The 56880-nt window shown below is 34.1% G+C and carries 44 protein-coding genes; 20 read left to right on the top strand and 24 right to left on the bottom strand.

Features of this window, described 5'->3' with window-relative positions:
• Positions 1-254: 254 nt before the first annotated feature.
• The gene (locus ACHZDT_RS10690) at positions 255-749 is read left to right on the top strand and encodes a metallophosphoesterase (RefSeq protein ID WP_208684515.1); all 495 of its coding nucleotides are present in this window, start codon (positions 255-257) and stop codon (positions 747-749) included.
• Between the two features lie 2 nt (positions 750-751).
• On the opposite strand, the gene ACHZDT_RS10685 is transcribed toward ACHZDT_RS10690, so the two are convergent.
• The 3 genes from ACHZDT_RS10685 to ACHZDT_RS10675 form a co-directional block, all read right to left on the bottom strand.
• Positions 752-1666, bottom strand: a complete 915-nt coding sequence (locus ACHZDT_RS10685) for a sensor histidine kinase (RefSeq protein WP_394774619.1) — start codon at positions 1664-1666, stop codon at positions 752-754.
• A gap of 36 nt (positions 1667-1702) precedes the next feature.
• Positions 1703-2362, bottom strand: a complete 660-nt coding sequence (locus ACHZDT_RS10680; protein ID WP_394774618.1) for a response regulator — start codon at positions 2360-2362, stop codon at positions 1703-1705.
• A 167-nt stretch (positions 2363-2529) separates the two neighbouring features.
• On the bottom strand, positions 2530-2943 hold the full coding sequence (locus tag ACHZDT_RS10675) for a DUF4293 domain-containing protein (protein WP_394774616.1): 414 nt from the start codon (positions 2941-2943) through the stop codon (positions 2530-2532).
• A gap of 183 nt (positions 2944-3126) precedes the next feature.
• On the opposite strand from ACHZDT_RS10675, the gene rho reads away from it, so the two are divergent.
• The gene (gene rho / locus ACHZDT_RS10670; protein WP_394774615.1) at positions 3127-5013 is read left to right on the top strand and encodes a transcription termination factor Rho; all 1887 of its coding nucleotides are present in this window, start codon (positions 3127-3129) and stop codon (positions 5011-5013) included.
• 308 nt (positions 5014-5321) lie between these two features.
• Here the strand turns inward: rho and ACHZDT_RS10665 are convergent, their stop codons facing one another.
• The 5 genes from ACHZDT_RS10665 to ACHZDT_RS10645 all read right to left on the bottom strand — a co-directional run bounded on the left by ACHZDT_RS10665 (position 5322) and on the right by ACHZDT_RS10645 (position 11005).
• A complete protein-coding gene (locus ACHZDT_RS10665) occupies positions 5322-6344 on the bottom strand; it encodes a M28 family peptidase (RefSeq protein WP_394774614.1) in 1023 nt (340 codons plus the stop codon).
• A 185-nt stretch (positions 6345-6529) separates the two neighbouring features.
• Positions 6530-7303, bottom strand: coding sequence for a dienelactone hydrolase family protein (locus ACHZDT_RS10660; protein ID WP_394774613.1), 774 nt, complete (start codon positions 7301-7303; stop codon positions 6530-6532).
• Positions 7304-7401: 98 nt separating this feature from the next.
• Positions 7402-9600 carry a penicillin acylase family protein gene (locus ACHZDT_RS10655; RefSeq protein ID WP_394774612.1) on the bottom strand — a complete coding sequence of 733 codons (2199 nt, stop codon included), beginning with the start codon at positions 9598-9600 and terminating at the stop codon, positions 7402-7404.
• Between the two features lie 2 nt (positions 9601-9602).
• Positions 9603-10466 carry a cyanophycinase gene (locus ACHZDT_RS10650; protein WP_394774611.1) on the bottom strand — a complete coding sequence of 288 codons (864 nt, stop codon included), beginning with the start codon at positions 10464-10466 and terminating at the stop codon, positions 9603-9605.
• Between the two features lie 86 nt (positions 10467-10552).
• The gene (locus tag ACHZDT_RS10645; RefSeq protein ID WP_213298815.1) at positions 10553-11005 is read right to left on the bottom strand and encodes an Lrp/AsnC family transcriptional regulator; all 453 of its coding nucleotides are present in this window, start codon (positions 11003-11005) and stop codon (positions 10553-10555) included.
• A gap of 1056 nt (positions 11006-12061) precedes the next feature.
• On the opposite strand from ACHZDT_RS10645, the gene rocD reads away from it, so the two are divergent.
• Entirely contained in the window at positions 12062-13315 is a 1254-nt protein-coding gene (rocD, locus tag ACHZDT_RS10640) for an ornithine--oxo-acid transaminase (protein WP_394774610.1), read from the top strand.
• A 336-nt stretch (positions 13316-13651) separates the two neighbouring features.
• Positions 13652-14113 (top strand): DUF1810 domain-containing protein, encoded by a 462-nt coding sequence (locus ACHZDT_RS10635; RefSeq protein WP_394774609.1) that lies wholly within the window; start codon positions 13652-13654, stop codon positions 14111-14113.
• 71 nt (positions 14114-14184) lie between these two features.
• On the opposite strand, the gene ACHZDT_RS10630 is transcribed toward ACHZDT_RS10635, so the two are convergent.
• The 12 genes from ACHZDT_RS10630 to ACHZDT_RS10575 form a co-directional block, all read right to left on the bottom strand.
• Positions 14185-15579 (bottom strand): RagB/SusD family nutrient uptake outer membrane protein, encoded by a 1395-nt coding sequence (locus ACHZDT_RS10630; RefSeq protein WP_394774608.1) that lies wholly within the window; start codon positions 15577-15579, stop codon positions 14185-14187.
• Between the two features lie 10 nt (positions 15580-15589).
• Positions 15590-18598 (bottom strand): SusC/RagA family TonB-linked outer membrane protein, encoded by a 3009-nt coding sequence (locus ACHZDT_RS10625; protein ID WP_394774607.1) that lies wholly within the window; start codon positions 18596-18598, stop codon positions 15590-15592.
• 377 nt (positions 18599-18975) lie between these two features.
• Entirely contained in the window at positions 18976-20616 is a 1641-nt protein-coding gene (locus ACHZDT_RS10620) for an arylsulfatase (protein ID WP_394774606.1), read from the bottom strand.
• A gap of 433 nt (positions 20617-21049) precedes the next feature.
• Positions 21050-22312, bottom strand: coding sequence for a YeiH family protein (locus ACHZDT_RS10615; RefSeq protein WP_394774605.1), 1263 nt, complete (start codon positions 22310-22312; stop codon positions 21050-21052).
• Positions 22313-22586: 274 nt separating this feature from the next.
• On the bottom strand, positions 22587-24203 hold the full coding sequence (locus ACHZDT_RS10610; RefSeq protein ID WP_394774604.1) for a sulfatase-like hydrolase/transferase: 1617 nt from the start codon (positions 24201-24203) through the stop codon (positions 22587-22589).
• Between the two features lie 199 nt (positions 24204-24402).
• Positions 24403-25116: a thioredoxin domain-containing protein gene (locus ACHZDT_RS10605; protein WP_394774603.1), complete on the bottom strand. Its 714-nt coding sequence runs from the start codon at positions 25114-25116 to the stop codon at positions 24403-24405.
• 60 nt (positions 25117-25176) lie between these two features.
• Entirely contained in the window at positions 25177-26265 is a 1089-nt protein-coding gene (locus ACHZDT_RS10600) for a sterol desaturase family protein (RefSeq protein WP_394774602.1), read from the bottom strand.
• Positions 26266-26537: 272 nt separating this feature from the next.
• Positions 26538-27131, bottom strand: coding sequence for a DUF1214 domain-containing protein (locus ACHZDT_RS10595; protein ID WP_394774601.1), 594 nt, complete (start codon positions 27129-27131; stop codon positions 26538-26540).
• Positions 27132-27616: 485 nt separating this feature from the next.
• Complete coding sequence (locus ACHZDT_RS10590) at positions 27617-28168, bottom strand: DUF1254 domain-containing protein (RefSeq protein ID WP_394774600.1); 552 nt, start codon at positions 28166-28168, stop codon at positions 27617-27619.
• A 146-nt stretch (positions 28169-28314) separates the two neighbouring features.
• Complete coding sequence (locus ACHZDT_RS10585) at positions 28315-30237, bottom strand: arylsulfatase (protein ID WP_394774599.1); 1923 nt, start codon at positions 30235-30237, stop codon at positions 28315-28317.
• A gap of 28 nt (positions 30238-30265) precedes the next feature.
• Positions 30266-31738: a RagB/SusD family nutrient uptake outer membrane protein gene (locus ACHZDT_RS10580; RefSeq protein ID WP_394774598.1), complete on the bottom strand. Its 1473-nt coding sequence runs from the start codon at positions 31736-31738 to the stop codon at positions 30266-30268.
• A 16-nt stretch (positions 31739-31754) separates the two neighbouring features.
• The gene (locus ACHZDT_RS10575) at positions 31755-34886 is read right to left on the bottom strand and encodes a SusC/RagA family TonB-linked outer membrane protein (RefSeq protein ID WP_394774597.1); all 3132 of its coding nucleotides are present in this window, start codon (positions 34884-34886) and stop codon (positions 31755-31757) included.
• 1281 nt (positions 34887-36167) lie between these two features.
• On the opposite strand from ACHZDT_RS10575, the gene ACHZDT_RS10570 reads away from it, so the two are divergent.
• From ACHZDT_RS10570 to moaA, 16 genes are all read left to right on the top strand, one after another.
• Positions 36168-37643 carry a nitrate/nitrite transporter gene (locus ACHZDT_RS10570; RefSeq protein WP_394774596.1) on the top strand — a complete coding sequence of 492 codons (1476 nt, stop codon included), beginning with the start codon at positions 36168-36170 and terminating at the stop codon, positions 37641-37643.
• A gap of 17 nt (positions 37644-37660) precedes the next feature.
• Positions 37661-39253 carry a magnesium transporter MgtE N-terminal domain-containing protein gene (locus ACHZDT_RS10565; RefSeq protein ID WP_394774595.1) on the top strand — a complete coding sequence of 531 codons (1593 nt, stop codon included), beginning with the start codon at positions 37661-37663 and terminating at the stop codon, positions 39251-39253.
• A 28-nt stretch (positions 39254-39281) separates the two neighbouring features.
• Positions 39282-40334, top strand: coding sequence for an MFS transporter (locus ACHZDT_RS10560; RefSeq protein WP_394774594.1), 1053 nt, complete (start codon positions 39282-39284; stop codon positions 40332-40334).
• A gap of 483 nt (positions 40335-40817) precedes the next feature.
• Positions 40818-43034 (top strand): molybdopterin oxidoreductase family protein, encoded by a 2217-nt coding sequence (locus ACHZDT_RS10555; protein WP_394774593.1) that lies wholly within the window; start codon positions 40818-40820, stop codon positions 43032-43034.
• A 19-nt stretch (positions 43035-43053) separates the two neighbouring features.
• Positions 43054-43623, top strand: coding sequence for a 4Fe-4S dicluster domain-containing protein (locus ACHZDT_RS10550; RefSeq protein ID WP_394774592.1), 570 nt, complete (start codon positions 43054-43056; stop codon positions 43621-43623).
• A gap of 10 nt (positions 43624-43633) precedes the next feature.
• Positions 43634-44146, top strand: coding sequence for a ubiquinol-cytochrome c reductase iron-sulfur subunit (locus tag ACHZDT_RS10545; RefSeq protein WP_394774591.1), 513 nt, complete (start codon positions 43634-43636; stop codon positions 44144-44146).
• A gap of 22 nt (positions 44147-44168) precedes the next feature.
• Positions 44169-44417 (top strand): DUF6755 family protein, encoded by a 249-nt coding sequence (locus ACHZDT_RS10540; protein ID WP_394774590.1) that lies wholly within the window; start codon positions 44169-44171, stop codon positions 44415-44417.
• A 171-nt stretch (positions 44418-44588) separates the two neighbouring features.
• Positions 44589-45761 carry a gephyrin-like molybdotransferase Glp gene (gene glp / locus ACHZDT_RS10535; RefSeq protein WP_394774589.1) on the top strand — a complete coding sequence of 391 codons (1173 nt, stop codon included), beginning with the start codon at positions 44589-44591 and terminating at the stop codon, positions 45759-45761.
• A gap of 321 nt (positions 45762-46082) precedes the next feature.
• Positions 46083-46829, top strand: coding sequence for a sulfite exporter TauE/SafE family protein (locus tag ACHZDT_RS10530; RefSeq protein ID WP_394774588.1), 747 nt, complete (start codon positions 46083-46085; stop codon positions 46827-46829).
• 432 nt (positions 46830-47261) lie between these two features.
• On the top strand, positions 47262-47834 hold the full coding sequence (locus ACHZDT_RS10525; RefSeq protein WP_394774587.1) for a molybdenum cofactor guanylyltransferase: 573 nt from the start codon (positions 47262-47264) through the stop codon (positions 47832-47834).
• Between the two features lie 5 nt (positions 47835-47839).
• Positions 47840-48631, top strand: a complete 792-nt coding sequence (gene cobA / locus ACHZDT_RS10520; RefSeq protein ID WP_394774586.1) for a uroporphyrinogen-III C-methyltransferase — start codon at positions 47840-47842, stop codon at positions 48629-48631.
• Positions 48631-48867 (top strand): MoaD/ThiS family protein, encoded by a 237-nt coding sequence (locus tag ACHZDT_RS10515; protein WP_394774585.1) that lies wholly within the window; start codon positions 48631-48633, stop codon positions 48865-48867. The genes cobA and ACHZDT_RS10515 overlap by 1 nt, the downstream gene beginning before the upstream one ends.
• 10 nt (positions 48868-48877) lie before the next feature.
• Positions 48878-49957, top strand: a complete 1080-nt coding sequence (gene moeB / locus ACHZDT_RS10510; RefSeq protein WP_394774584.1) for a molybdopterin-synthase adenylyltransferase MoeB — start codon at positions 48878-48880, stop codon at positions 49955-49957.
• A 269-nt stretch (positions 49958-50226) separates the two neighbouring features.
• Positions 50227-50658 carry a molybdenum cofactor biosynthesis protein MoaE gene (locus tag ACHZDT_RS10505; RefSeq protein WP_394774583.1) on the top strand — a complete coding sequence of 144 codons (432 nt, stop codon included), beginning with the start codon at positions 50227-50229 and terminating at the stop codon, positions 50656-50658.
• Between the two features lies 1 nt (position 50659).
• A complete protein-coding gene (gene moaCB / locus ACHZDT_RS10500; RefSeq protein WP_394774582.1) occupies positions 50660-51574 on the top strand; it encodes a bifunctional molybdenum cofactor biosynthesis protein MoaC/MoaB in 915 nt (304 codons plus the stop codon).
• The gene (gene moaA, locus ACHZDT_RS10495; RefSeq protein ID WP_394774581.1) at positions 51561-52568 is read left to right on the top strand and encodes a GTP 3',8-cyclase MoaA; all 1008 of its coding nucleotides are present in this window, start codon (positions 51561-51563) and stop codon (positions 52566-52568) included. Before moaCB ends, moaA begins: the two co-directional genes overlap by 14 nt.
• Positions 52569-52774: 206 nt before the next feature.
• Here moaA and ACHZDT_RS10490 read toward each other — a convergent pair whose 3' ends face one another.
• The 4 genes from ACHZDT_RS10490 to ACHZDT_RS10475 form a co-directional block, all read right to left on the bottom strand.
• Entirely contained in the window at positions 52775-53404 is a 630-nt protein-coding gene (locus tag ACHZDT_RS10490; protein WP_394774580.1) for a hypothetical protein, read from the bottom strand.
• Positions 53405-53789: 385 nt separating this feature from the next.
• The gene (locus tag ACHZDT_RS10485; RefSeq protein WP_394774579.1) at positions 53790-54413 is read right to left on the bottom strand and encodes a class I SAM-dependent methyltransferase; all 624 of its coding nucleotides are present in this window, start codon (positions 54411-54413) and stop codon (positions 53790-53792) included.
• Positions 54414-54571: 158 nt separating this feature from the next.
• Positions 54572-55837: an alginate export family protein gene (locus tag ACHZDT_RS10480; protein WP_394774578.1), complete on the bottom strand. Its 1266-nt coding sequence runs from the start codon at positions 55835-55837 to the stop codon at positions 54572-54574.
• A gap of 290 nt (positions 55838-56127) precedes the next feature.
• Positions 56128-56787 (bottom strand): response regulator, encoded by a 660-nt coding sequence (locus ACHZDT_RS10475; protein WP_394774577.1) that lies wholly within the window; start codon positions 56785-56787, stop codon positions 56128-56130.
• Positions 56788-56880 lie beyond the last annotated feature (93 nt).

The following is a 56880-nucleotide window of genomic DNA, read 5'->3' as shown; positions in this document are numbered from 1 at the left end:
TGGAAATAATAAAGGAAATAGTGGTAATCTGCGATGGAGATCCCAGTAAATCACCACTATTTAATACAACTTAAAATATCTTCCGAACACTTATGTTTTAAAAACCTGTCAGGTCTAATAAACGTCAATTAAAAATTAAAAGAAAACCACACGAAAGACGCGCTGCTGTGCGCCTCTACAAAAAAAACCTTTGTACCTTTGACCCTGCAGAAAAAAACCAGCAACTTAGTAACTTAGAATCTCAGCACCTTAGAATGAAAAAAATCCTCCTCCTTTCTGATACTCACAGCCATATTGACGACACGATTTTAAAATATGTAAACCAGGCCGATGAAGTTTGGCATGCAGGAGATATTGGTGATTTGAATGTAACCGATACTATTAAAAAACTAAAACCTTTACGTTGCGTTTACGGAAATATCGATGATGCACAAGCACGATTAGAATTCCCATTGCATAATAGGTTTTTATGCGAAAATGTTTCTGTTTGGATTACTCACATTGGCGGTTATCCCGGAAAATATAATCCGGCAATTAGGGAAGAAATGGCTTTAAATCCGCCTAAATTATTTATTTGCGGACATTCGCATATCTTAAAAGTAATCTTTGATAAAAAGAATAATTTATTGCACATGAATCCTGGTGCAGCTGGAAAAAGCGGATTCCATCAGGTACGAACCATGTTGAGATTTGTAATTGATGATGATAAAATAAAAGATTTGGAAATTGTTGAAATCGGAAAGAAATAATTTTAATGAGGCAAAGGAATTTTGATTTTAATCGAAGTTCCTTTATTTGGGTTTGAATCAATCGCAAGATTTCCTTTGTATTTTTTGATTCTTGCCCTGATTCGGTTTAAACCAAAACCTTCCGATTCATCTATTTTTTCGGTTTTAAAACCCTGACCGTCGTCCTCAATAATAATGATAAGCTGATTCTCTTTTTCGTGTAATAAGATTTTAGCTTTTTTTGCGCCGCTGTGTTTTATAATATTGCTGAATAATTCTGAAACGATAAAATAAACTTTCATTTCGAATTTTTCGCCATATCTTTTATCAGTTGGAATTTTACTTGAAAATTCAAAATTTGTATTCGAATTAGAATTTCTTTCGCATAAATCTTCCAAGGCATAAATCAAACCAAAACGCACCAAAAGAGCAGGAACTAAGTCGTGCGACATGTCACGCAAAAGATCGTGCGCTTCTTGTAATATAGCTTTTGCTTTCTGGATTTCTTCAGATTTTACATTATTTTGTGCTGTAAAGGTATTTAAATGTAAACCTACAGATGATAATAGAGAGTTGATGTTATCATGTAAAAAAGAGGCGATTTTTTTGCGTTCAATTTCCTGAGTATCAATTCCGGCGTTGATGATATTAAGGAATATTTTTTGTTTAGTATCTTTTCTCTTAATTTTTTGTTTGAGCTTGGTATTCTCATAAAAGTAGTAAAATAAAAAGAACAATATTATAATGAGAACAATACATAAACTTACAATTTCCTTGTTTCTTAATTGTTCAAATTTCCGAATTTCCGAAGCATTCTTTTTCTGGAGTAAAGTATTAGATTGTTGCGTAGTTAAAGTTGGTTTTTGCTGACTAAATAGAGAGTTTCCGTTTATAGAAAATAAAAAAGCAAATAGTATAAAAACTCTAATTAAGCGCATAAATCAATGGTGATTATTTAATGTATTTTAATATTGCTAATGATTTATTAAGTCGTTTTTTAGCGCATATTTTACAAGTCCAATGGAGGTTGTGATATTTAATTTTTTCATGATGTTTTTTCGGTGCGTTTCAACCGTAGACATGCTAATAAAAAGTTTTTCGCTAATTTCTTTACCACTATATTCCAGCGAGATCATTTTAATAATTTCGATTTCACGAGTACTTAAAGGGTTTTTAACATACTTATTATCATTTAATTTAGGATTGTTATGCATAAAACTATTAAAGATTTTTTCTCTTATAGCATCGCAAAAATATTCCTGATCCTGATAAACAGCTTCAATGGCTTCTATGATGTTGTCGCCGGCACATTTTTTTGAGAGATAGCCTTTAGCGCCTAATTTCATTACCTCTTTTATGATTTTTAAATCATCATAACTCGATAATATAATTACTTTACAAGGAAATTGTTTTTCGGTAAAATCTTTTAATACATCGATTCCATCTTTTTTGGGCATACTAATATCTAAAACTAAAATATCAGCATTGTTTTTAACAACGTCATCATAAACAGTAGTACCGTCTAATGAGCTGCCTACAACTTCAAAGTTATCTACAGTTTGCAGTAAATTGGTAAGACCATCGATAAGTACTTGATGATCATCAGCAAGGTGTATCCTTATTTTTTGTGTCATGATTGTTGTGGAACTTAAAATGCAAATTTATGAAAAAAATATCTTACAAAGTTGGTTTTTAATCCCTGTTTTAGCTGTTACTGAATAATCATAAAAACATAAGGCACAAAAAAACCCGAATTATAAAATTCGGGTTCTCTTCGCACAAAAAATTTAAATTTATAGGTTTACCTCAAACGATCTACAGATTTTACGAGATCTTCATCCTTCTTGATGGCCTTATTAGCTAATACTAATAATACGATAGCAACAATTGGTAGAAACATCCCAATACCTTTCTCTGAAACAGCAAGTGTTTCTCCAGATAGATTTAGAGAACGATATACAAACAATCCTAATAAAATTAAATTTAATATTATATTCAGTCTGCCCATTACAAACTGATTTTGTCTTTTTTTGTATGAAATAATACTTATGATAGTTAACACAGTACTTAATCCTAATAAGATCGTGTAAAATTGATCTTGCATGAAATAAAATTCTTTCCCGTTATTTAACGTCCAAAGCGGAATAAAAAACAGTAGAACGCCTGTAATTAAAAAGGTAAGAATTAAATATATGGTCTGAATTCGTTGTATCATGGTGTAAAATTGTTTTACAAAAATATATTTTCTTTTTTTAAAATACTATTGTATGATTAAAATTTATTCGTATTATTGCATCATAATACCGTAAGCACTTCATACTGCGGTCAATTGAAAAAAAATATCTACCTATTCTTTTTACAGTATTTCCGTTAAAATAATTAAATTCATAGAACATTCATGTTTGATATTTCTGCATTAAAAGAAATGAAGCTTTCTGAGCTTCAAGAAATAGCTAAGTTAGCTAAAACTATAAAGTTTAATGGTGTTAAAAAAGAGGCCTTAATCAGCCAGATCTTAGCGCATCAGGAAACAACTGTAGCACCATCACCTAGTGCTGTAACTGAAACAGAAAATGTTGATGATAAGCCTAAAAGAGCAAGAATTGTTCCTGTGAAAAAAGCGGCTATCAGTAAAAATGCTCCAGTATTAGAATTTGATTCAATAGAAGAAGAAACTCCAGAAAAAATAGAAACTCCGGTAGCTGTAAAACAAACTCCGGCAGCAAAAATAACTCCTAAAGCTAAAACTCCGGTAATTAAAGCAGCTGCAGAAACAAAGGAAGTTGCAGAAAATGCAGAAACTGAAACTACAGAAGTTGAGGAAAATTCAGAAGCTCCGGAAGTAGAGAAAAAAGGACCAAAAATCGTAAAATTTAATAAATCAGCTTACGAGAAAAAAGTCGCTTTGCAAAAAGAGAAAGAAGCTGTAAAAGAACCAGTTCAGGAAGGTGATGCTGTAGCAGAAACTTCAACGGCTGAAAAAACAGAAGCACCGGTTTTAATAAAAAAGGTAAATCCGAACCAGAATAAAAATCCCAACCAGAATCCCAACCAAAACGTAAATCCAAATCAGAATCCAAACGGAAACACAAATGGAAATGTAAGTAACGGGAATCAAAATCCAAATCATAAAAATAAAAAGAGTAATTTCAGAGATTCAGATTTTGAATTTGACGGAATTATTGAAAGTGAAGGTGTCCTTGAAATGATGCCGGATGGTTACGGTTTTTTACGTTCATCAGATTATAATTATTTAGCCTCTCCGGATGATATTTATTTATCAACTTCACAAATCAGATTATTCGGTCTTAAAACCGGAGATACTGTAAAAGGAGTGGTTCGTCCTCCTAAAGAAGGCGAGAAGTTTTTCCCGTTAGTTCGTGTATTAAAAATTAATGGTCACGATCCTCAGGTTGTTCGCGACAGAGTTTCTTTTGAGCACCTGACACCAGTTTTTCCTTCAGAAAAATTCAAATTAGCCGAAAAAGGAAGTTCCGTTTCAACACGTATTATCGATTTATTTTCTCCAATAGGGAAAGGACAACGTGGTATGATTGTCGCTCAGCCTAAAACGGGTAAAACAATGTTATTAAAAGACATTGCAAACGCAATCGCAGCAAATCACCCTGAAGTTTATCTTATCGTTCTTTTGATCGATGAGCGTCCTGAAGAGGTTACAGATATGCAACGTAGTGTTCGTGGAGAAGTTATCGCTTCTACTTTCGACAGAGAACCACAAGAACACGTGAAAATTGCTAATATCGTGCTTGAAAAAGCAAAACGTTTAGTAGAATGTGGTCATGATGTTGTAATCCTTTTAGATTCAATTACACGTTTAGCAAGAGCTTATAATACAGTTCAGCCTGCATCAGGAAAAGTTTTAAGTGGTGGTGTTGATGCAAATGCATTACAAAAACCAAAACGTTTCTTTGGAGCAGCAAGAAATGTAGAAAACGGTGGTTCATTAAGTATCATCGCAACTGCATTGACAGAAACAGGTTCTAAAATGGATGAGGTTATCTTTGAAGAATTTAAAGGTACAGGAAACATGGAGTTACAATTGGATCGTAAAATCGCAAACAAACGTATTTTCCCTGCAATTGATCTTACTTCGTCAAGTACACGTCGTGATGATTTATTATTAGACGAAAAAACGTTACAAAGAATGTGGATTATGCGTAAATATCTATCAGATATGAATCCTGTAGAATCTATGGATTTTGTAAACGAACGTTTCAAGAAAACAAGAAATAACGAAGAGTTTCTGATCTCTATGAATGATTAAAAAGAGGTACAGAGGTTCAAAGTTGCTGAGGTTCTAAGGTTTTCTTTGGAATCTGTAATATATAAAAAAAGGGATGAGTTTTAAAAACTTATCCCTTTTTTTCTTGTTTAAACTTTATGGTTATTCTGCTTTTAATTTTGTTTTTTTTAAACGAGAACTTTAACGGTTTTTAAGAAGATGCACTGCTGTGCGTCTCTATGTGCATCTTTCCCGCAGAAAAAACTTAGTCCCGAGGCTTCGGGATAGCAACTCATAATCTAGTTCTTTAAAAAAAACTTAGAATCTTAGCAACTCAGAACCTTAGTCACTTACTTAATCGGTTTATCAACTACCGGTCTATTTTCTCTATTTGCTAAATCCCAGGCAATAGAAAATGCTAATTGAGCTCTTTTAGTCAAAGCATCGTATTCAATTTTTTCACGTTCGTCGCCTTTTTGGTGGTAATCTTCGTGAACTCCGTTGAAGAAGAAAACTGCAGGAATTCCGAATTTTGCAAAATTGTAATGATCAGAACGCTCATAAAAATGATTTGGATCTTTAGGATCATTAAATTTAAAATCTAAATCAATTTTAGTATATTTTTCATTTTGTGCGACAACAATATTGTGTAAATCTGTTGATAATCTGTCCGCACCAATTACATACACATAGTTGTTCGTTTGCGCATGTTCAACATCACGACGACCAATCATATCAATATTAATATCGGCAATAGTATTTGCGATAGGAAATAACGGATTTTCAGAATAATAACGTGATCCGTGTAAACCATGTTCCTCGCCCGTTACATGCAGGAAAAGGATAGAACGCTTTGGTCCGTGTCCGTCTTTTTTAGCTTTTGCAAATGCCTTTGCCATTTCTATAACCGCTACAGTTCCGGAACCATCATCATCAGCTCCGTTATAAACTTCCCCTTTTTTAATTCCTACGTGATCGTAATGAGCAGAAATCACTAAAACTTCATCAGGTTTTTCAGAACCTTCAATATACGCCCAGATATTCTCAGAATCCGGTAAATTCTCGTTACGTTTTGCATTCAGGAAAGCAGCAGGAATATGTTGGTAATAATCTGTTGCGCCTTTAGGAAACGAAACGCCACTTTTTTTGTATTGGTCGATCATATAAACACCAGCTTTCTTTTGACCTTTAGATCCGGTTTCGCGACCTTCCATTTCGTCAGAAGCAACAACGTATAACATTGTTTTTAAATCTTTTTCAGAAATTAATTTTATGTATTTGCTTGGGTCCGAATTGTCTTTTGATGCAACTGACTGTGTGTTTTTGCATGAAAAAGCAGTACCGATTATTAATAGAATTAAAATTTTTTTCATTGTGTAATATAAGTTGGTAAATATGTAGAAATATAATTAGTAAAATAGAATTAAGTGTTTTTTTTGCCACAGATTAAAAGGATTAAAAAAAAATTAAAATCTGTGTCAATCCGTTTCATCCGTTAAATCTGTGGGCAATATTTTTTTTGCCACGAATTCCACGAAGTAGCCGAATCTGTGGGCTATTATTTTTTCAAAACCTCATTCAGGAAAAGTTGTAAATGCTCAAATGATCTTTTTGCCGCAACTGCATTATATGCCGCGCCTTTTGAGTTGTCATTTCCAGCTTCAGGATTTGTGAAAGAATGCACTGAATTTGCATAATAAATCATTTGCCAATCAGCTTTAGAATCGCGCATTTCTTGTTGAAAAGCAGTAATTTCTTCCTTAGATTCAAACGGATCATCTGCACCATGACAAACTAAAACTTTAGCGGTAATAGGTTCAACAGGACGAGCAGCATCTTTGCCTAAACCACCATGAAATGAAGCAACGCCTTTTACATTCAAGTGTCCGCGGGCAGCTTCAAGAACCCCGGTTCCTCCAAAACAATATCCAATAGCCACAATATTATCAGCATTTGCTCCGGATTTTACTAATTCCTGTAAAGCTGCGTTAATACGTTTTTGATATATTTCGTGATTTTTTTTGTAATATCCGGCTTGTTTTCCGGCTTCGGTAGTATTGGTTGGGTAATTTCCTTCGCCATAAATATCGGCGATGAAAACATTATAACCTAGTTTCGATAAATTTTCGGCAATATCTTTTGAGGCTTTGTCAATTCCAAGCCAAGCCGGTAAAAGTAAAATACCAGGATTTTGACTGCTTTTTTTAGCCGATTTTACAAATAAACCGTTTAGTGCCTGAGCACCATCAGTATATTTTACAGTTTTTAATTGTGCACTTATAGTGTTAGAAAACAATATAGTAGCAAATAGAAGTAGAGCCGAATTTTTCATAGTAATACAATTTTAAACAAATATCAGAAATATTATGTTAGAAAAAAACCTCGAAAGACATTTCTTCCCAGGCTTTTAAGTTATTTAGGAGCTGAAAATTATTCACCGGGATGATATGTTTTTTCAGCATTTTTAATTACATCTTCTTTATAAAATAAAACATCTTTAAATTCTCCTTTTTGGTACATTTCTGCCTGATCTGTAAAGTGTTTTGAAGTTGAATTGCCACTGTTTCCTCCAGCCAATAATGATTTGGCTTTTATTTTTGAACCAAATTCTACCGCACAAACAAAACTATTGCCATTATAACCGTAACGCTTTTTTGAACCGTTTTGATAATTGCTTTTAAAAGAAGGCAAACTTCCCCAAGAACCCGGACCAAAAGCAATAGGTAAACTAGGTTGAGAATCGTCGTATTTCAAATCGATATCGCCACTGGAACGCTGGAAACGATTAATTTCTCCCCAAGCCACTTTCCATGTTCCCCATTTTGAATTTAAATCTTTTACAACTTCTTGTAATTGAGGGATTAGTTGTTTTACGGTAGCGTTTTTAGCAAATTTTTTGGTGTTTTCAACCTGATCTAATTCTCCTTCATCAATATAGGCTTTTAAGATAATTGGATCTAATTTATAGGCCCATTCAACTGCTAATGTGGTTGCCACCGAATTTTCTTTGGCATAATAATCCCAGTTTTTCAAAATAGAAATTGGTTGAATTAATTCAGCATATTCAGGATCTGAAGGTTTAATATTTTTTTCGAAAACAGAAATTAAACTCGGAATCAAAATTTCAAAAATCGATAGTTTAGTATCATAACCGTCTGCAATTACTTTGTCTAAAGTATATTTTTCGCCTTTACTAAAAATTCGAACAGCATTTATTGCTCTAAAATTTTCACCGTCCGGCGCCATATAAGGCAAATAGTTTTCTCTTTTCGGACTGTTTTTTCCAGCAACAGAATATGGTGTTGAATTACAGTTTTGCAACCAGCCATTTACCGGATTATAAATATGAACGGTTTCATTAACTTCATGCAAACCCTTCCATTGTGTTGATGAAATTGATCCGTCAATAACTTTTGACCAATTCAAAGTTTTATCTCTTACTGGAATAAAATTTCCGTGCCAATAAGCAATATTTCCTTTACTGTCTGCATAAACCGTATTATTAGAGGTATTTGCTTTTAAATCCATCGCTTTTTTATAATCTTCAAAACTCTTCGATTTTGTTCTGACCCAACTCTGAATCAAACTTGTCATAGAACGATTATTCGATTTTAAACTAATCCATTTTCCATCACGTTTTGCCATAATCGGACCGTTATTGGTAAAATAGGTTTTGAATTTTTTCGGAATTAACTTCCCGTTTTCAGTATAATTTATAGTGATTTCTTTTTCGATAACAGGCAAAAGCTTTTTATCGAATTCATAAAATAATTTTCCGTTTTTGGCAGTAATTTTTTCTGCGTACATATCCGCAACATCAACGTTTGATGAAGTATGCATCCAGCCGCAATTTTCATTAAAACCCTGATAAATAAAAAATTGTCCCCAGGTTACGGCTCCATAAACATTCAAACCTTCGTCACTTGTTATTTGAACTTCGGGTCTGAAATAAAAAGTTGTATGAGGATTAATGTATAAAATAGCCTTTCCATCAGCTGTTTTTGAAGGTGAAAAAGCGAATCCATTTGATCCTGTCTGAACATTTTTTTCTCTTTCTACATAAGCGACTTTATCATTATTGCCGGAATAAAAAGCTTTTAATTCTCCGGTCGAAAGATCAGCAGTGCTTATGGCGCCAATACTTCCGTCTGTCCATAGCAACGGAAACCACGGTTCAAAATGCGTTAAAAGAACCGGCTTTATTTCCGGATGTTTATATAAATAAAAGTTGATCGCATCGGCATAACTGTTTAAAAGTTTTTTAAGCCAAATAGGCGCTTTTTTATAATCTGATTTTGCTTCTTCGGTATCAATTAAAAGACGAATTTCTAAATCATTATATAAAACCGATTGTCCTTTTATTTCTGAAAGCCGACCAAGCTTTTCGATATAATTCATTTCAATTCGTTTAAAATCATCTTCACATTGCGCATATAATAATCCGAAAACAGCATCGGCATCAGTTTTTCCATAAACATGAGGAATTCCCCATTTATCCCGAATTATTGAAACTTGCTGCGCTAATTTCTCTAAACGATTGACTTCTTTTGTATTTATTTTTTGTGCAGAAATCTGAAAATTGATGCAACAAACAAAAAGCATTAATTTTAATATTTTGTAATCGAACATGTTTATTTGATATTAAATTTTTGTCCAGCGGTATAAATACTCATTTGGAGATTTTCGATTGAAATCAGATTATTCTTTTTTGCTTTGAGAATTCCTTTTGGGTTTTTAACGACAATTATCTCACTTTCTCCGGCAACTTCAATTTGATTGTTTCGTACGATAATCGCAGTACTTTCATCGATTCCAATTCCGGTTAAAGCAGGAAATTCAACTAAAGCCGAAAGCAAACGATTGTAACGGTTTCTCTTTAAAAAATGCTGGTCGATTATAGCGGTTTTTAAAAGCCCTAAACCTTCAGATGTTTCCAGATTATTGTACCGGATATTATCAAAAGTTCCAGAATATTCTTTTTGTAATTTCTGATTTCCGGTTATCATTTTCTCAGACATTACGGCTGCTCCGGCGCTTGTTCCGGAAATAGTGCTTCCGTTTTCGTATGCTTTTTGAATCGCTGTTTTTACGGGAGTATTTTGAACTACATTCATAAACCGAACCTGATCGCCGCCAGTTATAAAAATAAGTTTTGCTTTTTGTACAGAATCTGCTAAAGTTTTATTTTGAGCTGTTTCACGATTAAAATTAAGCATCACAATTGGGTTTGATGTTAATTTTACCATCTGAGTTTTAAAAAATATAAACGAACTATCCGGTTGTTCGCTTGACATTGGCAAAACCACGATATAATCTTTTTTAGATAATTCGGCAACGCTTAAAACCTGTTTCATTAATTCATCAGATCGATCGCCGCCACCAATAATAAATAATTTTCCTTTTGGGGTTTGGCCTTGTACAAAGCAGCTAATCAACAGAAATAAAACGATTGTAGTTTTAGCAAAAGAGAATCTGAGAATGAGATACTTTTTCATGTTTTTATATTTAAATGAAAGATGATTGCGTAGAAAATAAAGAAACACATAAAATCTATGTTTCTATGTGTTTCATTAATATTATGCTATAAAGTAATATTTCGCTTAAAAGCACAACCCAATTCAATAATCGAATCGGTTTTTGCGATGCCCGGAATACTGTCGATTTTTTCATAAAGAATTCGTCGCATATGTTCGTGATTTGTTGCAATAATTTTAATGTATAATGTGAACGAACCCGTTACAAAATAACATTCGGTGATTTCAGGAATATCTTTTAAAGCCTCGATAATTCGGTCAGAATCAGAATCCTTATTTAAGGTGATTCCCGTAAACGAAGCCCAGTCATAACCAATTTTCTTTTCCTGAATAATAGGTTTAATTCCACTAATAACACCTTGATCAATCATTCGATTAATACGCTGATGCACCATAGTGTTTGAAATTTTTAAATTAGCAGCAATTGCAGAAAACGCCATTCTGCCATCTTTTTCTAATTCTTTAATGATGCTAATATCAAATTCGTCTAATATTTCCATTCTTAATAATTGTGTGATGATTTAATATTTTATATATGTAGTCCCTAAGGTATATGTCATAAGTTAAGCTTTTAGAAAATAAAATCAATCTCGCAAAGGCGTTAAGACACAAAGTTTAAACACAATATTGTCATTTCGACGGAGGAGAAATCACATAACTTAGTCGACAAAGATTGGCAAATTTAGGCGCGGAGTTTCTAGTGTGATTTCTCCTTCGTCGAAATGACAAACTCCTGCGATTTTGCGAGAGATTTATTCGGCATAACATTATTTAATTTTTTCTTAACTTACTGACATTGTCCTGAGGGGAATTTTTAGGTTCACGATTGTTTTTTTTTCTACCAACATTTAATTCCTAACGGAATATTTTCGGCAAATTTATTTATTCGTTTAAATTGTGTTGTAATTTAATGTTTTTTCTTGGTGAAAATGCGTAGTTCCTACGGAACATTTTACAGGGTCGTTAATTTTATTTCTACCTATATTAATTCCTAACGGAATTTTTTTTTATTGATGCTTTCAAAATTTAACCTATAATATTTTCAATATTTTTACTTCTATAAATATCTCGTATATATTAGATGTTTGTAAAAAAAAATGAGATTCCCCGACATGATTTTGTCTCGTAGGGCAATGTCATTAAGTTAAGTTTTTGACTAGCCTCCAGCTTCAGCTGGAGGTGTTTAAGTGCACAATAAGGTGGCTTTAGCCAAATCCCACATTTTTGGCTAAAGCCATTTAGATTGATTTTATATAAACTCCAGCTAAAGCTGGAGGCAATTCAAAACTATACTTTGCTTGAAAAATATAGTTTTAAAAAATTTTAACTTAATGTCTACACCAATTCAATCAACCGAAAAATATTGTACGATTTATAAAAGTAATTATTTTTAAATAAAACCAATAAATCTATATTTTGTTAAAGTTGAATTTATTATTTTTAATTGATTATGGGGTGTTTTTGACTTCAAAAAATCACTTTAAAAGTCAAAAATATATAATTTAGTCATATATATAATAATTTTTGATACTTTTGCACTTTAAAATATACAGATCATGATTCATACTGAAAAATCCCTTTCGTCAAAATCAGAAGTTTTGATTGAAAAAGAAAATAAATACGGAGCTCATAATTATCATCCACTTCCTGTTGTGTTAGAAAGAGGAGAAGGTGTATATGTTTGGGATGTAGACGGAAAAAAATATTATGATTTTTTATCGGCTTATTCTGCTGTAAATCAAGGACATTGTCACCCGAAAATTGTGAAAGCAATGATTGATCAGTCGCAAAAACTGACATTGACTTCACGCGCTTTTTATAATGACAAATTAGGTGATTATGAAGAGTTTGTGACGAAGTATTTTGGTTTTGATAAAGTTTTACCAATGAATACCGGAGCTGAAGCTGTTGAAACTGCGCTTAAAGTATGTAGAAAATGGGCTTATGAAGTAAAAGGTATTCCTGAAAATCAGGCGCAGGTTATTGTTTGCGAGAATAATTTTCACGGAAGAACGACTACAATTATTTCATTTTCTAATGATGAAAGTGCCCGTAAAAATTTCGGACCTTTTACAGAAGGATTTATAAAAATAGAATATGATAATCTGGAAGCTCTTGAAAAAACTTTAGAATCATCAAAAAATATAGCCGGATTTTTGGTGGAACCAATTCAGGGCGAAGCAGGAGTTTATGTGCCGTCTGAAGGATATTTGGCGAAAGCAAAAGCATTGTGTGAGAAGCATAATGTTTTATTTATTGCTGATGAAGTTCAAACCGGAATTGCCCGTACAGGAAAATTATTAGCGGTTCATCATGAAAATGTTCAGCCTGATATTTTAATTTTAGGAAAAGCAATTTCTGGCGGAGTTTATCCGGTTTCGGCTGTTTTGTGTAACGACGAAATTATGAATGTGATTAAACCAGGTCAGCACGGATCAACTTTTGGAGGAAATCCTGTTGCTGCTGCTGTTGCAATTGCAGCGCTTGAAGTAATTAAAGAGGAGAATCTTGCTGAAAATGCAGAACGTCTTGGAATAATTTTAAGAAAAGGCTTAAACGAAATTGCAGAAAGAAATAACCTAATCACACTTGTTCGCGGAAAAGGATTACTGAATGCGATTGTAATTAATTGTGGTGAAGATTCAGATCTTGCATGGGAAATTTGCCTGAAATTTAGAGATAACGGATTATTGGCAAAACCAACTCACGGTAATAAAATCAGACTTGCACCGCCATTAGTAATGACAGAAGCTCAAATTCACGAGTGTCTTGAAATTATCGAAAAATCATTAAACGATTTCAGAGATTAGATATACGTTTTAAATATTTAAACTAAAAAAGCTGTTCAGGGATGATCAGCTTTTTTGTTAAGTATCAGTTTTCAGTCTCAGTTTTCCACTCAAGCTTAATCACAGTTAAGAAACTGAAAACTGAGACTGAAAACTGAAAACTATTTCCCCTAGTACATGAATTATATAACAAAGGGAAATAATTCTATAATTTTTTTGTTAAGATGCGAAGTAGTTTTGAATGTCTTTAAAAACGAAATAAAAGCGATTTGAAAAAATTGATCTCTTTAATTTTCAAATGAAGACAAACACAACAAACACAGTTTTATTAATTTTTATAAATACAACTCTATAATAATGGCTTACTCAAATAATGATATAACACGTTTTTTAGATGCGCAGAATAAACTTTATCTGACTGCTATTGCCGAAATTAAAAAAGGAAAAAAAGAAACACACTGGATGTGGTTTATTTTTCCGCAAATAAAAGGATTGGGAACAAGTAATATTTCAAAATATTATGCAATTGCTGATCTTAATGAAGCTAAAGAATATCTTAATCATCCTATTTTAGCCAAACATTTGATTGAGATTTCGCAACTTTTACTGACTTTTAAAAGAAAATCAGCCGAAGGTATTTTAGGAGATTTAGGAGCCCGTAAATTATGTTCGTCAATGACGCTGTTTTCTCAGGTTGAGGGAGCTCATCCTGTATTTCAGGAAGTTTTGGACACTTTTTTCTTAGGATATTCAGATCAACTTACTTTGTCTGTGATTGATTCACAAGTAATGTCGCCAGCTGTTGAAGCATTATCATAAATTTCAATTTCTAAAGAAAAAAAGCCATTCCGTTAAGATCGGAATGGCTTTTTGTTTTTTAAGTGTTTTTACTATTTACTATATCCTGGATTCTGTGTGATTTTTTTGTTTGCATCAGTTTCACTCAACGGAATAGGGAATACGAGATTGTTTGCATCATAAAGAAGCAAATCAGATTCGTCTCCATCTTCGCTAATATCAATTGAACGTTTTGTTCTTTTAATGTCATGAATTAAAAATCCTTCCATTCCCAGTTCTAATTCGCGTTCCAGTAAAATATCATCAATTGTAACATCTGCTAAATTATCTGCTTTAGCTCTTGTTCTGATAATATTGATATCGTCAAGCGGAGTATTTCCAATAGCAGTTCCTTCTCTAAAATTAGCTTCAGCTCTAATTAAATACATTTCGGCTAAACGAATAAGTCCCACATTAGCAAATTGATTTGTGAATTTAGACGTCAATATTCTGCCGTTTGCATCATTTTCATAGTTGAAATTTGCTCTGTCATCCGGATCGCTAAATTTTTCTAAATAATGATCTCTGATAGAAAAATCTCCACCACGACCACCATTATTTTCAGATTCATAAAAAGTATTAGCATCATTTACTCCGGTTTGTTTCGTGATTTGTATCGAAAATATATCTTCGATTTGGTCTGTATCATGGTTAAAAGCGCCTGCATAAGTTGGCGATAATGCGTGCCCGCTATTTTCGATAACATCATTTGCAGCGTCTCTGGCTTCGGCATAATTACCTTGTTGCAAATAAACTCTGGCTAATAATGCTTTTGCGGCATATTTATCAGCATAAAAACTATTTTCTTCCGGCAAATTAGTGTAAGCCAGATTTAAACCATCAATTATTACCTTATAAACTTCATCAACGGTGCTTCTTTCTTTTGAAAGATCTACATTAAAATTATAAATAGCATTAGGTCTTATCACAACTCCTAGTTGCGTATTTGGCTGACCGCTAACATATGGTTTTGCAAAAAAACGAACCAGATCAAAATAAGCAAGCGATCTTAAAAAACTGGCTTCACCAATCATCGTCGCTTGTTTCGTCGGATCTTTTACTTTATCAACGTTTTCAATTACAGTATTTGCAGCATTAATAATCTCGTAACATCTTGCATAAGTACCTTCAATAATCACATTGTCAGATTGCATATTCTTGATGTACATTTGTCTCAATTCTCCATAAGTTCCTCTCCATCTAAAATCGGTAGTATTCAGTGAACCGCTGACGCCTAATAAATCGGCGTAGACCAAAATTCTTCCGCCATAAGCATTTCCATTTGCTGCCAGGGCATACGTTCCGGTAAGTATATTGGTTATTCCGCCTTCTGTACCTAATGTCACCGAAGCATCTTCTGTTTGTTTAGGATCAATGTCTAATTCATTTTCGCAACTTGCAAAAAGCACGGCGAAAAATAGATATAAAATTATTTTATTTGCTTTCATCTTGTTCGTTTTAAAAATTAATATTTACTCCCATCGCAATTGTTCTCGCTGGCGGAGCCGAGTAAAAATCTTCTCCCGCTCGTGGGCTGGTTCTGCTGGTGTCATCTCTTCTTGCTTCCGGATCAGTACCTTCATAATTGGTAAAAGTAAGTAAGTTAACAGCCGTTATATAAACTCTTAAACTGCTCATTCCCATGTCGCTTACTGTTTGTTTAGGCAAAGAATATCCTAATGTTATATTTCTTAAACGAACAAAATCTGATTTATCTAAATAACGAGTAGAATTTTGCGTTCCGTTTGAACCGCCAAATCTTGCCTGAGGAACATTTGTAATATCACCCGGTTTTTGCCAGCGATTTAACTGATCAGCCGTTTGATTGTCAAAATAATCTGCTGCGGTTGATTGGTATAATCCTGCCGCATTATAAATACTGGCGCCCCATTCTCCCTGAAATGTAAAGGTAAAATCGATTCCTTTATAGATAATTGTATTGGTTAAACCGGACATTAAAGTAGGGAAAGGATTTCCGGTAATTACCCTTTTTGCCTCGCTATAATCATTTGTTGTGGTTTTGTCAAGAGTTCCGTCAGCATTTACAGTGTTTTTTACAAAAAGTGCATCTCCGTTTTCTGAGTCAACTCCGGCATATTGAACTAAATAAAAAGAAGAAATATTTTGTCCAACTCTATTAATTGTAAAATCAGAAATAATATCTGTGTTATCATTTGGAAGAGACTTTACTTTTGATTCGTTCGTAGTTAAATTGAAACTTGTATTCCATTTAAAATCTTCTGTTTCAATGTTTTTAGTATTTAAAGTAAATTCGAAACCACTGCTTCTAATTTGGCCAATATTTTTACTGATTGTTCCGCCAGTTCCAGCTCCTGCACTTTTAGGAAGCGGAACATCAAAAAGCAATCCGTCGGTATCTTTTTGATAATAATCAACTTCAAGAGTTATTTTATTTAAGAAACCAACTTCAAAACCAAAATCAGTCTGAGTTGATTTTTCCCATGTAAGATCGTCGTTTCCTGGTTGATAAAATGTTAATCCTGATTTTAAGTTATACGGATTTGTCTGGTACAATTGGCGGGAAGCAAAATTTCCAATTTCGGCATTTCCTAATTTACCCCAGCTTCCTTTTAATTTTAAATAAGATAAAACAGCATTGTCTTTCAGGAAATTTTCCTGAGAAATTACCCAACCTGCAGAAAAAGCAGGGAAAACTCCAAATCTGTTATTTTTTCCAAAGCGAGAAGATCCGTCACGACGAATACTCGCTTTAAAAAGATATTTGCCATCATAACTATAATTTAATCTCCCAAATTGAGAAACAAAAGCATAATCAGTCTGACTTCCGTGACCTTCATTTACTTCGGCTCCGCCATCAACCGTCTGGAAATTATCGTTAGGAAAATAAATACTGTTAACATCCTGATATCTTCTATTATATTTATTGAATTCCATACCTGCAACGGCGTTTATAGTATGTTTTTCGGCAAATGTTTTATCGAAGGTAAAATAGTTACTAAAAACATAATTTTCAGTATTTACATTAGTTGCAAACACAGCTCCGTCAGTTGCCATAAACGGTGCATTTTTTCCTTGCCAGTAATCTTCTGTCTGGCTTAAAAGGTCGTATGAAAAATCAGAATTGAATTTTAAAGAGTTTAAAATTTTAAGCTCGCCAAATACTTTTCCGGTAATTCTTCTCATAATTGTTTTCCAGAAACTATTGTCTTTTGCTAAAAGATAATTCGCATATTCTGTATTTGGGTTTGCAGTTCCGTCTTCTAATCTTGCTTGCGAAATTGGCGCTTGCGCAACAGCTTGTAACGGCGTTGTAAAGGCATTATCATCCTGAACCCTGTCAATTGCTGATCTTGAGAAACCAATATTCATTCCGGCTGTAAAACGCTCTGATACTTTGTGTGACAAGTTGCTTCTGGCGGTTAACCTTTCTAAACTATTGCTGTCCACAATTCCGATTGTTTTATTGTAAGATCCTGAGAAAAAGTATTTCGTTTTATCATCACCACCAGAAACCGAAAAATCAGCATCTGTAGTGTAACCTGTTTTTATAGCTTCTTTTTGCCAGTCTGTATTTACTGCACCATTTCTCCAGTCTGTTCCCTGCGATAAAAACTCTAATTCGTCTTCTACAGATTCCAAGTCGTCAACATTTGTTCCGGCCTCCTGCAACAATGCAACATATTGTTTAGCGTTCAGCCATTTTTTATTATGAGTAGCTTCGCTGACACCTTGGGATAAGTTGATGGAGAAAGTGCCTTTTCCGTCTTTTCCTTTTTTAGTCGTGATAATTACAACTCCGTTTGCACCACGTGCACCATAAATAGCCGCAGAAGAGGCATCTTTCAAAACATCTATAGATTCAATTTCGCTTGTACTCAATGTTAATAACGGATTGGTTGGAGCTCCGTTACCTGATTCATTATCATTGATTAACGGGATTCCGTCTAATACATATAACGGCTGTGATCCTGCACTAATACTGGCAGCACCACGAACTCTAATATTTATTCCTCCCTCAACTTTACCGTTTGTTTGCGTAATTTGTACACCGGCTAATTTACCAACTAAGGCATTTTGCAGGTTCGATACCGGAATTTGCTGAATATCTTTTGCAGTTACCCGTGCAATATTATCTGTTGAGTTTTTCTTAATTTGTGTTCCGTAACCTACTACCAAAACAGCTTCAAGTTCATTTTGGGTTTCAAACAATTGAATTGTCATTGCGTTTGAAGCCGGAACCTGAAGAGTTGCGAAGCTTACATAACTCACAATAAAAATATCTCCCTTATTAGCTTTGATTTTAAAATTCCCGTCAAAGTCAGTTTGAGTACTCACTTTTGTTCCCTTTATCACAATATTTACTCCGGGAATAGGAACCCCTTTTGCATCTGTAACTTTACCAGAAATAGATCCTTCTTGTGCATGGGCTATTTGCACTATTAATACCAATAGAAGCCACAAAAAATGCTTTAAATTAATTTTCATTTTTTAAAAAGTTTTGGATTAGTTATCTCAAATATCTTAAAAAAATGTTAAAGAAACGACTGTTTTTAACATTAATTCTCACACTAGAAGACGCTTTTGTAATATTTGTAACATTTGAACTAAATAATAGGTCGATTTTTAAAAATGAATATTCTTTATTATCTATAATGTAATTACTTTTTAAGATTGAGATGTTTTAAGTTGGGGGTTTAACAATTATAAAGGTTTACCTGACATTGTCTGATTTTAAATGTCATAAATTTTTTGTTTGAAGAAATAAAAGCGACTGTTTCAAAAACAATCGCTTTTGGTTATAATTACTTAAAATATCAAAAAAAGCAATTATATTTTCAGGAAAATCTTGTATAGATATATCTCTACTTTTTTAAAGCAGCTCCTCCAGGCATTGTTTCAGGTTTTAATTTGAATTTACTATATTCTACAACTCCGGTTTGATCTGCCCAATCAAAATAAGAAGCCGAAAGTTTATTGACAATTCCCGGGTTTTGCTGTGCGACATTTGTTGTTTCTCCACGATCAGTTTCAATATTATAAAGTTCCCATTCATAAGAAGGATAAATCGAAACCAATTTCCATTTTCCATCTCTTACGGCTCTGTTTCCGGCTCTTTCCCAAAATAAAGGTGCACCTCTGTTGACCTCAGAAACATTATCGAATAAAACCGGTAATAAACTTTTCCCCGCTAACGGATTTGATTTTACTCCGTTATATTCCTTCGGATATTCAATTCCTGCCAATTCATAAAAAGTAGGAGCAAGGTCAATAATATGTCCCGTTCCTTTATCGATTCTGCCTGCTTTTATTTTTGACGGAAACCAGGCAATAAACGGAGAACTAAAACCACCTTCATGCATATTATTTTTATATTGCTGTAGCGGAGTATTCGATAAATATGCCCAGTTTTGTTCCTGATAATCAAATGATCCCGAAGTTCCAACAGGTCCGTCATTTCGAACCAAACCACGCCCTAACGGATTATAAGTATTAAAACCACCTTGCGCGCCATTATCTGAAATAAAAATAATCAGCGTGTTTTTATCCTTCTTTAAAGTTTTTAATTTCTCCAGAACTTTCCCCACATTCTGATCCATATTATCGACCATTGCGGCATAAACTTCCATTTTTGCTTTCCAGAATAGTTTTTCGTCATAAGATAATTTGCTCCATTCCGGAACTTCAGGATCTCTTGCAGAAACAGTTTGATTTGCTGGTAAAATTCCGTTTGCTTTTAATTTCTCAATTCTTTTTTCACGTAAAATATCCCAGCCTTCGTCAAATTTCCCTCTGTATTTTGCAATATCAACCGGTTTTGCCTGCAACGGCCAATGCGGAGCCGTAAAAGCTAAATACAAAAAGAACGGTTTATTTTCTTTATTTTGTTCGTCCAGGAAAGTCACGGCATTATTCCCAATTTCATCTGTAAAATAATACGAATCATCTTTTGGATGCAGTTCTTCGTTATTCCGAATCAATTTTACGGGATAAGGCGTTTTCCCGAAAGGCAAAGGTTTTGTGTCAAAATAGTTTGAAGCGCCTTTTAAGATTCCGTAAAATTTATCAAAACCCCTCTGATTCGGCCATTGCGACTGATCTTCAGAACCTACGTGCCATTTTCCGGAAAGCAAAGTACTGTAACCGCCGGAACGGAAAACCTCGCCCAATGTCAAAGATTCCTTGTTTAAATATCCTTGATACGCCGGCAATCCTAAATTGACATCAAAAAATCCCATTCCGGCTTTGTGCTGATATTGTCCCGTTAACAAAGATCCACGAGTTGGTGCGCAAATAGAATTATTATAAAATTCGCGTAAACGTAAACCTTCACTGGCTAATTTATCGAGATTAGGCGTTTTAATTTCAGAACCATAATTCCCTAAATCAGAATATCCCATATCATCTACCATTATTAAAATGATATTGGGTTTTGTTTGGTTTTGGGAATGAATTGAAAAGCTAAAAGCTAATAAAAGGTTGATTGTAATAAGTGTTTTTTTCATTATAATTGATATTTTTATTTTTCGAAAATTATTGGGTTTAACTTTGACAAAGATTTATACTCAAAGTTGGTATGCGCATTTTTGTCATCCTGAGGAACGAAGGATCTCCGCATAGAATAGCGACAATCGTTGTCGAGTTTCTAGTGTGATTTCTCTCTTCGATCGAAATGACAAATCTTTGTCGAGCTATTTGTGTGTCCTTCGACTTCGCTCAGGATGACAGTCTTTGTCAAATAAAAATCTGCTCAATCTGCAAAATCTGCGAGAAATAAACCAAATCCCTTCAAAAAGATTTGTTTTTATCATAGAAATCAGGATGACAATGGTTAATTTTTGTTGTTAGCTATGTGTTTTATTTTGAGTGAAACGACTTTTTTACACATAACTAAAAGCTGTGTTTCTATGTGTTTAAACATTATACGCTTGTGTTAAATTATTTACTAAACAGCAAAAAAGCAATAATCAATGTCACAATCACATTGAATAATTGGGCAATTAAAAAAGCATACAATGGTTTCCGACTATTATTACTCAGTAAATCTTTAAAGTTGATTTCCAGACCAATACTTGTAAAAGCAAGCGCAAACCAAATACCTTGTAAATTCTTCGAACTGTCTTTCACATTATCTCTAACTTCGGGCGAAAGCACAAAAGAAAATAATAATGAAGCCGCAATAAAGCCAATTACAAATTTTGGAAAACGTTCCCAGATAATACTCAATGTTGGTTTTGATTCAACAGCTTCCGCCGAATTATTATGCGTGTACGTCCAATAAACTGAGATTGCAAAAGCGGCGATTCCGAGTAATACATTTTGAGAGAATTTTACAATTGTACTAATTTTCAAAGCGGTTTCGCCAACCAAAGAACCCGAAGCCACAACCGCGCCAGATGTATCGATACTTCCGCCAAGCCATGCGCCCGTAACTTCTTCGGGAAAATTGAAATATTTAGCAATCATTGGCATGAAAATCATCATGGGAATTGCGGTTACCAAAACAATCGAAATCACATAAGATAACTTTTTAGAATCTCCTTTGATCGCTCCCGAAGTGGCAATTGCAGCAGAAACGCCACAAATAGAAACCGCGCTGGAAATCATCATCGTTAATTCGTCATCGACTTTTAGTTTTTTACACAGCCAAAATGCAAAATACCAAACCGATAATACGACAACCAAAGCCTGAATTAATCCTAAAGAACCTGCTTTTAAAATGTCTGCAAAAATGACGCTGGTTCCCAATAAAACCAATCCAATTTTTACAAATACTTCTGTTGAAAGCGCTGATCGAAACCAGTCCGGAAGCTGGAAGAAATTCCCAATCGCTAAACCAATTATCAAACTGAAAATTACAGCTTCGAGATTTAGTCCTTTTACTTGAGTATTTCCTGAAATAATTAAAGCAATAACGGTTAAGAGATATACTATCGGGAAACCCAATAAAAAATATTTCACCGATTTCCCAATTAAAAAAGCGCCTAATGTTCCAATCGAAATGAGGTATAAAAATTGTAATGCAAGGGTTTTCAAATTTCCGAAATCGAATACATCATAAAGTAATTCGGTTCCGTTTGACCATTTAAAAACCGTAACTTCGGGCAGAAAAATAAAAAGAGAAATTCCGATGATTATAAAACCGAGAATTACAACGGTCCAGTCTTCGTGAATGGTGAATTTATTTTTTGAGGATGACATTTTAAATTTTATTATTTTGTTATCCTAACAGGTTTTAAAAACCTGTTAGGTATTTATAAAGTTTCATTTTGAATTGCCTCCAGCTTTAGCTGGAGATATTGTAAATATGAATTACTATTGGCTTTAGCCAAAATTGTCATTTGGCTAAAGCCACAACTAGGATTAAATTTTTTTAATCTCCAGCTAAAGCTGGAGGCAATTCATTTTTGTAAATATTATTCTGAATTAAACCCGACAGGTTTTTAAAACCGGTCGGGTTTGTATAATGTTATAGTTACAAATCCACAAAGTATTTTTGTTTACCAAATTCAAATTCATAATGCGTTAAATTTGGCCATAAAGGTTTAATTAATCCTTTTTCCCAGTTTTGTAATGCGATATGTAATTCTTTTACTTTTGCCGGATTTTTTTGAGCAAGATCTGTAGTTTCAGATTTATCTGTTGCTAAATTATAAAGCCATTCTTCATGCGTTTTTCCGCTGATAATCAATTTCCAATCGCCGCTTCTAATCGCTTTTGCATCGCCGGAACGCCAGTATAAAGTTTTGTGCGCTTCTTTATTTTGATTGACTGTGCTAACCAAATCGACACCGTCATAAACCCTGTCTTTTGGCAAATCAGAATGAATCGCAGCAGCGATTGTACTAAATATATCCAATGTACTTACGGGAGTTTTATAGATTGTGTGCGGTTTGATTTTTCCTTTCCATGACAATGCAAACGGAACATTTACGCCGCCTTCAAAATGAGAAAATTTCCCTGCTTTTAATGGTGCATTTGTAGTTGCAAAAGTATAATCGGCACCACCATTGTCGCTCGCAAAAAATATTAAAGTATTATCTTCAAGACCTTCTTTTTTGACTTTTGCCCTGATTCTTCCCACGGCATCGTCTAACGCGCTAATCATGGCAAAATAAACACGCTTGTTTTCGTCTTTTACATTCGGGAAACGATCATAATATTTTTTGCGAACCTGAAAAGGCGTGTGTGGTGCATTAAACGGAACGTACAATAGGAACGGTTTGGTTTTATTTCTATCGATAAAAGCTTCTGCTTCATCAGCAAATGTTTCGGTTAAATAGGCTTTATTGTGTATGATAGTTGTATCACGGCGAATTTGTCCAATCCCGACGCGTCCATTTCCCCAAATCATTTTATCGGTAAAATCTTTGTGATGATGATTGATGATATCCGGATTATCGTCTTCCGGAGTGTAAAGCGAAAATGCCTGATAAAATCCGTAATGATAATCGAAACCACGATCTAAAGGAAAAAATCCTTTGTTGTGACCCAAATGCCATTTGCCAATAATTCCGGTGCTGTAACCTTCTCTTTTTGCAAGATCTGCAAACGTAATTTCAGATTGTGGCAAACCTTGTGTGGCGATAGAAGCTTCATTAGGATAATTGATTTTCGGGTTCAGTCGCCAGCCATTTGTATTGATTAAATATTTGAAACCATAATATTCCAAATTGTTTTTTGGATACCGGTCTCCGGGTTGAAATTCATGTCCGAAACGTTCCTGATAACGACCAGTTAATATTCCCGCGCGCGAAGGCGAACATATCGAAGCCGAAACATAACCGTCCTGAAATGTCACGCCAGAAGCCGCAAGAGAATCTATTTGTGGCGTTGGCGTCGATTTTCCTCCGTATAACGAAATATCATATTTCCCTAAATCATCGGCAAGAAGAATAATGATATTTGGTTTTTTGAAAGAGCTGTCTGTGGCAACTTTTGCTTTTAAAAAGGCTGTTTTTCCTTCCAGTAATTTTTTATTGGGTTGTATTAAAGTTCCATCGGTATTGATGGGCCAGAAAAGGGAAAGGGCTATTATAAAAACAACAATAACAATTGGGAGAATGATTTTTTTTATTTTGGATAACGCCATAATTTTTAGTTTTTTGATGCTTTAATAAGGGAGCAATTTTTTGAACACATAGAAACATAGCTTTGCCAAAGTTGTATGCGCATTTTTGTCATCCCTAGGAACGAGGGATCTCCACAAGAAACTCCGCAGTCAAAATCTCCAATCTTTGTCGAGCTACTAACGGAGATCCCTCGTTCCTAGGGATGACAAATAAAGGTGATTATTTCAAAGCCAAAACCACATCAACATCATTTTTCAAATCGCTTAAACCGTCTTTTTTGAAAACAATTTTCCCTTTTTGATATAAAATTAAAGTCGGGAAAACTTTGACTATTTTAAGATCGGCGATTACTTGCGGACTTTCTTCTAATTCGATTTGAACAATTTTTAGTTTTTCGCCATATTGCGTTCTAAGATCTTCTAAAATTGGTTTAACGGTTTTGCAGGTCGCGCAATATTTGGAACCAATGTCAACCAAAACATATTCATTGTCAGCAATGATTTTTTTGTATTCCGGAATTGTTAATTTACTTTTCAGATTAGTGTAAAAAGGTTTTCCGCCGCCAATCCACGCTGCGATTCCGCCTTCAAGAATATAAACTTCAGAAAATCCTTTTTTAAGTAAATCATTTGCTAATAAACCACTTCTATAAGCGGCAATAGAATAAATGAAAACCGGTTGTGAAGTATTTAAAACCGAAACTGCTTTTTCATAATTCTCTGATTTCAGATTAAAATTTACTGCGCCTTCAATATGATTTAAGGCAAATTCATCCGGACCTCTGGCATCAATTATCTGTAGATTTTTTTGGCTTTTAATTTTCGAATAAAAAGCGTCCAGTAAAACATTTGCACTTTTTTCCTGTGAAAAACCTAAAATGGTAAAAAGCAGGAGGAATGTTGTAATACTGTTTTTAAGTATTTTATTTTGCATATTTATGTTTTTATAAAACAACAGTGTATTCAAGTTCTATTTTGAATACACTGCGTTAAGTTATTTTCTTTGCAATTTAAGATGTTGCGCCTGTTCGTAATAAACCGGACTTGGCGATAGATTTTCTGCTTTTTGCTTTAAAGGAACTGCTAAAACACCTTCGGCAAGAGCGCTTCCTTCTTTTTTAGATTTGAATATTGGCCATAAAAATTGCGCGTACCATTCTTCTTGTTTGTATGATTTCATTCCGTATGATTTTGGAAATTTACGTGTGATTAAACCCGTTCCAAAAATCATATCCCAGATAAAAAACATGTTACCGAAATTGCCTTTAAAATGTCCAACTCCGTCACCGCTAGTATCTGCATGATGTGCGTGATGCGTTGCAGGAGTAGAAATTAATCTTTCTAAAACCCACGCAAAAGGATGTAAAACTTTGTATTTGTAAAATGGTTTGTCCCATGCAATACTTGAATGTGCTCCCAATGTGATGATACTTTTAATAACCAAAACAAACAAAGCAGGTAAACCTAAACCTAAAAATGTTAATGTTGCAGTTAAGTATATTTGAGAAAAGAAAACGGTATAAATAAAGTTTTGTCTTGAAGCCATCGCCATTCCCATATATGGAGCCGAGTGATGTGTTCTGTGAAAACGCCATAAAAACGGAACCTGATGGTGCAAACGGTGGTACCAATATTGTGTTAAATCATCGGCAATTGCAATTAGAAAAAATCCTCCCCAAAACGGAACCCATGAAAGTGAATTTGCCAAATGAGGAATTAAATAAGGTAATGCCGTTAAACTGAAAAAAGCGATTACAGGCGGTAAAAGCAATTTTGGAGCTAAGAAACAAACAATATCTATTTTGCGTTCTTCGCCAGTCCATTCGTCATCGTATAAACCTGCAGCAAATTCAATCGCTCCTAAAACGAGCATAAAAACAATTAATCCCCAAGTGCGGATGTGTTGAAATGCAGGTTGTGCAAATTCTAAAAATGATGGTAATGTAATATGGGATTCCGTTATTAAACCATTTGTAAGTTTGAAATAAAGAAAAATTGCCACTACCGGAAGTGAATATATTAATAAGCTAATGCTTAAATCTCGTGTTAGTTTACTTTTTGAATTGTGATCTATTGCTGCCATGATTTTTATTTTAAAAAATTACTAATTAATGCTAAACCTCCCGCCAAAATAGCCAGCGGAACTAAAAAAACGATCGCTCCCACGACAATTTTCTTTCCTATAATTTCATAGTCTTCTCTTTTCATGATTTCTAATTTTTATATTTTTATAACTGTATTGAAAATCAGTTCGTTTTGGAAAATGTAAAAATAAATAAAATAAACTTCTAATTCTATGGATTTAGTAGAGTTTTATTTAATTAATTCCTCATTATTTGTTATAATTTGTACTGATTATTTTACTTTTTGAATTGTTGGAAGTGTTTCCACCGTTAAATTATCTCGAAGTTTCTCTGATGGCAAATACAAGCGAATAATTAAAGTTGCTTTTTTTACATCGTTTATAGGCAGCCAGTTTTCCTTTTTCTCAACTCCTGATAAGTTGATTTTATACGATGTACTATCGGCTTCATATTTTACATTTTCAAGATTATAGCTGTATTTGTTGATTGGGTTTTTAATTAAAAAGCCACTTTCGTCATAGGCCGTAATACTCCAATATTTAGCATCTAATTTTTTTCCGCTAATTACATATTCTGATTTGGGATCTATTGCGTTTCCTTCGCTATCTGTACTTGTGCTTAAATAGATTACCTCTTTTTTTGTCAGCGCATAAGGTCCGTAAACCGCTACTTGCGCTATTGTCAGCAAATCGGCAGTGCTAAGATCTTTGTCCTTATCAACTGTAGACCAATTGCCAATTACGCGCTGCGAACTGCTTTTTCCGGATTTAATGTTGTAAACCCCAACAGCACTTCCAAATACGATAGCCAGAATGATCAATGCCACGCCAAGTCCTATCTTTTTTATTTTTTTATTTAAAGCCATTTTTTATTTTATTTTAATGTTGAATGTTTTTTTTTGTCATCCTGACGAAGGAAGGATCACACCAGAAACTCCGTGCTGAATTTTCTAATCTTTTCGGATTTCTCATTACTTGCATTTCCGGGGATTGAAATCCCCGGCTACAAAATAAATCATTCCTTCGGAATTTTATTAAGAGTTCCAGAGGAACGAAACATATTATAGGGATGGATTTTAATCCATTCTTCACAGTATAATCGACATTTATATTGCGTTTGTCTTTGTCGAGTTTCTTGTGTGTCCTTCTATTTCGCTCAGCATGACAAACTTTCTAGCTACTTTGCGTTTCCGGGGATTGAAATCCCCGGCTACAAAATAAATCATTCCTTCGGAATTTCATCAAGAGTTCCAGAGGAACGAAACATATTGTAGGGATGGATTTTAATCCATTCTTCACAGTATAATCGATATTTTGATTGCGGGTTAAACTGATAAAATTGCTGGAACGATTACTTTACCAACTTTTCAACCGTAACTCCATGTTGTAATTCTGCTAATGTTTTTACCGGATATGCTTTTGAAACCAGATAACGAAACAAAATCAATCCTTTAGTTGTTGGGCTGTAAATGATTTTTTCTTTCGGAATATTTTTCAAAACTTCGGATTTACTTCCTTCCGGGGCTAAATAATATTCGAATTTTGCTTTTACTTTTTCTTCATTTTCGACAAAAAAATTAGTCGTGTTTTCCTGATACGCAGATATTGACCAATAAGTAGAATCCGGAACAATTCCTGAGATTTTCAATACATTATCGTTCAAATCATAATTGATTGTTGAATACAAAAAGTCAGGATTTGGTAACGGAATCACTCTGCTGTTTTCAGCATTTGGCTGATCTCCAAATCTTGGGGTATTGACATCACCCAGGCTTTTTTCGGCAAACTTTTTTTGCACGTAATACGGAGTAATCCATATTGTCAAGTAGTAAAAACTTACTGCAATTACTACAAGAATCAAGGCAAAAATGCCTCTTTTTAAAATTGGTTTTGTTGCTGCCATAATTTTATTTTTTTGTTAGCAGGTTATCCTGCAAAGTTTTTAAAACCCTGTAGGTATGTTTTTGAAACCTAAAAAGTCAATAGAAAAAAAGTGATTATAAACCTACAAGGTCAAGAAAAGACCTTGCAGGTTAGTGAATTATACAATTAGTTTGTACTTCCGGCAGGTTTTGTTACCTGTTTAACCAAATCCTGAAGCGATTTTCCTTTGTCTGCACCTGTATTATGAATTCTTCTGTTGTACACATCTTGCCAGTCAATTAATGGATAAACATTATTTTCTTTGGCTTGTTCATCAAATAGTTTCTGAAGTTCGGCTAATTTTTCAGGGTATTTTTTAGCAAGATTATTGCGTTCGTTGAAATCTTCGTTCAGGTTGTATAATTCCCAAACATCAGTATCAAAATTGCTTTCTACGGGTTTTTCATTTTTGCTTAAAGATTTTTTTACTGCAAATGAATCCGGTAAATGCGCTGCTCCGGCTTTCCATCCATCTTTATAAATTGCTCTGTTTCCAAAGATGTAATAATATTGAACTTTGTGCAATGATTCGGCTTTAGCATCATTTAAAGAAGCATATAATGAAGATCCCTGAATAATATCCTGTTTCACATTTTTGATATATTCCGGCGCTTTGATTCCTGCAATATCTAATGTTGTTGGCAAAAGGTCAGTTACATGGCTGTATTGATTTCTGATTCCGCCTTTTTCCTTGATTCCTTTTGGGTAATAAACAATCAGCGGATTATGCGTTCCTCCTTCAGATTGTGCGTCTTGTTTCCAGTTTTTAAAAGGCACATTCGTAGCTTGTGCCCATCCTAAAGGATAATTGGTATTCAAACCTTTTGCAGTTCCAATCTGGTCAATATTTGCTACATTCGTCTGAAGATTTTCCTCATCAGATTTTCCCTGAGAAAATAAACTCTGGTTAATTGTTCCTTCTGTAGTTCCTTCTTTACTGGCGCCATTATCTCCAATGGCAACAAAAATTACGGTGTTTTCTAACTGATTGGTTTCTTTAAGATAATTAACAACTCTTCCTACTTCATGATCCGTATAAGTCAAAAATCCGGCGTAAACTTCCATGAATCTTGCGTAAACTTTCTCTTGATCCGGAGTTAGTTTTTTCCAATCTGTAATTAATGGATTACGTTCCGGTAAAACAGCATTTGCCGGAATTACACCCAATTTCTTTTGGTTTGCAATAACTTCTTCGCGATATGCATCCCAGCCTTTATCAAATTTTCCTTTATAAGGATCGCTCCATTTTGTAGCAACCTGATGCGGCGCATGAGCAGCTCCGGGTGCATAATATAAAAAGAACGGTTTTCCGGGTGCCGCTTTTTGTTGTTTCTGAATAAAACTAATTGCTTTGTCAGTAATCAATTCATTTAAATGACGTCCGTCTGGAGTAATATGAACCTGATCTTCAACTAAATCAGGATTGTATTGATCTGTTTGCGAACCCAGGAATCCGTAAAAATGGTCAAATCCTTTTCCGGTTGGCCATCTGTCAAACGGACCCGCATCTGTAGCGTCTTCATCCGGAGTAACGCCATATTTACCAACGGCAAATGTGTTGTAGCCATTGTCACGTAAAATTTCTGCAATTGTTCCTTTATCTGATGGAATTTTACCATCCCAACCCGGAAAACCTGCTGATAAAATAGTATGTGAAAACCCGCTAACGTGCACTCTTCCAGAATTTCTTCCGGTTAAAATTGCCGCACGAGTAGGAGCACAAATCGCGGTTGTGTGAAAATTGGTATATCGTAAACCATTATTCGCTAATTCATCAAAAGTAGGTGTCTGGATCAATCCTCCAAAAGCGCTTGAAGCTCCAAATCCAACATCATCCAGTAAAATCCAAATTACATTGGGCGCACCTTTTGGCGCTTTTACAGGATCTGGCCAATATTCTTTAGAGTCGGCCAATGTTTTCCCAATAACACCTTTAAAATCAGCATTTGGATTATTTTGTGCAAAACCCAATTGCGCGACAAGCAACGCAGTAATCAAAAGCCCTTTTTTAGGACTTTTGGTTCTACTATTAAATTTAAAATTTTTCATAATTCTAGTTTTTTGGTTGTGGTTTTAGTTAATATCCGGGGTTTTGTGGTAAACCTACAGGATCAATATTTCTTTCGCTTTGCGGAATTGGATATAAATTATTTCTTTCAGAAACGGAGTTTTTCGCAGTCACTTTTTTAATTTCGGTAACCAAAGTTCCCCAACGAACCAAGTCAAACCAGCGTTGCCCTTCCTGAACAAATTCTTTTTTGCGCTCTTCCTTAATTGCGGCTCTAAAGGTGGTTTGTGTTAATCCTGCTAAATCTACTGTTGCATCCGGCGTTGTGATTGCTTTTGCAAAAGCTCTTCTTCGAACCTGATTGATCAATTCATAGGCTTCCGGTGTTGGAGTTCCTTGTTCGTTTATGGCTTCCGCCAAAGACAATAGAATGTCGGCATAACGAATAACAGGAAAATTAATCGCCACGTTTCCGGGAGTTGCCAAATTGGTTAAATCAAGGTATTTTTTAAAAATTGGTTTCGGAAAAGTATAAATGTTTGCCGTACCCGGAATTGGTAATGTCTTAGCATAACTTACATCTCTGCGTGTATCTCCCGGAGCATAAATATCATAAAACAAGGCAACATCTGAGATAATATCTGCTGGTTCTGTGGCTGTAAATCCGGTAAATGAAGTCGATTGAAATGTGCTTCCGCTAGACCCGTTTCCGGCCATATTGGCTTCAAACTGAACAGAGAAAATATGTTCTTTTCCGTTCTTTTTTGTTTTAGTAAAAATATCCTGAAAGCTTTCAAAAAGGCCATATCCGTAACCGCCGTTGATCACTTCTCTGGCTTTTAAAATTGCATTTGGATAATCTTTCCTTGTTAAATATACTTTGGCTAAAATGGCTTTCGCAGCCCCAGAAGTTGCACGTCCGGCATCTGTTGCAGCATAAGTTGCAGGTAAAGCTTCGGCAGCATTTAAGTCTGAAATAATTTGAGCATAAACTTCGTCTACAGTGGCTCTTTTTGATTTTAAACTTTCTAATTGTATCGAAGTTGGTTCGTGCAAAATGATTGGAACTCCTCCCCAAAGCCGAACTGCCTGAAAGTACAATAATCCTCTAATAAATTTTGCTTCATTAATTAATCTAGTTTTAATAGCTTCTGTTCCTGCTACTTTAGGGATATTATCTATAGAAACATTGGCTCTGTTGATTCCGGCATAAATTTGGCGCCACGCAACCTGAACACGATCTGAAGTTGCATCATGTGTCAAACTGCTCAAAGCTCTCACTTGCGGATTTGTTGCTGAAACTCCTGCTGCAGCATAATCTGTAGCCATATCTGTTAAGAAATATAAATTTCGTCCAAATAAACTTTGTTCTCCCGGATCAAGCGCTAATGATGCATAAACTGCTGATACACTCGCAATAGCGTCATCCTGGGTTTTGAAATAATTATCTTCGGTTACAAAAGAGGTTGGTGTGACCTCCAGTTCCGTGCACGATCCTAGGAAAACGGCACTTAATATGATTGTTATTATTATCTTTTTCATGGTGTATATTTTTTACTTAGAAAGTTAGGTTCAGACCAGAAATGAATGTTTTAGAGTTTGGATAAGAACCAAAATCAATTCCGGGATATAAGTTGTTTTGTTCGTATGAACTTACTTCCGGATCATAACCGGTGTATTTTGTCCATGTAATTAAATTTTCGGCAGATATGTAAAATTTGATGCTTTTTGTTCCCAATTTTTTAGAAACGCTTTTAGGTAAAGTATATCCTAAAGTGATTAGTTTTAATCTTATAAAAGAAGCATCTTCAACATAACGCTCAGAAACAATTCCAAGTGGAGAACTTGTTGCTCTTGGAATTTCATTACCTGGATTACTTGGCGTCCAGCGATCTTCAAGCGTTACATTAGCATTTGTTCCAAGAGTTGAAATTTCTAATTGCTGATTCAAAGCATTGAATATTTTTCCGCCATAAGATCCCTGAAAAGAGAAATTTAGATCAAAATCATGATAAGAAATTGTGTTGCTGAAACTTGCAACAAATTTAGGCTGAGAACTTCCCAGACTTCCTTTGTCAAGAGCCGAAATTACGCCGTCGCCATTTGTGTCAACATATCTTCTGTCCCCAATTTTTGTATTGGCTAAACTGTTAATTTTTGGCTGTGTATTTACTTCTTCCTGAGTCTGGAAAATACCATTAGTTTTATATCCCCAGAATGTTCCTAAAGGCAAACCAACTTTTACCGTTACGGGTTGTTGCTGTAATAAAGATCCGTTTGGAACTACCGGAAAAAACTGATCAACTCCGTTTCCTATCGAAACTACTTTGTTTCTATTTGCAGAGAAAACGATGTTAGAATTCCATGAGAAATTTTCTGTTTTGATGTTTTCAGTAATTAAACCAACTTCAATACCTTTATTTTCAACTCCACCAATATTTTGCAGGACCGTAGCATATCCTGAAGCTAACGGAACTGGTACATTAATCAATAAATCTTTTGTTTTCTTGTAATAAACATCAAAAACAAAGTTTATTTTTCTATCCAATAATGATAAGTCCAAACCAACATTATACTGATCTGTTTTTTCCCATTTCAAATCCGGATTTGCTAATCGGGTGGGAGCAAGGCCCGTTTGTAAAGTACCTCCAAAAGCGTAGTTTACAGAACCCATTTGTGCAAGTGAAAGGTAATTTCCTATTTCCTGATTTCCTGTTGTTCCAGCCGTGATTCTAAGTTTTGCTTCGGTTACACCTTTAATGTTTTGAGCAAAACTTTCATCGGTAATATTCCATGAAAATCCGGCTGACGGGAAATAACCCCAAAGTGATTCAGATCCAAATCTTGATGAACCATCTGCACGGGCAGAAAGTGTGAAATTGTATTTTCCTTTATAAGAATAATTTATTCTGGTTAACCATGATTTCAAAACACTTTCAAATGCATCGCTATAAGGTTTTACAGGAACACCATCTTGCAAAGCATTATAAGTATTGGCATCATTTACAAAAGTATTGGCACCGGCATTTACAACTTCTCCTTTTGTATATTGAAGCGTATATCCTCCCAAAGCAGAGAATTTATGGTTTTCACCAAAAGTAGTATTGTAATTCAACGTGTTTTCATTCAATACAGAACTAACTAATCTGTCCCCAACAGAAGCTAATCCTTTAGTTCCTGCACCACTTGTAGTCGTCGCCGGAGCGTAATAATTTTGTTTTGTATCAAGAACATCGCCACTAACGGCCACTTTTGCAATCAGTTTTTTGGTAATTTTATATTCACCAAATAAACTGGTCAGAATTCGGTTGATTTTAGTTTCATTAATTGTACTGACTAAATCATTAATTGGGTTTCCGATGATTCCGTTAACTGCCGTTGAATAAGGATTATTAGTTAAATTGTAACTTCCGTCAGCATTTTTAATAGGAACTACGGGCGGCTGATACAAAGCAACAACTAGCGGACTCGGAGATCTTCCGGCAGTGGCACCGCCATTTGTTCCTACACCATTTGAAACCGAATTACTATAGTTTGCATTTACACCAAATTTAAAATTCTGAGAATAATTTCTTTCGTAGTTAACACGAAGCGAAATTCTTTTAAAATCAGAAGCAATTACAATTCCGTCCTGTTGAAAATATCCAGCCGAAATCGCATATCTTGAACGTTCATCTCCACCAGAAAATGACAATTGATGATTTTGTACCGGAGCTGCAGTTCTAAACAACGCCGATTGCCAGTCATATCCTCCAGAAGTTTTTAAAGCTTCAATTTGTGCCGCTGAAAAAGCCGGCGCCTGACCAATGCTTGCCTGAACATCATTACGTAAGCTTGCCCATTGGCTGGCATTCATTAGATTCAGTTTTTTCGAAACATTCTGAAACCCAAAATAACCTTGGTATGAAATATTATCCTGTCCTTTAGTTCCTTTTTTAGTCGTAATAATTACAACACCATTTGCACCACGAGATCCGTAAATAGCAGTTGCAGATGCATCTTTTAATACTTCAATCGATTCAATATCACCCGGATTAATCGTAGAAAGTACGTTTAAACTTGCACCCGCATTTGATACTCCGGCTGAACTATTATTATTGTCGTTGTAAATCAAAATTCCATCAACCACATAAAGCGGCTCATTTCCTGCCGTAATCGAGTTTCCTCCTCTAATGCGAACACTTGAAGATGCTCCGGGACGGCCGGAACTTTGCGTAACTACCACTCCGGGAATTGCACCGCGTAATAAATTATCTGCTGATGAGGTTACCTGTGCTAAATTTGCTTTTGGTACAGATGCTACAGAACCTGTAATATCTTTTCGTTTTTGAGATCCGTAACCCACAACCACTAATTCATCTAATTCCTGACGTTCTTCTTTTAAATTAATCGTAATTGGGTTTTTATCTACGATTATTTCCGCTTTTTTATATCCAATGTAACTTACTATTAAAGTATAAGGGAATTTTTGTCCCGTTTGAAAGTAAAATTTTCCTTCAGCATCCGTTTGAACACCGTGAGTTGTACCTTTAATAACAACCGAAGCTCCAATAATAGGTTGATTTGTAACATCGTCTACAACAGTTCCATCAAGCTTAGATTGTATAAGCGGCGTTGTATTTTGGGCATGAATTCCTGCCGTGATAAGCAGGAGAAATAGTAATGAGTTTATTTTTAAAAAATTTTTCATTTCTTTGTACTGGTTTTAAGTAATTAACAAGGCGCCCTGAAAGTTGAATTTTCAACTCTCGAATGGGTAATCTTGGTTTAGTGATAAATGTTCTTTAAGCCTCGCCATTTCTGTTGCCGCAGAAATGGCTTTTTTTATTTACAGCAACAGCTTTGCATCTTTTTCATTTTAGTTTATTAGTTATTGGTTGTTTTTCTTTTTAAATTATAGATATAGTTTCAACAATCCTTTTCGACACAAATGTGTATCAAACAGACTTTTGTAATTTTCAATAAATATTTGCGGTAGTTAGAAAGTTTCGTTTTTAAATCCATTCGATATAAAAGGAGAATCGAATGCAAACGGAAAAATTGCTTAGAATTAGCAACAGAAGCACATATAACAAAAAGTGTTATAAGTATATTTTTTAGGTAGAATGTAATACGATATGCTTTCGGTTGTTTTCAAAATATAATTCTTTATGGTTTTAAATATTTTTATACTCTACTAATCCTATAGACAAAGTTAATTTTAATATAATAAAATCCAAAAATTTCCTCAATTTTTTTTTAAAAATCTTATAATCAATCATTTGTGTAAAATTCAAAACTAGTTAATTAATTGTTTATCAGTATTTTATGATTTGAATTTTCAATGACACAAATGTTAAATCCGCTATTTATAAAAGGCTTAAAATGTAGTATTTTATACTTAATTTTCTAATTTTTAAAACTTTAGCAAATCTAAAAACAATCAAAAAACGTCGTGTAACGCAAATTTTTCCTTTTTAAAAAGATTTATATAATCCAAAAATCTATTGAGTTTTTTTATTTTTAGAATGAAGAAAGTATATTAGATTAAGAAAATTATGCGGAATCTATATATTTAAGATAATTCTTAGGTTTTATATTGTAAATAATTGAAAATTAAAGCTTTAGTAATAATATTTTCCTTACTTTTATTGTGAAAATTTTTTTATTCTAAAAATCAGAAGAAATATTATTTCGGTATCAGAAAACGAAATAATTGGTAATAAAGAATATCTATCCTCCTCATATTGAAATTATTCCTACAATATAATTTCATCCTAAAAGCCTCTGTTACAGGAAAAATCAATTAAAAACATTTTTTAAAACTGCTTAATATTTAAGCGGTTATTGTTATTTAATAGTAAGGATACTATGTCTTCTTTGTATGACATATATCATATTTTGTAAGAATCTAACAGTTTAATTTTGTGTTTTTAATGAGGAATTTAGCACTCATTAATAAGTTGAAAATTAGATATTTTAATATTTTTATATGAGTAATCTGTCCCAATCGCATAAAATTTTATTTTTAAACACATTGGCATTTACAATTTGTTTTGCCTGCTGGACATTAAATGGTGTTTTGGTAACTTACCTTGTTGATAAAGGAATATTTAACTGGACTGTGGTTGAAACTGGCTGGTTATTAGGAATCCCTATTTTGTCAGGTTCAATTTTCCGACTTCCTGTTGGGATTTTAACAGACAAATACGGGGGAAAAATAGTGTTTTCTATCTTATTGCTATTATGTTCCATCCCACTTTTTTTGCTGCCTTTAGCGAACTCATTCTGGAGTTTTGCAATATTAAGTTTTTTCTTCGGATTAGTAGGAACCAGCTTTGCCGTGGGAATAGGATATACTTCGATTTGGTATCCTAAAAACTGGCAGGGAAGGGCTTTAGGTATTTTCGGAATGGGAAATGCAGGCGCAGCAATTACCACTTTTATTGCTCCAACTTTATTAAACAACTTATCAGAAACCGATCCTCAAAACGGATGGAAAATACTTCCAATAATTTATGGTGCGGTGTTGGTATTTATAGGAATACTTTTTATTGTTTTCGCAAAAAATAAAACAAATGAAGGAGTTTCAAAAACAATGAAGGAATTACTATCTCCGCTTAAAAATATCAGAGTCTGGAGATTTGGTGCTTACTATTTTTTAGTCTTTGGTTTTTTCGTTGCCTATTCGCAATGGTTATTACCCAACTTTATGAATGTTTACCATACATCACTCGTCATGGGCGGAATGTTTGCCACAATGTTCAGTTTGCCATCCGGCATAATCAGGGCTTTTGGCGGATACTTATCGGATAAATTTGGCGCACGAAAAGTAATGTATTGGGTTTTAGGTTCATCAATAGTGATTAGTTTTTTATTGATGTTTCCTAAAATGGAAATTTTTACAGCAGGCCCGGGAGTTTTGTCCACAACTAATGGCGTTGTTACCGAAGTTGCTGCAAATTCAGTTATTGTAAATGGAAAAGTTCATAAAATCAATATAAAAGAAACTTCTGAAAATCATGAAACCGCTGTTTTTCCTGTAAAAAGTTCCTGGCAGGAAATTGTTGTAAAACAAAATCAGGAAGTTAAAAAGAAAGAATTATTAGCAGAAGGAATCACACAAATCAAGTTTAGCGCAAATCTTTGGGTTTATGTAATATTAGTAATCCTGATTGGCATTTCATGGGGAATTGGTAAAGCTGCGGTATATAAACATATTCCCGAATATTTTCCTAATGAAGTTGGTGTAGTAGGAGGAATGGTGGGTTTAATAGGCGGATTAGGCGGTTTTATTGGTCCTATTATCTTTGGATATCTTCTTAATTATACAGGACTCTGGACCAGTTCATGGATCTTTATTTTCATAGTTTCTGTGCTGTGTTTATTGTGGATGCATCGAACCATTATAAATGCAATGCGATTAAAATCACCTGATTTTACAAGAGATATTGAAAACAATAATTAAAAAATAAAATAAAAAACATGAAAACTTGGTTAGACAAATGGGAACCTGAAGATGAAGCATTTTGGAGTTCTGCCGGAAGTAAAATTGCCTGGAAAACATTAACAATTACAACACTTACTTTAATATTATCATTTGCCTCATGGTTTATGATGAGCGTTATAGCAGTGAAATTACCGGGATTAGGATTTAATTTTTCTAAAGATCAACTTTTCTGGCTAACAGCGATTCCAGGATTAGCAGCAGGTTTTTTGCGAATAATTCACACCTTTATATTACCAAGTTTTGGTACAAGACATGTTGTTTCGTTTGCAACAGCAATTAAATTAATTCCCGTAATCGGAATTGGTTTTGCGGTTATGGACATCACCACACCATTTTGGGTATTTGCCGTTTTAGCTTTTACAACCGGTTTTGGTGGAGGAGATTTCTCTTCATACATGCCAAGCACAAGCTTATTTTTTCCTAAAAGATTAAAAGGAACAGCACTTGGAATTCAGGCGGGAATTGGAAATTTTGGAGTTTCAGTAGCTCAATTTGTAACGCCGCTTATTATTAGCGTTGGGATTTATGGAGCGGCTTCGGTTTTTACAAGTATAGATCCAAGAGAAACACTAACAGTTTTTCAAAATTCAAGTGTAGCAAAACAAAAAGAAGTTTTTGCAGCGCTGAATCCTGATGTACAAACCAAAATTTTAGCAAACGTAAAGAAAAATGTAATTGATTCTGTTTCCGCTTCAATACAATCTGATGATAAAGTAGTTTTATTTACATCATTACCTGTAAAAATAAAAGCCAAAGCAATTGCAAATGCAAATCCAAAATTGGCAGAAAAAATCATAAACGATATTAGTCCTAAAAACGCAGCTGTTAAAAACACAGAAATATATTTGCAATCAGCCGCATTTTGGTTCGCGCCATTTTTAATTTTATTGTCCATAATTAGTTGGTTTTATTTAAGAAGTATTCCAATGAAAGCTTCTATAAAAGAACAAATGGATATTTTTTCTAATAAACATACTTGGTATTGCACGATCACGTATGTTATGACTTTTGGGACATTTGCAGGTTTATCAGCAGCGTTTCCGTTAATGATTAAATTTTTATACGGAGATTTCCCAAATGCGCCAGATCCCTTGGTTTATGCATTTTACGGTCCGCTTATTGGGTCCGCAAGCAGAATCGCTTTTGGTTTTATTGCCGATAAAGTTGGGGGAGCAATTCTTACTACAATCACAGGATTAGGAATTTTGGCAGGATCAATATTATTGGTAACAGAAGGATTAGTAGCGCTAACAAGTATGGATCAATTCCCGCTTTTTGTAGCTGTAATTTTAGGAATGTTCTTCTTTACAGGAATCGGAAACGCCGGAACTTTTAGACAATACCCAATTATTTTTGCCGAAAATCAACGTCAGGCAGCTGGAGTTATTGGCTGGACAGCAGCAATTGCAGCCTTTGGACCATTTATATTTTCTAAATTAATAGGAAATAATCTTTCTGCTAATGGTACAGTAAATCAGTTTTTTATTGGCGTAGCAATTTTCACTGTATTAGCTACAACTATCAATTGGTGGTTCTATAATCGTAAAGGTTGTGAGAAACCAAGTTAACGAGTAATCATTAAAATAAAAATTAAGGATGAAAAATAAAACGTTTAATACCAAAGCTTTACTTGTTGCAACTCTTGTATCTGTACTAACTATAGTATTAGTTTTTTACGGATCAAGACAATTACAAAATTTTGATGCCGCATTAGTCACCTATTTATTCGGAACCATATTTGCTTTTTTCGGAATCGTTTATAGGTATTCAGTTTGGTTACAGCGTCCGCCAACGTGGATGTATTTCAAACGAAGCCTGAAATTTCTGTTTACTGGAAAAATATTTTCTCATATGTGGTTTTTAGGAAAAGAATCCGTAGAAAATATCGTAGTTCAAAAATTCATATATCCCAGAAGTAAATACCGTTGGGCAGCGCATTTTTGTATTGCAATAGGATGTTTGTCTGCATTTGCAATAACGATTCCGCTCACATTTGGATGGATACATTTTACGCTGGCACCCAATTCCATATCAATTTATGAAGCTCATTTTTTTGGATTCAAAATGATGGATTTTCAGATAGGATCTGTATTGGCATTTTTGATTTTTCACGCTTTAAACTGGTCTTCATGGCTGGTAATTTTCGGATCTGTTTATTATTTACGAAGACGATTGACAAATCCCGGTTTAATTGCAACCCAAACTTTCGAAGGAGATTTATTGCCGCTTATCTTATTAATTGCAATATCGGTTACAGGATTGTGCCTCACTTATTCATATCAGTTTATGAAAGGATTTGCATATGATTTTCTCGCTGTAATTCACGCCGTTACGGTGATAATGTTTTTAATATGGATTCCGTTTGGGAAATTCTTCCACATCATTCAACGTCCGGCACAAATTGGAGCACACATTTATAAAAAAGAAGGTATCAAAATGGGAATGGCGATTTGTCCGCATACCGGAGAAGAATTTGCAACCCAACTTCATATTAATGATTTAAAAATCGTAACCAAACAATTAGGTTTTGATTTTACTCATGAAGATGGATCTTCACACCTTGATTTAAGCCCCGAAGGAAAAAGATCCCGTTTAGCAAAAGCACATTTAAAAGCAAGACTTGAGAATGGCGGGAATTTATTTGGATAGAAAAATAAAGGGTTTCAGGTTTTCTTGGTTTCAGGTTTCACCCGGTTTGTCATTTCGAGGAACGAGAAATCACATCCAGAGAGCAACGAACTGTAAATCCGTAATGTGATTTCTCGTTCCTCGAAATGACAAAATAAACGTAAATATTCTTACAAAAATGATTGACCTAGCCCCGATAGAAGTGGAAATCCTTTTGTGGCGGTCCCGAGGCTTCGGGAGTCCACAAAAGATTGAAACGGATAGCGGGATTAGCTCCTAAAAAAAGATTTGGTTTTATCATAATTCGAAATGAAAAACTTTGTCCTGATAAGAAAAAAGTTTAAAAAACTGTTCTAAATCTTTGCCCAAAGCTTTGTGAACTTGGCTAAAATATTAATTAAAAAATCTCTGCGAAACTTTGCGAAAAACCTTTGCAAACTTTGCGGTTAGATCAACACAATCCAACAACCTGAAACAAAGAAAACCTGAAACAAAAAAAGAAATATGGCAAAATTACCCGTATCAACAGAAAAGATTATTGAAGATTTTGGACCGCATTTAAACTATGCACCAAAAGATGGTTACGCTGGTAGAGATGAACCGGACGAAATTGTAAAAACGCATTGTTGTTTTTGCGGAATGCAATGTGGAATTCAATTATTGGTTAAAGAAAATAAAGTAGTAGGCTTTGAACCCTGGATGGAATTTCCTTTTAATGAAGGGCGTTTGTGTCCAAAAGGAGTTCAGCGTTATTTACAAAATAATCATCCGGATCGTATTTTAAGTCCTTTAAAAAGAGTAGAAGGAAAAGGCTTTGAGAAAACTTCGTGGGATGAAGCTATGGATAAAACCGTATTTGAAATTAAAAGAATTCAGGAAAAATATGGCAAACATGCATTTTCAATGTTATCAGGAGTTTCGTTAACCAATGAAAAAAGTTATTTGGTTGGAAAATTTGCCCGGGTTGCATTAAAAACAAGAAATCTGGATTATAACGGAAGACTTTGTATGGTAAGTGCCGGAGCCGGAAATAAAAAAGCTTTTGGATTAGATCGTGCTTCAAACAATTATTCAGATTTAGAATATGCTGAGGTAATTATCGTAGCCGGAGCCAATATCAGTGAAACTTTTCCAACATTAACACATTGGATCTGGAAAGCCAGAGATCGCGGAGCTAAATTAATAGTGATCGATCCAAGAATGATTCCTTTAGCGAGAACCGCTGATGTTCATTTAGATGTAAAACCGGGAACCGATTCAGCTTTGTATGGCGCGATGCTAAAATATTTAGTCGATCACGATATGCTCGATCATGATTTTATTGACAATTATACATCAGGTTTTCAGGAAACAATAGATGCCGTAAAAGATTATACTTTGGAATGGGCAGAAGAAATTACCGGAATTGATAAATATAAAATCCAGGAAGCCGCTGAATTATGGGGCAAAGCCAAAACAAGTTTCCTGCTTCATGCACGCGGAATCGAACATCATTCAAAAGGCGTTGATAATGTTGTAGGTTGTATCAATTTGGTTTTGGCAACAGGACGAATTGGCCGACCTTATTGTGGTTACGGTACCATCACCGGACAAGGAAATGGGCAAGGAGGAAGAGAACACGGTCATAAATGCGATCAATTACCAGGGAATAGAGATATTGAAAATCCGGAACATCGAAAGTATATATCTGAAGTTTGGGGAATTGATGAAAAAGATATGCCCGGAAAAGGATTAACGGCTTATGAAATTATTGAAGCCATTCATAGTGGTGAAATCAAGGGATTAATTTCGATTTGTTTTAATCCGCTCGTTTCGTTACCCAATAATAATTACGTAAGATCTGCCCTTGAAAAATTAGAATTTTATGTTTGTATCGATTTCTTTTTGAATGAAACTGCCCGTCACGCGGATATTATTCTTGCAGGATCATTACAAGAAGAAGAGGAAGGAACAACAACTTCGGCAGAAGGACGCGTTATAAGAATCCGTCAGGCTGTAACTCCTCCGGGCGATGCCAGAACTGATACATCGATATTTTTAGAATTAGCTAAAAGATTGGGTGAAGAAGATAAATTTACCTATGAAAATAGCGAAGCCATATTTAATGAATTGCGTGTTGCCTCTAAAGGCGGAACGGCAGATTATTTTGGAATATCATATAAAAAAGTAGAAGATAATATGGGTGTTTTCTGGCCTTGTCCTACAGACGATCATCCGGGAACGCCAAGATTATGGGAAGATAAAGTATTTGCGACTCCTGATAAAAAAGCTCATTTCAATCCTGCGCCTTATAGATTACCCGGCGAAGTTACAGATGACGAATATCCTATTACGCTTACAACAGGACGAGTAGTTTCTCAATATTTAAGCGGAACACAAACACGCCGAATAGGAAAATTAGTAGATCAGTTTCCTGAACCAATGTTGGAAATTCATCCTGAACTGGCTGCAAAATACGGCATTAAACAACGTGAATTAGTGAGAGTTGCAACCCGAAGAGGCGAAGGAATTTTTCCGGCAAATATCGTTGAAACCATTAGAAAAGATACGGTTTTTATACCCTATCATTGGCCTGGAGCAAAATCAGCCAATCAATTGACATCGGGAACTTTAGATCCTGTTTCAAAAATACCTGAATTTAAAGTATGTGCCTGTTTGTTAGATCCACAAGGAGTAATTGCTCCGCCATCGACAGAATCTCAAGCGTATGCAAGTGTTTAATCTATAAAAAAATGACACGATGAATTTAACTAATTTCAATAAAAACGAAGAGTTTTTTGTAGATCTGCAACGTTGCATTGGCTGTAAAGCCTGTGAAATGGCTTGCGCCGAATGTGAAACAAACGGTCAGGAATCGCTAATAAGCGTGAATTATGTAGAACGTTCTTCAACGATTCAAACAACCGTACAAGTTTGTATGCATTGTGAAGATCCGGTTTGTGCGAATGTTTGTCCTGCCGATGCGATTTCGCAGGATGAATTTGGGATTGTTCATACCGCAAATACCGAAAGATGTATTGGCTGTTCTAATTGTGTAATGGCTTGTCCGTTTGGAGTTCCTAAAAAAATGGAAGAATACGATTTGATGATGAAATGTACCATGTGTTATGACAGAACAAGCGTAGGCAAAAAACCAATGTGTGCAACAGTTTGCCCAAGTGGTGCTTTGTTTTACGGAACAAGAGCTGAAATCGAAGAAATGAGACCCAATAGTTCCCCAATCAATACGTTCATTTTTGGTAAAGAAACAGTAAATACCAAAGTGAATATTATGATGCCAAAAGGAAGTACTGAATTAAGAATATATTAAATCTATATCCATGTCAAAAGAAGATAATTTAAATGAAAACTGGAAAAAAGATTTCCCAATAAAAAAACAGGAATCCACACAGGTTAGCCGCAGGGATTTTGCCAAGTTCCTGACTTTTGTTTCCGGCGGATTAATGGTAGGCAGCGGATTTGTTGCCGCCAAAGCTTATTTATTACCAAAAGAAGGTGTACAAGGCGAACATTTTGTTTGTAATAAAAACGATGTTCCGGTAGGAGGAACAAGAGGATTTGTAATTGAAGGAAGCACAATTCCGTATATATTAATTCATCTTGAAAGTGGCGATTTCAGAGCTTATGAGCAAAAATGCACCCATCTTTCCTGTTCAGTATTTTACAAACCCGGAACCGGAATTATTCATTGTCCGTGTCATGAAGGTTCATTTGACGCTCTGACCGGAGATGTAATTGCGGGACCGCCACCAAGAGCTTTACCACAATTAGAAGTATTTTTTAAAGACAATGACGTTTACGTAAAAGCACTCGTAGAAAACAAAAACAGTTAGTTAGAATCTTAAATTAATCAATATGAGTACTTTTAGAAGAAGTCAGAATCGGGTTAACCCAAATAAACTAAACAATATACTTTCGACACTTATTTTTATTTTAATATTGAATGTGAGTATTCAAATATGGTTATTATATGCTTCATTAAATAATGCATTAGATAATAATAAAGAGATATTATTGCCCGCATTTATTGCTTCTGCGGTTTTGTTTTTCATTGGATTTTCGTGGTTGTATTATTTACCATCGGGAAATTTTAAAAGAAAATAATTGTTTAATCTTTATAAATCAAAATTCAAAAGCTATTTATCGTTTTTTCTGGAAGTATATGAAGAATTAAACCTAAATTTATATTCTTTAAAATTTTTAGAATATTAACGATTAAAACTAAGTAAAAGTACCTGTTTTGTAATAAGTATTTTGCTTAATAAAATTGCAACCATGATCCAAGTCGAAGAAGCCTTATTGATTATTGCAGAGAATAGCACTAAGATGCCGGTTCAGAAAATCCAAGTGAATAAATCGCTGGGATATATTCTGGCAGAAACAGTTTATTCGCCAATTGCAATGCCGCCATTTCGTCAATCGGCGATGGATGGTTATGCTTTTATTCACAGCGAAAAACACCAATATGATATAGTAGGGATTTCACAGGCCGGAGATCATTCAAAAATCAAGCTGAAGGAAAACGAAGCAGTTCGGATTTTTACAGGCGCTTTTGTTCCGCATAATGCTGATACTGTGGTAATGCAGGAACATGTAATGGCTACAGAAAATTCGATTTTGATTACCAGAATGCCGGAACAAAATGAAAATGTTCGCAGTAAAGGAGAACAAATTGGTAAAGAAGAAGTTGTTTTTAAAGCCAATACATTGATTACGCCAGCGGCAATTGGTTTTTTGGCTTGTTTAGGAATCACCGAAATTTCAGTTTATAAAAAGCCTAAAGTTGCCATTTTAGTAACCGGAAATGAATTAGTAGAATCAGGCGAAAAATTACCAAAAGGAAAAATTTACGAAAGTAATTCGGTAATGTTACACGCTGCGCTTCAAAATGTTGGCATAAAAAAAGCAAAAGTTTATAAAGTAAAAGATAGTCTTAAAGCGACTAAAAAAGCTTTAAAGGTAATTTTAAAGAAATATGATATTGTTTTAATTTCAGGCGGAATTTCTGTTGGAGATTATGATTTTGTAAAAGAAGCTTTAGGTCAAAATGAAGTAACAGAACTTTTTTATAAACTCAACCAAAGACCCGGAAAACCGATGTTTTTTGGATCTAAAAATGAAACTTTAGTTTTTGCTTTGCCGGGAAATCCTGCCTCGTCCTTAACTAATTTTTATATTTATGTTTATCCCGCAATTAAAAACAGAATGGGATTTTCAGACATTCATTTAAGGAAATTGCTTCGAAAACTAAATGATAATATTACAAACACAACCGGAAAAACATTATTTTTAAAAGCCTTGTACGACGAAACCCACGTTACGGTTTTAGACGGGCAAAGTTCAGCAATGTTAAATACTTTTGCAATTGCCAATTGTTTACTAGTTGTACCACATAATGTTGAGTCGATTAATATAGGAGAATTGGTAACGTTATTGCCGATAGATTAGATTTTAAATTTTTAGAAAACAGAATAAAGAGTATAGAAAAAAGATTTTTAAACATAAAGTACAAAATGCGGTGTGTAAAATTAAACATACAGCATAAAACCTGAAACTTGAAACAAAGAAAACCTGAAACAAAATAATGTAAAAGAAAATACGCTTAGTCTGTCATTCCAACGAAAGAGGAATCTTCACAAGATACTCTACAAAGATTGGCGATTTTATATGCGGAGTTACTTGCGGAGATTCTTCGTTCCTCAGAATGACAAAGATTCGTTGAACTTGAAACAAAGAAAACCTGAAACAAAAAAAACAATTTTAAAACTTATGAATTTATTGAGTTCCGAAAATATTGTACTCTTTAGCTTTGCCTTAATCGTGATTGCTTTTTTATATTCTAGTGTTGGACATGGCGGTGCATCGGGATATTTGGCATTGATGACGATTTTTGCTTTTCCGGTGGCGATTATGAAACCTTCGGCTTTGTTGTTGAATTTATTTGTTTCGAGTATTTCGTTTTTCTTTTATTACAGAATGAATTATTTCAAACCAAAACTCTTTTATCCATTTGCAATTGCCTCAGTTCCGGCAGCATTTATTGGAGGTTTTGTGACATTAGACAGTACAATTTATAAAATTATTTTAGGGATTGTGTTGGTTTTTGCAGCATTGCGATTATTCGGAATATTTAATTTTAAAGAAAAAGAAACAGTTGAAATAAAATTGCCTTTTGCATTAGCAATAGGATTTGCAATAGGTTTATTGTCAGGAATGTTGGGTATTGGCGGCGGAATTATTTTAAGTCCGATATTATTATTTTTAGGATGGGCAACAGTAAAAGAATCAGCGGCGATTTCGAGTTTATTTATTTTCGTGAATTCATTTGCCGGAATGTTAGGATTCTTTTTAGGAGGAAAAACGATCCCGATGGAAAGTTTTTATTTGGTTCCGATTGCAGTTATCGGTGGAGTTTTAGGAGGATTCTACGGAAGTGGATATTTCTCTAACAGAACATTAAAAATGGTTTTAGGAGTTGTGATTTTAATGGCAAGTATAAAATTGATTTTTCCATAAGTGTGAAATTTATTGAATTATTTTTTGCCACAGATTTCACAGATTAGCATGATTAATCTTTTTAATCCTTTAATCTGTGGCAAAAGAAATAAAGTTGGGAAGTTATTTTTTACGCAGATTTTGCAGATATAGCTTTGCGAACTTAGCTGCTAAATTTCAGCCTTTAATCAGCAGAAAACTTGGCGAACTTTGCGTAAATCTTTTGTGAACTTTGCGATAAAATTTTTTGAAACAGATTTTAAAGAAGAAATAAAGAGGGTGTAGTTATTTTTCTCGCAGATTTTGCAGATTAAGCAGATACAGCTTTGTGAACTTTGTTGCTAAATTATTAGCTACGATCAATACAAAACTTTGCGAAACTCTGTGAAAAACCTTTGTGAACTCTGCGGTAAATTTTAGCCAAAGAAAAATGTAATTATAAATAGTTCAATCATGGAAACACTAACCGTATTTATTCTTTGTGGAGGAAAAAGTTCTCGAATGCAATCAGAGAAAGGATTAGTATTGTTTCAGGGAAAACCATTTATTGAACATATAATAAAGGCAATTTTACCCATTACATCCGTAATAAAATTAATTACAAATAATAAAGAATACGATTATCTGAGTTATCAAAAAATACCGGATATCATAACAGACAAAGGTCCGTTAGGTGGAATTTACACGGCTTTGACAAATTCTGAAACCGAATTTAATTTAATTTTAAGTTGTGATATTCCGCTAATTTCAACCGAATTATTATCTGAATTAATTTCAAAACATAATAAAGAAGCTGAAATTACTGTTTTTGCTTCTGAAAGCAGAATGCATCCTTTAATTGGAATTTATTCTAAAAAAGTATTACCCGTTATCAAAAGCGCAATTGATAATGACGATTTAAAAATGATGAATTTAATAGCGAAGATTCCGCATCAAATCATCACGATTGACGAAAGTGAAAACTTTCATTTGACCAATATTAATTCGGTTGACGAATTAAATGACCTGAATATCAATTTAAGTTAAATGCCATGCGAGATTTAAAAACACAAAAACTAACAATTGTAGGCGCAGGTCCCGGCGATATTGAATTGATTACGCTAAAAGCTATAAAAGCATTAGAAAACGCTGATGTGGTGTTATATGACGCTTTGGTGAACGAAGAGTTATTGCAATATGCGAAAAAAGCAGAAATTGTTTTTGTAGGCAAACGTTTAGGCTGTCACGCGTACACACAAGATCAGATTAATGAATTAATCGTTTCAATGGCAAAACGTTACGGGCATGTGGTGCGTTTAAAAGGCGGTGATCCGTTTATTTTTGGACGAGGAAGCGAAGAAATTGAATATGTAGAAAGATTTGGAATTGCAACGGAAATTGTTCCCGGAATTTCATCTGCTTTAGGCGTTCCGGCTTCGGTTGGGATTAGTTTGACACAAAGACAAATTGCCGATAGTTTTTGGGTTATTACAGGAACAACCTCGAATCATGAATTATCAAAAGATGTTAATTTAGCCTCAAAATCGAATGCAACGGTTGTTATTTTGATGGGAATGCATAAATTAGAGGAAATCATTTCGATTTATCAGCAAAATAGAACAGATGATTTACCAATCGCAATTATCCAAAACGGAACAAAAAATACAGAGAAAAAAGTTGTTGGAACAATAAGTACGATTAGTAAATTAGTATTAGAAAATAAAATTTCGTCACCGGCAATTATTGTGATTGGTGAAGTCGTTAAAAATACTTCGAGGCTGACTTCTTATTTTCAGGAACATTTTGATAATGAGTTTATTTTTCAGAATTTAAATTTAGAATAATGATTGAAATTAAATATTTTGGAGCTGTTGCCGAAAAGACAAAATGCGAGTTCGAAAAAGTATCTTTTTCTGAAATATCGCTGCAGGAATTATTGCAGGATTTAGAAAATAAATACCAATTTGAATCATTATCTTTTAGCGTTGCAGTCAACCAGAAAATAGTGCCAAAAGCGACCAGTTACACTGTAAAAACAAGTGATATTGTAGCGCTGTTACCGCCTTTTGCAGGAGGATAAAATTAGTTTTATGAATACGAAAGATCGCTATAATAGGCAAATTATACTTCCTGAAATAGGAGATTCAGGTCAGGAGAAATTATCAAAAGCTAAAGTTCTGGTTATTGGAGCCGGAGGTTTGGGCGCTTCGATATTGCCTTATTTAGTGGCGGCTGGTGTAGGTGAAATAGGGGTTGTTGATGATGATGTTATCGAAATTTCAAATTTACATCGTCAGGTGATTTATAAAAGTTCGGCTGTTGGAAAATACAAAGCTGACGAAGCTAAATTGATGCTCGCTGAATTGAATCCAACGATAAAAGTAAATGCAATTGCTGAGAAATTATTTGGAAATAATGCCATTGCGCTATTTGAAAAGTATGATATTATTGTGGATGCAACGGATAATATTGCCATAAAATATCTTATAAATGATGCCTGTATTGTAACAAATAAACCAATGGTTTACGGTTCTGTTTTTAGGTTTCAGGGTCAGGTTTCGGTTTTTAATTATCAAAACGGACCAACTTACAGATGTTTATATCCGGATGAAAATACACAATCTACCAATTGTGAAGATGCTGGAGTAATTGGAATTACAGTTGGAATTATCGGAATGTTACAAGCCAATGAAGTCATTAAAATGATTCTTGAAATAGGAGAGGTTTTAAACGGTAAAATTCTGGTTTATAATATTTTGAATAACGAACAGCAAAAGTATGATTTTGAAAAAAATACAAATGTTTTAATCAATAAACAGATTTTTGACGAAAATTATAATGTTATTGAAAATCAGGTTGAAGAAATTTCGGTTAAAGAAATTTTAGATAAAATAAATAATGATGAGGTTCTTTTTATAGATGTGAGAAATGAAGATGAAATCCCGAGAATTAATTTCAAAAATGGAGTTCAGATTCCGCTTATGAATTTAAGAAGTGAAATGAGAAAACTGAATCCCAATCAAACTATTTATGTTTTCTGTCAATCCGGAATCAGAAGTAAAATTGCAGTTGAATTGTTGCAGAAACATCAGTTTAAAAATATAAAAAGTATTGCCGGAGGAGCTTTGGCATTGAATAAATTATTAAAAGAAGAAAAAATAAAAGTATAGATTGTTCAGTGTTTTTGTCATTTCGAGGAACGAGAAATCACACTAGAAACTTACAGACAGTACGTCGCTCTCCGGATGTGATTTCTCGTTCCTCGAAATGACAAAGCTTACACTGACAAACGCATATTAGGTTAATTAATTTGTGAAAATTGTGAAATTTGTGGTGAAAAAAAAATCACAACAAATAAAAACCCGTTAAAATCAGCGTAAATCTGTGGGCAAACTTGCAATCTATGATTTATAAATCTGCGGAAAAAACAATAAACAAAATGAGTAAAAATGTATTTGTAGAAGGACCAATTGCTCCTGAATTTATAGCGGAGTCGATCGCAAAACATCAATCGAAACATACGATTGGTGCACATAATATTTTTCTGGGTCAGGTTCGTGCCGATGTGATTCATGATAATACCGTTGTAGCAATTGATTATTCAGCATATACAGATATGGCAAATGAAGCTTTGCACACAATTCGGGAAAAAGCTTTTGCTAAATTTGACTTAACCTGCATGCACATTTACCACAGTTTGGGAGTCGTAAATGCAGGAGAAATTTGTTTGTTCGTTTTTGTTTCGGCAACGCGACGCAAACAAGTTTATGAGGCGACGGAAGCCATAGTAAACTGGATAAAAACCGATGTACCAATTTTTGGTAAAGAAATATTTGAAAACGATACATTCACCTGGAAACAAAACACCTAAAATGGTTGATATTACGCATAAAATAAGCACATTAAGAGCCGCAACAGCCACAGCAATTGTCAAAGTTAGTAAACAGGAAACGATTGATGCTGTTGTGAATAATCTGGTTCCGAAAGGAAATGTGTTTGAAATGGCAAAAACTGCCGGATTATTTGCGGTGAAAAACACCCATTTATCGATTCCGGATTGTCATCCTATTCCAATTGAATTTACATCGGTAGAATATAAAATTGAAGGTTTAAATATTGAGATTATTTTCAATGTAAAAACCGTTTACAAAACCGGAGTTGAGGTTGAGGCAATGCACGGCGCATCAATTGTAGCATTGACAATGTACGACATGCTGAAACCAATTGATAAGGAAATTGAAATTTCGACAATCAAATTAATCAATAAAGAAGGCGGAAAATCATCTTTCAAAAATAAATTTCCTAACACAATAAAAGCAGCAGTTTTTGTTTGTTCCGATTCGATTTTTGCAGGCGATAAAGAAGATCGCTCCGGAAAAATTATAGTAGAAAAATTAACTTCGTACGGAGTTGAAACGGCTCATTATGAAATTATTCCTGATGAAATTGATATTATTCAGGAAAAAACTAAGGCTTTCGCCAAAGAACATCAGCTGGTAATTTTTACCGGAGGAACAGGATTGTCGCCAAGAGATGTAACGCCCGAAGCTTTATCACCATTATTAGAAAGCAGAATACCGGGAATTGAAGAAGCGATTCGCGATTACGGTCAGCAACGAATGCCGTATGCGATGTTATCCAGAACGGTTGCAGGAACATTAGGAAAGAGTTTGGTTTTGGCTTTGCCGGGCTCAACCAACGGAGCAAGAGAATCTATGGATGCTGTTTTTCCGCATGTTTTGCACGTTTTTCATATTTTAAAAGGAAAAAATCATGATACCCTCTAAAACCATTTTAACGGATGATTTTGGACGAAAACACAATTATTTGCGTATTTCGTTGCTGGAGAAATGCAATTTGCGTTGTACATATTGCATGCCTGCTGACGGAATCACATTATCTCCAAAAGCGAGTTTAATGACGGCCGAAGAGATTTTTTTAATTGCTCAAACTTTCGTAGAAAATGGTGTTGATAAAATTAGATTAACAGGTGGTGAACCTCTTTTAAGAAAAGATTTTCCTGAGATTGCATCAAAATTAGGAACTTTAGGAATTTCTCTTTCAATTACTACAAATGGTATTTTGATTGATCGCCATATTGATGTTTTAAAACAAAACAAAATCAATAAAATCAATTTAAGTTTAGATACTTTGATTGCTTCTAAATTTCAGTCTATAACACTGAGAAATCAATTTGAGAAAGTAATTGATAATCTGCATTTGCTTTTAAACCATGATTTTAAAGTTAAAGTGAACGTAGTTTTAATGAAAGGTTTTAATGAAAATGAAATTATAGATTTTGTTAAATTGACTCAGTTTTTGCCCATTTCGGTTCGGTTTATTGAGTTTATGCCTTTTGCAGGAAACGAGTGGGACAGAAGTAAAATGGTTTCTCAAAATGAAATTTTATCAGAGGTTGAAAAAGCTTTTTCATCTGAAGAAATTCAAAAACTGGAAGACGAAAAAAACTTTACTGCGAGAACTTATAAAATAAAAGATTTTCAGGGAGATTTTGGAATAATTAGTTCAATTACAAATCCGTTTTGCGATGGCTGTAACCGAATTAGATTAACTGCGAATGGAAAAATTAAAAATTGTCTTTTTTCTAATTCTGAAACTGATTTGCTAACTTCTTTAAGAAATGGCGAATCAATTACCAATTTGATTTCTGAATCTATTAAAAATAAAAAGAAAGTCAGAGCAGGAATGGTTACTATCGAGGAAATGGATGATCCGTTATTGCATTTTGATAATCGTAGTATGATTGCAATTGGAGGATAATCCTTTGACTTCGCCCAGGATGACAATCCAATCTTGTCATTTCGACGCAGGAGAAATCACACTAGAAACTCCGTATAGAAATTCGCCAATCTTTGTCGAGTTTCTTGATGAGATTCCTCCTTCCTCGGAATGACAAACTTTATGAATAATAATATTCTAAAACAAAAAAAAGGTTCAACTTACTAAGTCAAACCTTCTTTCATTTATTATTTCTTCTTTTTCGCTTTTGCCTTTTTTTGAGACTTAGCTTTCTTTTTTGCTATTTTTTTCGCTTTCGCTTTATCCTTAGCTTTTTTTGCTTTTTCTTTTTTCTTAGAGGCAGCTTTTTGTTTTGCTTTTTTGGCTTTCTCTTTCTTTTTATCCTTTTTAGCCTGATCTTTTTTCTTAGCTAATTTCTTTTTCTCTTTTTCCTTGTCTTTGTCTTTCACTTTTTTCTTCTTTTTATCTTTTGATTTATCCTTATTATTTGTTTCTGGTGATTCAGGCGTATTCTTGGCTTTATTTTTCGAACTGCTTTCTTTTTTCGGTTCTCCTATAATTACTTTTGGAGTCGATATTTCTTCTGTTTTTTCGATAGCAGCCGGATTTACTTTTCTCGCCGGAGCAGTTTTGGATCTATTTGCAGGAGTAATGGCAGCACTTTTTACTGTAGTTGCAGTTGGAGTTTTTGTTGTTGACTTTGACGTTGTTGCAGTTGTAGGTTTAACTGGAGCTTTACGAACAGGGTTTTTTTCAGAAGCTGTATTTACTTCCTTTTTATGTTCTGTAGGCGACTGAATATTTTCAGGTGTTATTGAATCGGTTTTTGGGGTAATTTCTTCCTTGTTGTTTTCCATAATAATGTGCTTTTTGATGATGGTTTCATTAACAATGTAACTAAATTGTTAATTGACAGTTAAGTAAAGATAACCATTAAACAAATTCGCCAATGTTAAGCTTTTCAGGATAATTAAAAGCTAATCTGTTTATTTTTAATTGATTAAGTTTTTTGTGAATTTTAAAAACTAAAATCTCTTAACAATTATGCTGGGAAATGGGAGAAAATACCTGATAAAAAATTGAAGAATATTCAATTGTTGTTTTTTCTTTTCTGAAGATTTTCAGTAGTTTTTTGGTGTATGAACTTCTGAGTTTATTTAGACAAATAGAGGACTTAATTGATTATGTAGAGACACGCAAAAAATTATCTTACGCGTCTCTACGAAACGTTTGGAAAGAAATTTATTTTTTCTTTCCCATAAATCGAATTACCGAACCTTTTCCGTTATGGAACAAACCTTCGTTCAACTCAATTTCTTTTTCTTCTAATTCGATAATCTCATAATCTGGAAAATCAGATTTGATTTCTTCAATTGAAAATAGGGATTCGATATCTTTTGGACCGCCAACTTTATCATTTATGGCAAGATATTCTAAATGTTTTTTACTGAAAGCTTCAAAAATAATAATACCGCCTTTACGTAAATAAGTTGCCAATGTTTTATGAATGTCTGCTTTAATTTCTGCCGGAAAATGGGCATAAATTAAAGCAATGGCATCAAATTGTTCCGTTTGATAATTCAGCGTTTCTAATTCTCCAACCTTATAATCAATTGAAACATTGTTGGCTTCGGCAAGTTTGATTGCTTTATTTTTTCCTTCGGCACTAATGTCAAAAGCATCAACTTTCCAGCCTGACTTTGCGGCATAAATTGCATTTCTTCCTTCGCCTTCTGCCGGAAATAAAATTGACCCGGGATTTAGTTTTTCTATTTGTTCTTTGAAATAATTGTTAGGTTCCTCGCCATAAGCAAATTCTTCTTTGCTGTAGCGATCGTCCCATCTGTCTGTCCAGGAATTGTTCATGATTTTTGTCGTAAATATATAATTATTAAGAGTAAAAAATATTCTCTTTTCTAAACCAAATATACCCAATTAAGAAACAAAAGTATTTGATGCAAATCAAAAAAAGACCCTTTTTCTTTTTTAGAAAAAGGGTAATTATAAATGTATATTAGAAAATTCTATTTCTTCCAACTGAATATTCTTGGATTTACAGAAATCATTAACCAAGCCCAATTATTAGTATGACTGGCATCACCTGTTTTTATAAATTCCATAGTTTTAGAACCAAACATTTGAGAATAACCTCCGCTAATTACAATATCTTTTTTGAAAGTATAACCAAAAGTTGCATCAATTTCAGTTCCCAAATAAGGGTCAAGTTTTTCCCCTTGAGGTAAAGGCGTAACTACATCTGCAGCAGATAAAAATACATGCGGAATCAAAGCAAATTGCCATTTGTTAACATTGTAATTCAATTTTAGGAAAGCATCTTGTAATCCTACATTATTGAGGTGATTTCCAACATAAAAATAATCCATATAACCGTTAAATCCGTGGTTGGTTCCAAAGATTGGGTTGAAAGATTTTATAACCGAACTTCCATCGTTTGTATCTTTTCCGGATAAAAACTCATAACCTAAACTAGCTTTGAATGAATCGGTTATATTGTATCCAAAGTTTATTGCAGCATCATACGCACTAACTTGCATATCTGTACTTTTTCCGGTTTGACCGTAGAAACTTAAATTAGCATCAATTTTTTTAGTTTTATAAGATAAATAAGTTCCAAAAGTTTGTTTGTAATCTACTAACAATTTTGCAGCTGGATTAGCATATTCATATCCTGTATTTAAAACTAGAAAACTAATACCTAAATCACTAACCGCGGTATGGTACCAGGCATATTGCATTGCTTTGTAAGTGTTTACCTTATATGGGGTTTGAACATTATTTTCGGCTGTTGAATTGTAGGCAATTCCCATATCAAGCTGATGATTTTTTGGATGAAAAGAAACCACTAATGCATCGTGACTTTGAGCTTGTTGCGCCCAATCCATTTCTCCCATTATACGTTGATTATCATATGAAAGCACCTGACGGCCCATTCTTGCACTCCATTTTTCGGTTAGATTATATTGTGCCCAAGCCTCAAAAACAGCAACGCCATTTTTATCAGCAGTTGCTGTAGGAGTAACATCTCCCCAGGTTCTGGTATTCTGGAAAGTTAATTTTACAGTTAATTCGTCTTGTTTGTAATTGAAGTTTAATCTTGAACGCTGTGAGATTTGTGATGTTCCTTCCTGACCTTCCAGCAAAAGTGATTTATATCCGTTTCGATATTCAAAACGCGGTCTTATTTGTAAATTCACATCTAATTCCTGTGCCTGAATGTCAAAGCTTAATACTATTACTAGCAGTACAAGAATTATTTTTAGATTTTTCATAATTGGTTTGGTTTAATAATAGGACAAATTTATAAGAAAAAGATGTCTTTCATGGTGATAATAATCATATTTATTATTTATTTCTTTTAATTCAAAAATAAATTATTGTTTATCAATTACTTCGATAAAATATGTTGTTTTATTCATGATCTTAATAATACTATTATCGACTAAAAACGTGATAAAACTTCTTAATATCCCAACTGGCACAATACATCTATAAATGTAAATGAGGTTACAAATAAAAAATTGCGTGTGATTGTAATGATAATTAAGTATTTATACGTAATTTATAATAAAGAATATTCAGCGGCTTTATTTGAAAGTTCCATCAGGTTCTTCACTTTTAATTTTTTCATTAAATTAAAACGGTGAACTTCGGCTGTGCGCTTACTAATTGCGAGGGTTTCAGCGATTTCTTTATTTCCTTTTCCTGATAATAATAGCATCAGGATTTCTTTCTCTCTTTTAGTAATCATCATTTCTTCACCTAAGTTTTGTTTTGGTTCAAATGAGTTTGAAGAGGTAGTTAACTGATTAATTAATATAGATGAAATGTCTCCGCTAAAATATTTACCGCCCGCAGCAACGGTATTTAGTGCTTTTAAGAATTCTTCTTTGCTTGAACCTTTTAATAAATAACCATCGGCTCCGGCTTTGATTGACTTCAAAACATATTCCTCAGATTCATGCATGGAGAGCATGATGATTTTTACGGTATTATTTTCGCTTCTCAGTTTTTCTACTACTTCTATACCAGTTAAGTTAGGCATACGAATATCTACTATAAGTAAATCAGGTGTGGTTATTGCAACCACTTCAAGAGCATTTGCACCATCAATAGCTTCGCCTGCAACCTCAATGTTTGCTTCATTTTCCAGTAAAGATTTAATTCCGTCTCTTACAAATACATGATCATCTGCTAAAACAACTCGGATTGTATTGCTCATAACTTACTTAATTTTAAATTTCAATATTACGTATATAAACCTAAAAGAGTGGCCAAGTTACGTAATTTCAATTTCAATAGCAAAAAATCAATT

The sequence above is a fragment of the Flavobacterium sp. genome, assembly GCF_043722275.1.
GTDB lineage: Bacteria > Bacteroidota > Bacteroidia > Flavobacteriales > Flavobacteriaceae > Flavobacterium.
This window is presented reverse-complemented; position numbering and strand designations above follow the sequence as displayed.

Coding starts and splice junctions, on each gene's coding strand:
- ACHZDT_RS10690 (WP_208684515.1), top strand. CDS start 255: ATGAAAAAAATCCTCCTCCTTTCTGATACTCACAGCCATATTGACGAC.
- ACHZDT_RS10685 (WP_394774619.1), bottom strand. CDS start 1,666: ATGCGCTTAATTAGAGTTTTTATACTATTTGCTTTTTTATTTTCTATA.
- ACHZDT_RS10680 (WP_394774618.1), bottom strand. CDS start 2,362: ATGACACAAAAAATAAGGATACACCTTGCTGATGATCATCAAGTACTT.
- ACHZDT_RS10675 (WP_394774616.1), bottom strand. CDS start 2,943: ATGATACAACGAATTCAGACCATATATTTAATTCTTACCTTTTTAATT.
- rho (WP_394774615.1), top strand. CDS start 3,127: ATGTTTGATATTTCTGCATTAAAAGAAATGAAGCTTTCTGAGCTTCAA.
- ACHZDT_RS10665 (WP_394774614.1), bottom strand. CDS start 6,344: ATGAAAAAAATTTTAATTCTATTAATAATCGGTACTGCTTTTTCATGC.
- ACHZDT_RS10660 (WP_394774613.1), bottom strand. CDS start 7,303: ATGAAAAATTCGGCTCTACTTCTATTTGCTACTATATTGTTTTCTAAC.
- ACHZDT_RS10655 (WP_394774612.1), bottom strand. CDS start 9,600: ATGTTCGATTACAAAATATTAAAATTAATGCTTTTTGTTTGTTGCATC.
- ACHZDT_RS10650 (WP_394774611.1), bottom strand. CDS start 10,466: ATGAAAAAGTATCTCATTCTCAGATTCTCTTTTGCTAAAACTACAATC.
- ACHZDT_RS10645 (WP_213298815.1), bottom strand. CDS start 11,005: ATGGAAATATTAGACGAATTTGATATTAGCATCATTAAAGAATTAGAA.
- rocD (WP_394774610.1), top strand. CDS start 12,062: ATGATTCATACTGAAAAATCCCTTTCGTCAAAATCAGAAGTTTTGATT.
- ACHZDT_RS10635 (WP_394774609.1), top strand. CDS start 13,652: ATGGCTTACTCAAATAATGATATAACACGTTTTTTAGATGCGCAGAAT.
- ACHZDT_RS10630 (WP_394774608.1), bottom strand. CDS start 15,579: ATGAAAGCAAATAAAATAATTTTATATCTATTTTTCGCCGTGCTTTTT.
- ACHZDT_RS10625 (WP_394774607.1), bottom strand. CDS start 18,598: ATGAAAATTAATTTAAAGCATTTTTTGTGGCTTCTATTGGTATTAATA.
- ACHZDT_RS10620 (WP_394774606.1), bottom strand. CDS start 20,616: ATGAAAAAAACACTTATTACAATCAACCTTTTATTAGCTTTTAGCTTT.
- ACHZDT_RS10615 (WP_394774605.1), bottom strand. CDS start 22,312: ATGTCATCCTCAAAAAATAAATTCACCATTCACGAAGACTGGACCGTT.
- ACHZDT_RS10610 (WP_394774604.1), bottom strand. CDS start 24,203: ATGGCGTTATCCAAAATAAAAAAAATCATTCTCCCAATTGTTATTGTT.
- ACHZDT_RS10605 (WP_394774603.1), bottom strand. CDS start 25,116: ATGCAAAATAAAATACTTAAAAACAGTATTACAACATTCCTCCTGCTT.
- ACHZDT_RS10600 (WP_394774602.1), bottom strand. CDS start 26,265: ATGGCAGCAATAGATCACAATTCAAAAAGTAAACTAACACGAGATTTA.
- ACHZDT_RS10595 (WP_394774601.1), bottom strand. CDS start 27,131: ATGGCTTTAAATAAAAAAATAAAAAAGATAGGACTTGGCGTGGCATTG.
- ACHZDT_RS10590 (WP_394774600.1), bottom strand. CDS start 28,168: ATGGCAGCAACAAAACCAATTTTAAAAAGAGGCATTTTTGCCTTGATT.
- ACHZDT_RS10585 (WP_394774599.1), bottom strand. CDS start 30,237: ATGAAAAATTTTAAATTTAATAGTAGAACCAAAAGTCCTAAAAAAGGG.
- ACHZDT_RS10580 (WP_394774598.1), bottom strand. CDS start 31,738: ATGAAAAAGATAATAATAACAATCATATTAAGTGCCGTTTTCCTAGGA.
- ACHZDT_RS10575 (WP_394774597.1), bottom strand. CDS start 34,886: ATGAAAAATTTTTTAAAAATAAACTCATTACTATTTCTCCTGCTTATC.
- ACHZDT_RS10570 (WP_394774596.1), top strand. CDS start 36,168: ATGAGTAATCTGTCCCAATCGCATAAAATTTTATTTTTAAACACATTG.
- ACHZDT_RS10565 (WP_394774595.1), top strand. CDS start 37,661: ATGAAAACTTGGTTAGACAAATGGGAACCTGAAGATGAAGCATTTTGG.
- ACHZDT_RS10560 (WP_394774594.1), top strand. CDS start 39,282: ATGAAAAATAAAACGTTTAATACCAAAGCTTTACTTGTTGCAACTCTT.
- ACHZDT_RS10555 (WP_394774593.1), top strand. CDS start 40,818: ATGGCAAAATTACCCGTATCAACAGAAAAGATTATTGAAGATTTTGGA.
- ACHZDT_RS10550 (WP_394774592.1), top strand. CDS start 43,054: ATGAATTTAACTAATTTCAATAAAAACGAAGAGTTTTTTGTAGATCTG.
- ACHZDT_RS10545 (WP_394774591.1), top strand. CDS start 43,634: ATGTCAAAAGAAGATAATTTAAATGAAAACTGGAAAAAAGATTTCCCA.
- ACHZDT_RS10540 (WP_394774590.1), top strand. CDS start 44,169: ATGAGTACTTTTAGAAGAAGTCAGAATCGGGTTAACCCAAATAAACTA.
- glp (WP_394774589.1), top strand. CDS start 44,589: ATGATCCAAGTCGAAGAAGCCTTATTGATTATTGCAGAGAATAGCACT.
- ACHZDT_RS10530 (WP_394774588.1), top strand. CDS start 46,083: ATGAATTTATTGAGTTCCGAAAATATTGTACTCTTTAGCTTTGCCTTA.
- ACHZDT_RS10525 (WP_394774587.1), top strand. CDS start 47,262: ATGGAAACACTAACCGTATTTATTCTTTGTGGAGGAAAAAGTTCTCGA.
- cobA (WP_394774586.1), top strand. CDS start 47,840: ATGCGAGATTTAAAAACACAAAAACTAACAATTGTAGGCGCAGGTCCC.
- ACHZDT_RS10515 (WP_394774585.1), top strand. CDS start 48,631: ATGATTGAAATTAAATATTTTGGAGCTGTTGCCGAAAAGACAAAATGC.
- moeB (WP_394774584.1), top strand. CDS start 48,878: ATGAATACGAAAGATCGCTATAATAGGCAAATTATACTTCCTGAAATA.
- ACHZDT_RS10505 (WP_394774583.1), top strand. CDS start 50,227: ATGAGTAAAAATGTATTTGTAGAAGGACCAATTGCTCCTGAATTTATA.
- moaCB (WP_394774582.1), top strand. CDS start 50,660: ATGGTTGATATTACGCATAAAATAAGCACATTAAGAGCCGCAACAGCC.
- moaA (WP_394774581.1), top strand. CDS start 51,561: ATGATACCCTCTAAAACCATTTTAACGGATGATTTTGGACGAAAACAC.
- ACHZDT_RS10490 (WP_394774580.1), bottom strand. CDS start 53,404: ATGGAAAACAACAAGGAAGAAATTACCCCAAAAACCGATTCAATAACA.
- ACHZDT_RS10485 (WP_394774579.1), bottom strand. CDS start 54,413: ATGAACAATTCCTGGACAGACAGATGGGACGATCGCTACAGCAAAGAA.
- ACHZDT_RS10480 (WP_394774578.1), bottom strand. CDS start 55,837: ATGAAAAATCTAAAAATAATTCTTGTACTGCTAGTAATAGTATTAAGC.
- ACHZDT_RS10475 (WP_394774577.1), bottom strand. CDS start 56,787: ATGAGCAATACAATCCGAGTTGTTTTAGCAGATGATCATGTATTTGTA.